Annotated in this window: 39 protein-coding genes and 1 pseudogene (1 of these 40 running past the window's edge); 26 read left to right on the top strand and 14 right to left on the bottom strand. The window is 50.0% G+C overall.

Features of this window, described 5'->3' with window-relative positions:
- Positions 1 to 1,214, bottom strand: partial view of a DNA gyrase subunit A gene (gyrA, locus tag NW212_RS04675; RefSeq protein WP_258337478.1) — the 5' portion only. It extends 1,306 nt beyond the left edge of the window; only the first 1,214 of its 2,520 coding nucleotides appear in the window; its start codon is at positions 1,212 to 1,214; the stop codon falls past the left edge of the window.
- Positions 1,215 to 1,904: 690 nt separating this feature from the next.
- Here gyrA and NW212_RS04680 point away from each other — a divergent pair.
- The 16 genes from NW212_RS04680 (at position 1,905) to NW212_RS04755 (ending at position 25,452) form a co-directional block, all read left to right on the top strand.
- Positions 1,905 to 4,448, top strand: a complete 2,544-nt coding sequence (locus tag NW212_RS04680; protein ID WP_258337479.1) for an ATP-dependent Clp protease ATP-binding subunit — start codon at positions 1,905 to 1,907, stop codon at positions 4,446 to 4,448.
- A gap of 106 nt (positions 4,449 to 4,554) precedes the next feature.
- The gene (gene htpG / locus NW212_RS04685; protein ID WP_258337480.1) at positions 4,555 to 6,606 is read left to right on the top strand and encodes a molecular chaperone HtpG; all 2,052 of its coding nucleotides are present in this window, start codon (positions 4,555 to 4,557) and stop codon (positions 6,604 to 6,606) included.
- Between the two features lie 111 nt (positions 6,607 to 6,717).
- Positions 6,718 to 7,950: a phosphoserine phosphatase SerB gene (serB, locus tag NW212_RS04690; RefSeq protein ID WP_258337481.1), complete on the top strand. Its 1,233-nt coding sequence runs from the start codon at positions 6,718 to 6,720 to the stop codon at positions 7,948 to 7,950.
- Between the two features lie 20 nt (positions 7,951 to 7,970).
- On the top strand, positions 7,971 to 9,242 hold the full coding sequence (locus NW212_RS04695; RefSeq protein WP_258337482.1) for a DEAD/DEAH box helicase: 1,272 nt from the start codon (positions 7,971 to 7,973) through the stop codon (positions 9,240 to 9,242).
- A gap of 190 nt (positions 9,243 to 9,432) precedes the next feature.
- Positions 9,433 to 10,515: a phosphotransferase enzyme family protein gene (locus NW212_RS04700; RefSeq protein WP_258337483.1), complete on the top strand. Its 1,083-nt coding sequence runs from the start codon at positions 9,433 to 9,435 to the stop codon at positions 10,513 to 10,515.
- Between the two features lie 562 nt (positions 10,516 to 11,077).
- Positions 11,078 to 11,287 carry a helix-turn-helix domain-containing protein gene (locus NW212_RS04705; RefSeq protein ID WP_258337484.1) on the top strand — a complete coding sequence of 70 codons (210 nt, stop codon included), beginning with the start codon at positions 11,078 to 11,080 and terminating at the stop codon, positions 11,285 to 11,287.
- A 3-nt stretch (positions 11,288 to 11,290) separates the two neighbouring features.
- A complete protein-coding gene (locus NW212_RS04710; RefSeq protein WP_258337485.1) occupies positions 11,291 to 14,278 on the top strand; it encodes a type I restriction endonuclease subunit R in 2,988 nt (995 codons plus the stop codon).
- A gap of 4 nt (positions 14,279 to 14,282) precedes the next feature.
- Positions 14,283 to 15,461, top strand: a complete 1,179-nt coding sequence (locus NW212_RS04715; RefSeq protein ID WP_258337486.1) for a restriction endonuclease subunit S — start codon at positions 14,283 to 14,285, stop codon at positions 15,459 to 15,461.
- A gap of 11 nt (positions 15,462 to 15,472) precedes the next feature.
- Positions 15,473 to 16,546 carry an AAA family ATPase gene (locus NW212_RS04720; protein ID WP_258337487.1) on the top strand — a complete coding sequence of 358 codons (1,074 nt, stop codon included), beginning with the start codon at positions 15,473 to 15,475 and terminating at the stop codon, positions 16,544 to 16,546.
- A gap of 12 nt (positions 16,547 to 16,558) precedes the next feature.
- Complete coding sequence (locus NW212_RS04725; RefSeq protein WP_258337488.1) at positions 16,559 to 18,178, top strand: type I restriction-modification system subunit M; 1,620 nt, start codon at positions 16,559 to 16,561, stop codon at positions 18,176 to 18,178.
- Positions 18,179 to 18,481: 303 nt separating this feature from the next.
- Positions 18,482 to 18,619 carry a hypothetical protein gene (locus NW212_RS04730; RefSeq protein ID WP_258337489.1) on the top strand — a complete coding sequence of 46 codons (138 nt, stop codon included), beginning with the start codon at positions 18,482 to 18,484 and terminating at the stop codon, positions 18,617 to 18,619.
- A gap of 168 nt (positions 18,620 to 18,787) precedes the next feature.
- Positions 18,788 to 20,416, top strand: a complete 1,629-nt coding sequence (locus tag NW212_RS04735) for an alpha-galactosidase (protein WP_258337490.1) — start codon at positions 18,788 to 18,790, stop codon at positions 20,414 to 20,416.
- A 227-nt stretch (positions 20,417 to 20,643) separates the two neighbouring features.
- A complete protein-coding gene (locus NW212_RS04740) occupies positions 20,644 to 21,966 on the top strand; it encodes a TolC family protein (protein WP_375337947.1) in 1,323 nt (440 codons plus the stop codon).
- Positions 21,967 to 21,992: 26 nt separating this feature from the next.
- Entirely contained in the window at positions 21,993 to 23,060 is a 1,068-nt protein-coding gene (locus NW212_RS04745) for an HlyD family secretion protein (protein ID WP_258337491.1), read from the top strand.
- On the top strand, positions 23,057 to 24,661 hold the full coding sequence (locus NW212_RS04750) for an MFS transporter (RefSeq protein ID WP_258337492.1): 1,605 nt from the start codon (positions 23,057 to 23,059) through the stop codon (positions 24,659 to 24,661). The genes NW212_RS04745 and NW212_RS04750 overlap by 4 nt, the downstream gene beginning before the upstream one ends.
- Positions 24,662 to 24,861: 200 nt before the next feature.
- Positions 24,862 to 25,452 (top strand): YqgE/AlgH family protein, encoded by a 591-nt coding sequence (locus NW212_RS04755; protein ID WP_258337493.1) that lies wholly within the window; start codon positions 24,862 to 24,864, stop codon positions 25,450 to 25,452.
- On the opposite strand, the gene NW212_RS04760 is transcribed toward NW212_RS04755, so the two are convergent.
- The 4 genes and pseudogenes from NW212_RS04760 to NW212_RS04775 all read right to left on the bottom strand — a co-directional run.
- Positions 25,441 to 25,974 (bottom strand): GNAT family N-acetyltransferase, encoded by a 534-nt coding sequence (locus NW212_RS04760; RefSeq protein WP_258337494.1) that lies wholly within the window; start codon positions 25,972 to 25,974, stop codon positions 25,441 to 25,443. The genes NW212_RS04755 and NW212_RS04760 overlap by 12 nt on opposite strands.
- The gene (locus NW212_RS04765) at positions 25,964 to 26,443 is read right to left on the bottom strand and encodes a hypothetical protein (RefSeq protein ID WP_258337495.1); all 480 of its coding nucleotides are present in this window, start codon (positions 26,441 to 26,443) and stop codon (positions 25,964 to 25,966) included. The genes NW212_RS04760 and NW212_RS04765 overlap by 11 nt, the downstream gene beginning before the upstream one ends.
- Positions 26,444 to 26,455: 12 nt before the next feature.
- The gene (recR, locus tag NW212_RS04770; RefSeq protein ID WP_258337496.1) at positions 26,456 to 27,073 is read right to left on the bottom strand and encodes a recombination mediator RecR; all 618 of its coding nucleotides are present in this window, start codon (positions 27,071 to 27,073) and stop codon (positions 26,456 to 26,458) included.
- 236 nt (positions 27,074 to 27,309) lie between these two features.
- A pseudogene (locus tag NW212_RS04775) lies at positions 27,310 to 27,945 on the bottom strand (alpha-xylosidase); the annotation flags it as partial.
- A gap of 99 nt (positions 27,946 to 28,044) precedes the next feature.
- Between NW212_RS04775 and NW212_RS04780 the strand changes: the two are divergent.
- Positions 28,045 to 29,502: a sodium:solute symporter gene (locus tag NW212_RS04780; protein WP_258337497.1), complete on the top strand. Its 1,458-nt coding sequence runs from the start codon at positions 28,045 to 28,047 to the stop codon at positions 29,500 to 29,502.
- Positions 29,503 to 29,595: 93 nt separating this feature from the next.
- A complete protein-coding gene (gene yihA / locus NW212_RS04785) occupies positions 29,596 to 30,201 on the top strand; it encodes a ribosome biogenesis GTP-binding protein YihA/YsxC (protein ID WP_258337498.1) in 606 nt (201 codons plus the stop codon).
- 83 nt (positions 30,202 to 30,284) lie between these two features.
- Here yihA and NW212_RS04790 read toward each other — a convergent pair whose 3' ends face one another.
- The 6 genes from NW212_RS04790 to NW212_RS04815 all read right to left on the bottom strand — a co-directional run bounded on the left by NW212_RS04790 (position 30,285) and on the right by NW212_RS04815 (position 36,209).
- Positions 30,285 to 32,153: an ABC-F family ATP-binding cassette domain-containing protein gene (locus NW212_RS04790; protein WP_258337499.1), complete on the bottom strand. Its 1,869-nt coding sequence runs from the start codon at positions 32,151 to 32,153 to the stop codon at positions 30,285 to 30,287.
- Positions 32,154 to 32,160: 7 nt separating this feature from the next.
- Positions 32,161 to 33,015, bottom strand: coding sequence for a DUF3805 domain-containing protein (locus NW212_RS04795; protein ID WP_258337500.1), 855 nt, complete (start codon positions 33,013 to 33,015; stop codon positions 32,161 to 32,163).
- Between the two features lie 63 nt (positions 33,016 to 33,078).
- Complete coding sequence (locus tag NW212_RS04800) at positions 33,079 to 33,456, bottom strand: VOC family protein (protein WP_258337501.1); 378 nt, start codon at positions 33,454 to 33,456, stop codon at positions 33,079 to 33,081.
- A 3-nt stretch (positions 33,457 to 33,459) separates the two neighbouring features.
- The gene (locus NW212_RS04805) at positions 33,460 to 34,209 is read right to left on the bottom strand and encodes an MBL fold metallo-hydrolase (protein WP_258337502.1); all 750 of its coding nucleotides are present in this window, start codon (positions 34,207 to 34,209) and stop codon (positions 33,460 to 33,462) included.
- 241 nt (positions 34,210 to 34,450) lie between these two features.
- Entirely contained in the window at positions 34,451 to 35,656 is a 1,206-nt protein-coding gene (locus NW212_RS04810; RefSeq protein WP_375337948.1) for a hypothetical protein, read from the bottom strand.
- 175 nt (positions 35,657 to 35,831) lie between these two features.
- Complete coding sequence (locus NW212_RS04815; protein WP_258337504.1) at positions 35,832 to 36,209, bottom strand: RidA family protein; 378 nt, start codon at positions 36,207 to 36,209, stop codon at positions 35,832 to 35,834.
- Between the two features lie 313 nt (positions 36,210 to 36,522).
- On the opposite strand from NW212_RS04815, the gene rho reads away from it, so the two are divergent.
- Positions 36,523 to 38,502 carry a transcription termination factor Rho gene (gene rho, locus NW212_RS04820; protein WP_258337505.1) on the top strand — a complete coding sequence of 660 codons (1,980 nt, stop codon included), beginning with the start codon at positions 36,523 to 36,525 and terminating at the stop codon, positions 38,500 to 38,502.
- Positions 38,503 to 38,601: 99 nt separating this feature from the next.
- Here the strand turns inward: rho and NW212_RS04825 are convergent, their stop codons facing one another.
- Positions 38,602 to 38,982, bottom strand: a complete 381-nt coding sequence (locus tag NW212_RS04825) for a DUF3127 domain-containing protein (protein WP_258337506.1) — start codon at positions 38,980 to 38,982, stop codon at positions 38,602 to 38,604.
- 163 nt (positions 38,983 to 39,145) lie between these two features.
- Here NW212_RS04825 and dnaN point away from each other — a divergent pair, with 163 nt between their 5' ends.
- Genes dnaN through NW212_RS04860 form a run of 7 tightly spaced genes read left to right on the top strand, consistent with a single transcriptional unit; the run spans position 39,146 to position 47,396 of the window.
- A complete protein-coding gene (gene dnaN / locus NW212_RS04830; protein WP_258337507.1) occupies positions 39,146 to 40,270 on the top strand; it encodes a DNA polymerase III subunit beta in 1,125 nt (374 codons plus the stop codon).
- Between the two features lie 19 nt (positions 40,271 to 40,289).
- Entirely contained in the window at positions 40,290 to 41,066 is a 777-nt protein-coding gene (locus NW212_RS04835; protein ID WP_258337508.1) for a 3'-5' exonuclease, read from the top strand.
- A 13-nt stretch (positions 41,067 to 41,079) separates the two neighbouring features.
- Entirely contained in the window at positions 41,080 to 42,282 is a 1,203-nt protein-coding gene (gene coaBC / locus NW212_RS04840; protein ID WP_258337509.1) for a bifunctional phosphopantothenoylcysteine decarboxylase/phosphopantothenate--cysteine ligase CoaBC, read from the top strand.
- Between the two features lie 7 nt (positions 42,283 to 42,289).
- A complete protein-coding gene (recN, locus tag NW212_RS04845) occupies positions 42,290 to 43,960 on the top strand; it encodes a DNA repair protein RecN (RefSeq protein WP_258337510.1) in 1,671 nt (556 codons plus the stop codon).
- A gap of 10 nt (positions 43,961 to 43,970) precedes the next feature.
- Positions 43,971 to 44,717, top strand: coding sequence for a 23S rRNA (guanosine(2251)-2'-O)-methyltransferase RlmB (gene rlmB, locus NW212_RS04850; RefSeq protein ID WP_258337521.1), 747 nt, complete (start codon positions 43,971 to 43,973; stop codon positions 44,715 to 44,717).
- A 22-nt stretch (positions 44,718 to 44,739) separates the two neighbouring features.
- The gene (locus NW212_RS04855) at positions 44,740 to 46,437 is read left to right on the top strand and encodes a serine protease (protein ID WP_258337511.1); all 1,698 of its coding nucleotides are present in this window, start codon (positions 44,740 to 44,742) and stop codon (positions 46,435 to 46,437) included.
- Between the two features lie 8 nt (positions 46,438 to 46,445).
- Entirely contained in the window at positions 46,446 to 47,396 is a 951-nt protein-coding gene (locus NW212_RS04860) for a nitronate monooxygenase family protein (RefSeq protein ID WP_258337512.1), read from the top strand.
- A 552-nt stretch (positions 47,397 to 47,948) separates the two neighbouring features.
- Here the strand turns inward: NW212_RS04860 and NW212_RS04865 are convergent.
- Positions 47,949 to 49,049 (bottom strand): TlpA disulfide reductase family protein, encoded by a 1,101-nt coding sequence (locus NW212_RS04865; RefSeq protein ID WP_258337513.1) that lies wholly within the window; start codon positions 49,047 to 49,049, stop codon positions 47,949 to 47,951.
- A gap of 100 nt (positions 49,050 to 49,149) precedes the next feature.
- Positions 49,150 to 49,258, bottom strand: a 109-nt coding sequence (locus NW212_RS04870; protein WP_258337522.1) for a PepSY-like domain-containing protein, incomplete at its 5' end; no start/stop codon positions are given.

The raw sequence follows: 49,258 nt of genomic DNA on the forward strand, positions 1-49,258 counted from the left end.
TCGTTGGGCGTCTTGGCGGCGCGGATGATATGCACCACCTCGTCGATATTGTCTGACGCGATGATCAGGCCTTCCAGGATGTGCGCACGCTCTTTCGCCTTGCGCAGGTCGAAGCGCGAGCGGCGGATAACCACCTCGTGGCGGTGTTCGAGGAACAGCCGGATCAGATCCTTCAGATTCAGCAGCTTCGGCCGTCCGTGCACCAGCGCGATGTTGTTCACGCTGAACGAACTTTGCAGGGCCGTCATCTTGAACAGCTTGTTGAGCACTACGTTTGCGTTGGCGTCGCGCTTCACGTCGATTACGATGCGCATGCCGTCGCGGTCAGATTCGTCGTTGACATAAGATATGCCGTCGATCTTCTTGTCGGTTACCAGCGCGGCTATGCTCTCGATCAGCTCTTTCTTGTTCACGTTATAAGGGATCTCCTTCACAACGATCTTGTCGTGCGTGGGATGCGGTTCGATTTCAGTCTTCGCGCGCATCACAACCCGTCCGCGTCCCGTTTCGTAGGCGTCGCGCACGCCGCTGATGCCGTAGATATATCCTCCGGTCGGGAAGTCGGGCGCTTTCACATACTTCATCAGGCCGTCCACATCGATGTCGCTGTTGTCCAGATAAGCCACACACGCGTCGATCACCTCGCCCAGATTGTGGGTAGGCATGTTGGTGGCCATACCCACGGCAATACCCGAGGCTCCGTTAACCAGCAGGTTCGGGATGCGGGTAGGCATCACGGTAGGCTCCTGCAGCGTATCGTCGAAGTTGTTGGTAAAGTCCACAGTTTCCTTGTAGAGATCCTGCATCATCTCCTCTCCGATCTTCTTCAGGCGTGCCTCCGTATAACGCATGGCGGCCGGGCTGTCGCCGTCGACCGACCCGAAGTTTCCCTGTCCGTCGACGAGCGGATAGCGCATCGCCCAGTCCTGAGCCATGCGGACCAGCGCTCCGTAGACGGAAGAGTCACCGTGAGGGTGGTATTTACCAAGCACCTCACCGACGATTCTCGCCGATTTCTTATGTGGTTTGTCGGACGTGTTTCCAAGCTCCATCATACCGTAAAGGATACGGCGGTGAACAGGCTTGAAACCGTCCCTTACATCCGGGAGGGCGCGTGCAACGATCACTGACATCGAGTAGTCGATGTACGACGACTTCATTTCCTCTTCGATGTTGATCTGTATAATCCTGTCTTGTTCCTGTTGTTCTTGCATTTAAAACAATTATTAATTACTCTTTTTTTGAAGTTCACTAAAAATCACGCTAAAATACGACTTTTACACGATATACAAAAACTTTTCGCGCAAAAAATGCTTGCCGCAGGGCTTCAGATGCCGAATCTGCCACATTATCATGCGGCTATGCGGCAAACATGCGGGCCGCACCGACCCTTTTGGCAGAAAATTTAAGGGGTAAGGGGATCTCTTTTTTTATTTTATATATTATATATAATAAGGTGTGGTCTGCTTTTCGCGTACTCGCTTGCGGTTCCCTCACCCTTGCAACTTACTGCAATACAGATTGTTAAGTGTTACCTTTGCGGTTACCCTCCTTTTTTCCGCCTTCCCCGCGCCGGACACGGCAAACGCCCCGCCCTTTTGCCTGAGCAATGTGGCATACATTTTGCAGGGAACAATTAACGGCACATGCGTCCGACGACCTGCCAAGATAACGTGTAATCCCGTTTAAAATTACCCGTTATCTTCATGAAGATGACGGGTTATCTTACCTCAAAGACCGCGGTCTTTTCAGGCGGATGACGGAACATCTTCACGAAGGCAGAGCCGGAAGCCGCTTTTTTTGAGAAAAGTCAGCCTGATTGCATGAGAAATGTACACGCAGTAAAATAAAATGATGTACATTTGCAATCTGGTTCTAATTATTTTTAAGGAGAAAAACATCAGATGGACAGCCAATTTACACAAAGAGTATCAGACATCATCCTTTACGGCAAGGAAGAGGCCAACCGCCTGCGCAACGGCTACGTAGGGCCGGAACACCTGCTGCTGGGGATGATACGTGAAGGGGAGAACAAGGCTATAGAGGTTCTGGAGAGTCTTTATGTGGACGTGAAGAAAATCAAATATGATTTGGAATCAGTCTTAAGGCAGGAGTCGGCTCCCGAAGAGGGATACGACGAGAATATCACTTTCAACGACAAAGCAACAAGAATATTGAAGGACAGCATACTGGAGGCCAAGCTCATGCAAAGCCCGGCCGCCGACGTGCAACACATATTGCTAGCAATTATGAGAGAAGACAGGAACAGAGCTTCCGAAATCCTGGAAGAATACGACGTGACTTACGGAATGATCGCTGACAGGCTGGCACCCAAGTCGGAACCGCAGGCCGGACTTGATTTCGGCGAGGAGGACGAAGACGAAGAGGAAATGGGCCCGCGCGAAAACAACGGATGGGAAAACCGCCCGTCGGGCGAACAGGGATACGGAGCTGCCACACAGACGCGCTCGCAGAAGGCGAACAACGACACGCCGATGCTCGACACCTTCGGAACCGACATGACGAAGGCTGCCGAAGAAGGAAGGCTCGACCCGGTGGTGGGACGTGAAAAGGAAATCGAACGCATCGCGCAGATTCTGAGCCGCCGGAAGAAAAACAACCCGATCCTCATCGGCGAGCCGGGCGTGGGAAAGTCGGCCATCGTAGAAGGGCTGGCACGGCGCATCGTAGAAAAGAAGGTGTCGCGCATCCTGTTCGGAAAACGTGTCGTCGCGCTTGACATGATGTCAGTCGTGGCAGGAACCAAATACCGCGGACAGTTCGAGGAACGTATCCGGTCGATACTGGGCGAGCTGAAGAAAAACCCGGACATCATCCTGTTCATCGACGAGATACACAACATCGTCGGAGCAGGATCGGCGGCAGGGTCGATGGATGCGGCCAACATGCTGAAACCGGCGCTGGCACGCGGCGAAATCCAATGCATCGGAGCCACCACGCTCGACGAATACCGGCAGAACATCGAAAAGGACGGGGCGCTTGAGCGACGCTTCCAGAAGGTGATGGTGGAGCCTACCACAACCGACGAAACGCTGCAGATCCTGAAGAACATCAAGGAAAGATACGAAGAGCACCACAACGTGAACTACACGGACGATGCGCTGGAAGCGTGTGTCAAACTGACAGACCGCTACATCACCGACCGCAACTTCCCCGACAAGGCTATCGACGCGCTCGACGAGGCCGGATCGCGGGTACACCTGACCAACATCACGGCTCCGAAAGAGATCGAAGAGCAGGAGAAGCTGATCGACGAGGCACGGAACAACAAGAACGAAGCTGTGAGATGCCAGAACTTCGAACTCGCCGCAAGCTTCCGCGACCGGGAAAAGCATTACATGGAGCAGCTGGAAGCGATGAAGCGGGAATGGGAAGAGAAACTGAAGGAAAAGCGCGAAACCGTAGACGCGGAAAAGGTGGCCGACGTGGTGTCGATGATGTCGGGCGTACCCGTGCAGCGGATGGCAGAGGCCGAAGGCATCAAGCTGAAAGGGATGAAAAACGAGCTGCTGTCGAAGGTCATCGCACAGGACAAGGCTGTGGATACGCTCGTCAAGGCGATCCAGCGGAGCCGCGTGGGACTGAAGGATCCGAACAAGCCGATAGGCACGTTCCTCTTCCTCGGACCTACGGGAGTGGGAAAAACCCACCTGGCGAAACAGCTCGCCAAGCTGATGTTCGGCTCTGCCGACGCGCTGATACGCATCGACATGAGCGAATATATGGAGAAATTCACCGTATCGCGCCTCGTGGGAGCGCCTCCGGGCTATGTAGGATATGAAGAAGGCGGACAGCTGACCGAGAAAGTGCGGCGCAAGCCCTACTCCATCGTCCTGCTCGACGAAATCGAGAAAGCGCACCCGGACGTGTTCAACCTCCTGCTGCAAGTGATGGACGAAGGAAGGCTGACCGACAGCTTCGGCAGAACGGTGGACTTCAAGAACACCGTGATCATCATGACTTCAAACGTGGGCACACGCCAGCTCAAGGAGTTCGGCAGAGGCATCGGATTCGCCGCGCAGAACCGTGCGGACGACAAGGAGTACTCGCAGGGAGTCATCACGAAGGCACTCAACAAATCGTTCGCGCCCGAGTTCATCAACCGTCTGGATGAAATCATCACGTTCGACCAGCTCGACATCAACGCGCTGATACGCATCATCGACATCGAGCTGAAAGGACTGTACCAGCGGGTGGAGAACCTCGGATACAGGCTGGAAATCGACGAAGCGGCGAAACGCTTCGTGGCCGAAAAGGGATACGACGTGCAGTTCGGCGCACGTCCGCTGAAACGGTCGATCCAGAACAACCTCGAAGACGGACTGGCAGAGCTGATCATCAACGAGGAACCGAAGGCGGGCGACCGCATCCGCGTAAGCATGAACGAGGCCGGCGACGGACTGAAGATGGAAATCGAAAGAATGTGACAAAAGGCCATGTATACAGACAAAATGTCAGACACTCCGGTGTCTGGCATTTTTTTTGCGAAAAGGACAGTGTTTTATTAAGCAATCAATTTAAACAAATACAGATATGCAGAAAGGCAATATCGGGGTAACGACAGAAAACATCTTCCCCATTATCAAAAAGTTTTTGTATAGCGATCACGAGATCTTTCTCCGTGAGTTGGTTTCAAATGCCGTAGATGCCACCCAGAAGCTGAAGACACTGGCTTCTACCGGCGAGTTCAAAGGCGAAATGGGCGACCTGACCGTTCATGTGAACGCGGACAAGGACAAGGGCACCATCACCATCACCGACCGGGGACTGGGACTGACGGCTGACGAAATCGAAAAATACATCAACCAGATCGCTTTTTCGGGCGCAAACGACTTCCTCGAAAAATACAAGGAAGACGCCAACGCCATCATCGGGCACTTCGGACTGGGATTCTACTCGGCCTTCATGGTTGCCAGGAAAGTGGAAATCGTCACCCGCTCTTACAAGGAAGGCGCGCCTGCAATGAAATGGAGCTGCGACGGAAGCCCTGAGTTCACGATGGAAGAAACCGAACGCGCCGACCGCGGAACGGACATCATCCTTTACATCGATGACGACTGCAAGGAGTTCCTGGAAGAATCGCGCATCCATGCCCTGCTGACCAAATACTGCCGCTTCCTTCCGGTTCCCGTAGCTTTCGGCAAGAAAAAGGAATGGAAGGACGGAAAACAGGTTGAAACCGGCGAAGACAATGTGATCAACGACACGTGCCCGATATGGACAAAGAAGCCGAGCGAACTGAAGGATGAAGACTACAAGAAGTTCTACCGCGACCTTTATCCGATGTCGGACGAGCCGCTGTTCTGGATTCATCTGAACGTAGACTATCCGTTCAACCTGACAGGCGTGCTCTACTTCCCGAAAATCAAGAGCAACATCGACCTGCAGCGCAACAAGATTCAGCTCTACTGCAACCAGGTGTTCGTGACTGACTCGGTGGAAGGAATCGTTCCCGACTTCCTGACCCTGCTGCACGGAGTGATCGACTCGCCGGACATCCCGCTCAACGTGTCGCGCTCTTACCTGCAGAGCGACGCAAACGTGAAGAAGATTTCAACCTACATCACGAAGAAAGTGGCCGACCGCCTGCAGGCAATCTTCAAGAACGACCGGAAGGAGTTTGAAGAAAAATGGGACGACCTGAAGCTCTTCATCAACTACGGCATGCTGACACAGGAAGATTTCTACGAAAAAGCCGAGAAGTTCGCCCTGCTGAAAGATACGGAAAAGAAGTGCTACACGTTTGAAGAATACCGCACGCTCATCAAAGACAGCCAGACCGACAAGGACGGAACGCTGGTATACCTCTACGCCAACAACACCGACGAGCAGTATACTTACATCGACGCTGCCAAGAACAAGGGATACAACGTGCTGCTGATGGACGGACAGCTCGACGTGCCGATGATCAACATGCTGGAGCAGAAGTTCGAGAAAAGCCGCTTCACGCGCGTAGACAGCGATGTGATAGACCGTCTGATCGTAAAGGAAGAGCAAAAAGGCGAAGAACTGCCACAAGACAAACGCGATGTGCTCTCTGCCCTGTTCCGCGGACAGATGCCGAAACTGCAGAAAACAGAATTCGACGTAGAGGCCAAGGCCATGGGCGAAAACGCCGCTCCGATCATCATCACGCAGTCGGAATACATGCGCCGTATGAAGGACATGGCAAACTTCCAGCCGGGAATGGGATTCTACGGAGAAATGCCGAGCATGTACAACCTGGTGCTCAACAGCGACCACAGGCTGGTAAAGCAGGTGCTTGAAAACGCCGAAAGCGCATGCGCCGAACAGCTGGTTCCGGTGGAAGCCGAAATCGCTGCGCTGACCATCCGCCAGAACGAACTCCGCAAAGCGCAGGAAGGAAAGAAGAGCGAAGACATTCCGGCAGCGGAAAAAGACGAGCTGGCCGACGTGGAAAAGAAACTGAACGAACAGAAAGAAGAAAAGACTAAGGTGCTGAACGGCTATGCCGCAGGCAATAAGGTGGTTCACCAGCTTATCGACCTGGCCTTGCTGCAAAACAACATGCTGAAAGGCGAAGCGCTGACCAACTTTGTGAAACGCAGCGTGGAAATGATTTGAAACCGCGCCGTGCAAAAGCAAGCCGTTCCCGGTCCGGGAGCGGCTTTTTTTATGCCCGACACACGGAAATACCGAGATATTTCGTACATTTGCAGATACAACGAAAAACCCATGGAACATCAGAAAGAACTCATATTGATCCGGATCAGCGGAATCGACCGGCCGGGACTGACCGCATCCATCACGGAAATCCTGTCGAAATATCAGGTAGACATTATGGATATCGGACAGGCAGACATCCATAGCACACTGTCATTGGGGATTCTTTTCAAATGCGCCGAGAAAGATTCGGGCAATGTAATGAAGGACCTGCTGTTCAAGGCGTCCGACCTGGGCATCGACCTGCGCTTCTATCCGGTTTCACCCGACGAATACGAAACGTGGGTAAACATGCAGGGGAAAAACAGGTACATCCTCACGCTGCTGGGCAGAAAGCTGACTGCCGAACAGATTTCGGGAGCCACCAAGATCCTGGCGGAACATAACCTCAACATCGACGGCATACGCCGCCTCACGGGACGCATTCCGCTCGACGAGAAAAAGGCCAGCGTAAGAGCGTGCATCGAATTCTCTGTCAGAGGAACCCCGAAAGACCGCGAACTGCTGCAGCACCAGCTCATGAAGCTCAGCTCGTCGCTCGCAATGGACTTTTCGTTCCAGCAGGACACCATGTACCGCCGCATGCGCCGGCTGATCTGCTTCGACATGGACTCGACACTGATACAGACGGAAGTGATCGACGAACTCGCCATGCGCGCCGGAGTGGGCGAACAGGTGAAGGCGATTACCGAACGTGCCATGCGCGGAGAAATTGACTTCAGGGAGAGCTTCACGGAAAGAGTGGCGCTGCTGAAGGGGCTTGACGAAAGCGTGATGAAGGAGATCGCCGAAAACCTGCCCATAACGGAAGGCGTGGAAAGACTGATGTACGTATTGAAGCACTACGGATACAAGATAGCCATTCTTTCGGGCGGATTCACTTATTTCGGCAACTACCTGAAAGAAAAGTTCGGAATTGACTACGTATATGCGAACAACCTGGAAATCGCAGACGGAAAACTCACGGGAAGATACCTGGGCGACATTGTGGACGGAAAGCGCAAGGCGGAACTGCTTCAGCTCATCGCGCAGGTGGAACGGGTGGACATCGCGCAAACCATCGCGGTGGGCGACGGAGCGAACGACCTGCCGATGCTGTCGGTGGCCGGACTGGGCATCGCCTTCCACGCGAAGCCGAAGGTGGCGGCGAATGCCAGACAGTCGATCAATACCATCGGACTTGACGGAGTGCTCTATTTCCTGGGATTCAAAGACTCGTACCTTGAAGAACGCGGGAAACTGTAACGAATAATAATGTAAGATATATGAAGTTTTCAGAACTAAACTTAGAAGACAGCGTCCTGGATGCTCTGGACGCAATGAATTTCCGGGAATGTACGCCCATCCAGGAACAGGCGATTCCGGTCATACTCGAAGGACATGACCTGATCGGCGTGGCACAGACCGGAACAGGAAAAACAGCGGCCTATCTGCTTCCGATACTGAACCAGCTGAGCAAGGGAGGCTATCCGGAAGATGCAATCAACTGCATCGTGATGGCTCCTACACGGGAGCTGGCCATGCAGATCGACCAGCAGATAGAAGGCTTTTCCTATTTCATGCCTGTTTCGAGTGTCGCCGTATACGGAGGAAACGACGGAATCCGTTTCGAGCAGGAGAAAAAAGGGCTTACGCTGGGAGCCGACATCGTCATCGCCACCCCGGGACGTCTGATCAGCCACATCAGCCTGGGCTATGTAGACCTTTCAAAGGTGTCGTTCTTTATCCTTGACGAAGCCGACCGTATGCTCGACATGGGATTTTCGGACGACATCATGCAGATCGTAAAGCAGTTGCCGCAGAAAAGGCAGACCGTCATGTTCTCTGCCACAATGCCGGAAAAAATCCGGCAGCTCGCCAAAACAATCCTCAACGATCCGGTTGAAGTCAAGCTGGCTGTATCGAAGCCTGCCGAAAAAATCATCCAGGCAGCCTACGTATGCTATGAAGCCCAAAAGCTGGGCATCATCCAGTCGCTCTTCAAGGAACAGAAACCCGAACGCGTCATCGTGTTCGCGTCATCGAAACTGAAGGTCAAGGAAGTGGCCAAGGCACTGAAACGGCTGAACCTGAACGTGGGCGAAATGCACTCCGACCTGGAACAGAGCCAGCGCGACGAGATCATGCATGAATTCAGAAACGGACGTGTCAACCTGCTGGTGGCAACCGACATCGTGGCGCGGGGAATAGACATCGACGACATCCGCCTGGTTATCAACTACGACGTTCCGCACGACAGCGAAGACTATGTGCACCGCATCGGACGTACGGCCCGGGCGAACAACGACGGATGCGCCATCACCTTTGTCAGCGAAACGGAACAGACGCGCTTCAAGCAGATAGAGGATTTTCTGGGAAAAGCCATCTACAAGATCCCTGTGCCCGAAGAATTGGGAGAAAGTCCGGTCTATGCACCGCGTTCGTCGCGCCCGGGTGGCGAACGGCGCAAGAAGAAGTCATTCTCCCGCAACAAGGGAAACAACAGGTGGAAGAAAAAGAGCGGCAGTCCTTCCGAAACCCGCACCACCAAGGCTTGAGCAACCGTTTTGCCACAGAAGACACCGGGTTTTCCGTACGCCTGCTGTGATACACCGTTCCTTCTGTGGCGAATCATCCGAAAAAAGAAATATTTCCACATAAAATGACGATAAAATAAATATTTTTGTGTATGTTTGCATAATAAGTTTTTAAAGAAACGTACAACAAAACCTTATACATTTAATTATCATGAGCAACCTTAATGAAATTATTTCTTTTTTCCCGGAAGTTAAGGACGTAAAAGAAATCACTCCGCTGACTGCCGGACTGATCAACCAGACTTATAAGGTGGAAACTGCCGACGCGAAGTCATGCGACTACATCCTTCAGTGCATCAACAACCAGGTATTTCAAGACGTGGACCTGCTTCAGCACAACATCGAATGTGTAACCCGACATATCCGCAAGAAACTTGAAGAGGCTCACGAAACAGAAATCAACCGGAAGGTGCTTCGCTTCGTTCCGGCTGCCGACGGAAAGACTTACCATTTTGACGGGGAACATTACTGGCGCGTATCGGAATTCATCCCCGATTCGCTGACGCTTGACGCCGTAACGCCGGAATCGTCGTACCTGGTGGGACTGAAATTCGGAGAGTTTGAGGCCATGCTCTCAGACATCCCCGAAAAGCTGGGCGAAACCATTCCCGATTTCCACAACATGGAGTTCCGCATGAAGCAGCTTCACGAAGCTGTGGAGAAGAATGCGGCGGGACGCATGGAGAAAATGAAGCAGCTCGTCGAGGATATCGAGAAAGACAGCTATGAGATGTGCCAGGCTGAACGCCTCTACCGCGAAGGCAAGCTGCCGAAACGGATCTGCCACTGCGACACAAAGGTCAGCAACATGATGTTCAACAAAGAAGGGAAAGTGCTCTGCGTCATCGATCTCGACACGACAATGCCGAGCTTCATATTCTCCGACTTCGGCGACTTCCTCCGTTCGGCTGCCAACACGGCTCCCGAAGACGAACCGGACTTGAACAAGATTCATTTCAACATGGAAATATTCAAGGCGTTCGCAAAGGGCTACATCGAATCGGCCAAGAGCTTCCTTACTCCGATTGAAATTGAAATGCTGCCATACGCCGTGAAGCTGTTCCCGTACATGCAGGCCGTGCGCTTCCTGACAGACTACATCAACGGGGATACCTATTACCAGATAAAATATCCGGAACACAACTACGTGCGCACACTGGCGCAGTATAAGCTGTATCAGGAGGTCAAGAAAGCTGAGCCGGAAATGAAGGCCTACATCGCTTCGCTTATCTGACATTGCCATCAGCCATCACAACAAAAGGCGCGGAAAAAGACCGGCAACCGCCAGGTGCTTCCGCGCCTTCCAAAAAATCGGCCTCTTTCGTGGGGCAGCAATGCTTCGTTGCCTGAAAAATGTTTTCGCTGGCAAAGAAGCATATCTTGTTTTACTATGAAAGTTTCTTTATTCGTCAAAGTATGTTTTCCGGCAACTGAAAGCTATTAATCCGGTCTTCCTGACCGTTTCATCATCTCGGTGAAGATGCCTTCGGGAAAAACCGTCTGAAGAATCTGTCGGACCCGGCAAGTTTCTTTAAGGAATATGCCCTACTTACTGTATCCATTATTCTGGCATCGAGAATGACATGCGAGGTGATCGCCGCCTGTTAAGATTGAAACCTACGACTAATTATCGCTTCGATAACGATTGCTATGCGGCACCGCTGAAAACGACCAGTGTCTGGATTGAGCGGTGTTTGAATGAAAACGAGCGAAGAGGGAGCGTTTTCTTCCTCTTTTATCTTTTTTACAGCATGATATTTTATACCTTTGTAAACAGAACTAAGAGATAACAGACAATGGACAAACCCATGAACCGAATAAAAGAAGTGCTTGAAGAACGTGGCATCAAGCAGACTTGGCTGGCGGAAAAGCTCGGCAAAAGTTTCTGCATTGTCAACTCATACGTCTGCAACAGACGGCAACCCAGTCTGGAAGTGCTGTTTCAGATAGCGGAGATTCTTCAGGTAGATCCAAAAGAACTAATTACGAATCAAGTATCCAAATAGAGTATGATCAGAGAAAAGCAAATAGAGGAAAACTTTATCAATAAACTGATAGAGTTGAAATATATATATCGTCCGGATATTTGTGACAGAATCACATTGGAACAAAATTTCCGCAAGAAATTCGAGCGGCTCAATCGTGTCAACCTTTCCGACTCTGAATTTAACCGTCTGTTAGAAGAAATAACTGATCCGGACGTTTTTGCTTCATCCAAGCGCCTGCGTGAGGTAAATACGTTTATGCGTGAAGATGGTACTCCGTTGCAATATACGTTGGTCAATATCAAAGACTGGTGCAAAAATGAGTATGAGGTAATCAATCAATTACGAATAAATACCAGAAACAGCTTTCAGCGTTACGACGTAATCTTGCTAATCAATGGATTGCCTGTTGTTCAAGTAGAGCTGAAGACTTTGGACGTAAGTCCACACCGCGCCATGCAGCAGATTGTGGATTACAAAAACGATTCCGGCAACGGGTATACCAACACCCTGCTGTGTTTCATGCAGCTGTTTATTGTCAGCAACTATTCGAACACGTATTATTTTGCCAACAACAATATTCAGCATTTCAAGTTCAATGCCGAAGAGCAATTCTTGCCTGTTTACCAATGGGCAAGAGAAGACAATAAAAAAGTGGCGTGCCTGGATTCTTTTGCAGAACAATTCCTTCCCAAATGTCATTTAGGCGAAATGATCAGCCGCTACATGGTACTGATAACCAGCGAACAGAAGTTGCTGATTATGCGTCCCTATCAGATTTATGCAGTGAAAGCCATTGTCAGGTGCATTGAAGAAAACCGAGGGAATGGTTACATCTGGCATACGACAGGAAGCGGCAAAACATTGACTTCTTTCAAGGCATCTACCCTGCTGAAAGACAACTCGGATATCGAGAAATGCCTGTTTGTGGTAGACCGCAAGGATCTTGACCGCCAAACACGGCAGGAGTTCAACCGTTTTCAGGAGAATTGCGTGGAGGAGAACACCGATACCGGCACATTGGTGCGCCGGATGTTGTCGACCGATTATGCAGATAAGGTGATTGTCACCACGATTCAGAAGCTGGGCATTGCGCTGGACCCCAACAACCGGAAAAACTATAAAGAACAATTGCTGCCATTAAAAGACAGCCGCATTGTCTTTATATTCGACGAGTGTCACCGTTCGCAGTTTGGCGACAATCACAAGGCCATAAAGGAATTTTTCCCGAATGCCCAGCTCTTCGGCTTCACCGGAACGCCTATTTTTGAAAAGAATGCGACCTACACGAAAGTCAATGGAGAAACGGCGTCCTACAAGACGACAAAAGATATTTTTGAAAAGCAGTTGCACGCTTACACCATAACACATGCCATTGAAGATAAAAACGTGCTTCGCTTCCATGTGGATTATTTCAAGCCGGACGACAATAATCCGCGCAGGGCGGATGGCAGCGTCAAGAAACAGGCTATAGTTGAAACGATTCTGTCCAAGCATGATGCAGCTACCAATGAAAGGCGCTTCAATGCCATTCTCGCCACTTCGTCCATCAATGACGCGATCGAATATTACCGGCTGTTCAGGCAGGTGCAGGAACAACGCAAGCTGAAAGACGATTCATTCGAACCGTTAAATGTGGCTTGTGTGTTTTCTCCGCCTGCCGAAGGAAACCCCGACATCAAGCAGATTCAGGAAGAACTGCAACAGGAAAAGATAGACAATGAACAAGAGCCTGAAAGAAAGAAACAGGCTTTAAAGGAAATCATTGCCGATTATAACAGGCAATATGGAACCAATCATGTCATCGAAGAGTTTGATTCCTATTATCAGGATGTGCAGCAACGCATCAAAGACCAGAAATACAGCAACAAAGACTATCCGCATGCAAACAAGATAGACATTACCATTGTGGTTGATATGCTGCTGACAGGATTCGACTCGAAGTTCCTCAACACGCTGTATGTGGACAAACGGCTCGTTTATCATAATCTGATACAAGCTTTTTCGCGTACCAACCGCATTCTGAACGATACGAAGCCCTACGGAAACATCCTGGATTTTCGCGGGCAACAGGATGCTGTGGATGAAGCGATATCCATGTTTTCTGGAAATGAAAAGGATGTGGCCAGACGGATCTGGCTGGTAGAACCTGCATCAAGCATCCAGCAAAAATACAAGGAGGCTGTGGCAGGATTACGCAGCTTCATGCAGTCGTACAATCTGGAATTCAACGCTTCGGAAGTGGCCAACTTAAAGGGAGATGAGGCAAAAATAGGCTTTATCAATCGTTTCAAAGACATACAACGCTACAAGACGCAGCTCGACCAATACGTTGACTTTACAGATGCTACGGATGCGACCGCAGTGTCCGACTTCCGACCCGAGTACGGTTTTACAGACGATGATCTTCTCGCTTTCCGGGGAGCCTATCTGAACCTGGCTTATAGCTTGAAGAAAAAGCGGGAAAAGCCTACGGAACCTGTTTCTCCGGAGATTGAGGATTTGGACTTTGAGTTTGTTCTGTTTGCTTCCGCCATGATTGACTACGACTATATCATGGACCTTATAGCCAAACAGTATGGCGGAACCGGCGTCAAGATAAAACTGACACGCGAACAGCTGGTAAATATTGTTTTATCAAACTCCAATCTGATGGACGAGCGCGACGACATCATCGCCTACATCAACAGTTTGGAAGAGGTCAACGGAAAAACGGAGCAGGAAATCAAAGAAGGCTACACTCGATTTAAAGCGGAAAGATACGCAAAGGAGATAGATTCGATTGCCCGCAAATACGGAATTACCGTTGAGGCATTAAATGATTTCATCAATGGCATCATGGAACGGAAAATTTTCGATGCCGAAAAATTGACCGATTTGCTGGCTCCGCTCAACTTGGGATGGAAAGCACGGGCTAAGGTTGAATCAGCTTTGATGACAGATTTGATTCCGTTGTTAAAACGAAAAGCGGAAGGAGAAGAAATATCTGGACTGTCGGCGTATGAAGAATAAGGATATGGCAAAAGAAAACGAAATAAAAACGGCTGTCCCTGCTTTGAGATTTCCTGAATTTCAAGATACAGAAGGATGGAAAGAATATAAGCTGAAAAATCTCTGTGAAATAGGAAATGGTAAAGACTATAAACATTTAAGCAGTGGAAATATTCCACTTTATGGCTCTGGTGGGTATATGACCTCTGTTGATGATTTTCTATATGATGGAGAAAGCGTTTGTATAGGAAGAAAAGGAACTATCGACAAGCCTATATTCCTCACTGGAAAATTTTGGACTGTGGATACGTTATTCTATACGCATTCTTTCAACAATTGTTTACCTAAATTTTTATACCTAATATTTCAGAAAATCAATTGGTATAAATATAATGAAGCAGGAGGAGTTCCAAGTTTGTCTAAGACTACAATAGGAGAAATTAATGTTTTTGCTCCAGTTGGTAAAAAAGGAGAATTGAAAGAACAGCAAAAAATAGCCGATTGCCTCTCTTCTCTTGATGAATTGATTGAAGCAACTACCCAAAAAGTTGAAACGTTGAAAGAACATAAAAAAGGGTTGATGCAGCGATTATTTCCTGCGGAAGGGAAAAATGTACCTGATTTGAGGTTTCCAGAATTTCAAGGGACATCAGTATGGCAAAGTACTCTTTTGGGGGCAGTTGTAGATTATGAAAATGGTAGAGCCCATGAAAATGAAATTGATGAGGAAGGCAATTTTATTGTCGTGAATTCTAAATTTATTTCTACAGATGGAGAGGTCGTTAAGCGAACAAATACTCCATACTGCTTAGCTGATAAAGAGGATATTTTAATGGTTTTAAGTGACGTTCCAAATGGTCGTGCCATTGCAAAATGTTTTTTTGTCGACCAATCAGGAAAATATACTGTAAACCAACGAATATGTAGATTGCGATCTAAGAACATAAATAGTAAGTTATTGTTCTATCTGATCAATCGAAATCCCTATTTTCTATCATTTGATGATGGAGTTAAACAAACTAACCTAAAAAAAAGCGAAGTACTTGAATGTCCTTTGATGATACCTTCTTCACCAATAAAGCAACAAAAAATAGCCGATCTTCTTTCGTCAATAGATGATTTGATAATAGCAACAGGGCAAAGAATTAAATCATTAAAAGAACATAAGAAAGGATTGATGCAACAATTATTCCCCAAAATCTAATTTGTAAGAATATGGATTTATCGCAGATTGCCGAACAAATAAAGGATGCTTCAGAAAATATCTTTCTGATTTATGCATTCAATTCAACAGGAAAAACACGTCTTTCCGTTGAATATAAAGAAACTGCAAAGAATACAGACGGCCGCCAGACAGGTGTTTATTATAACGCCTTTAGCGAAGACTTATTTGTTTGGGACAATGAACATACAAAGTTAAACATCGTTTCCAGCAGTTTGAACCAATACCATAGCCAGCTGAATGAATTGGATGTCATGGATAAATTGAAGCCTTACAATCCTAAATATGATTTTAGATTTCAATCCCATGAAAATCTGGAGCAGGGATTTGCCTCAATTTCTTTCTTTATGAAAGAAGATGAAGAGCAACATCCGGTTAAAATTTCCAGAGGTGAAGAACGTATATTTATATGGTGCTTCTTTCTGGCCTTGCTTGAGGTGGACAGCTGGACGGGAGAGCAAAGCGATTACTTCTTTATTGACGATCCTGTCTCCAGTATGGACGATCATAATATCTTCATCACAGCATTCACTTTGATGAACTTGATAGAAAATCATTATGAAAGGAAGAAAATAATCATCACAACTCATCATATAGGACTAGCTACCATTCTTAGCGATTGGCTGTCCAAAGGTGAAAAAGCTGGTAAGTTTAAAGCGATCCGACGGGGTGAGAAAAATAAATATAAGATCTCGATTCTTGAAAAGATTGGAGACCAATATGAATTATCCAATCCAAGAAACAGCGTTTTACTCTATCACTTAAGAGTTCTACAAATATTGGATACAGCCATTCAGGAAGATTCGTTGGAAGTATATCACCTTGCTTTATTAAGACAAGTGCTGGAGAATATAGCTTCATTCTTGGGAGTCGGACAATTTCAGTATGTCCTTCAACAAATTGGATTTACGGAAGAATCCGGAAGAATGGCCGATATAATCAACGCATTGACACATCAGAAAGTTTACTATCCGCAAGTCGGTGTGATGGTTCCAGACAACAAACAGATTCTCATAGATGTATATAATGCACTGATGGGAAAATATCATTTCGTTTTGCATAATTAAATATTAGTATATATGACAGCAATAGAACAGCATAAATTAGGAAAAGTACTTTGGGCGATAGCGGATGCATTGCGCGGCTCCATGATGGCCGATGATTTTCGCGACTATATGCTCTCGTTTATCTTCTTACGCTATCTTTCGGAGCAATATGAAGAAGCTGTAAAGAAAGAGTTAGGCTCTGATTATCCAGAAACTCCTCAAGACGTTATGGATAAATTAAAAGTCAATACTCCTTTACAAATTTGGTATGAAGAGAACCCTGATGATATAGCTGAGTTCGAACGGCAAATGCGCCGTAAGGCCCATTATGTGATACTGCCCAAATACTTGTGGGGAAATATTGTAGAATTGGCCCGTACACAAGACAAGGAATTGCTCGACACGTTGGAAAAAGGATTTAAGTATATCGAGGAACAATCGTTCGACAGTTCGTTCCGTGGATTGTTTTCGGAAATCAATCTGCATTCCGACAAACTGGGCAAGACATACGAGGAAAGAAACACCATGCTCTGTAAGGTCGTTACGGAAATAGCCAAGGGCATTTCAGAGTTCTCTACCTCAACAGATTCATTGGGTGACGCTTATGAGTATCTGATTGGTGAGTTTGCGGCCAACTCAGGACAGAAAGCCGGAGAGTTCTATACGCCTCAAATGATTTCTTCCATATTGTCCAAAATCGTATCATTGGACAGCCAAGACCCGACAACGGGAAAGAAGACCAAGATTGACCGCGTACTTGATTTCGCGTGCGGCTCAGGCTCCTTGCTGTTGAATGTGCGCCATGAAATGGGAAGGCATGGAATCGGCAAGATTTACGGACAGGAAAAGAACATTACAACCTACAACCTGGCACGGATGAATATGTTGCTGCACGGAGTAAAAGACACTGAATTTGAGATACATCATGGAGATTCTTTGCTGAATGATTGGGATATTTTGAACGAAATGAATCCTGCCAAAAAGATGCAGTTTGACGCAATCGTTGCCAATCCTCCTTTCAGTTACCGCTGGGAGCCGACAGAAGAAATGGGGAAAGACTTCCGTTTCAAGAACTACGGCCTTGCGCCCAAATCAGCGGCAGATTTTGCCTTCCTCCTTCATGGCTTCCACTTCTTGCATGAGAACGGGACAATGGCTATCATCCTGCCTCATGGCGTCTTGTTCAGAGGCGGCAAGGAAGAACTGATCCGCGAAAAGCTTTTGAATGATGGCAACATTGACGCCGTCATCGGCTTGCCGTCCAATTTGTTTTATTCAACAGGTATCCCCGTCTGTATATTAGTGCTGAAGAAATGCAAGAAGAGCGATGATGTACTGTTCATTAACGCTAGTGAATACTTCGAGAAAGGAAAAAGGCAGAACGCATTGCGTGATACGGATGTAAAAAGAATTGTAGAAACGTACCAGTACAGAAAAGATGTCGAACGATACTCACGTTGTGTATCCATGTGCGAAATCAAGGATAATGGCTACAATCTGAATATCTCCCGTTATGTAAGTACTGCCAAAGAAGAAGTTCCGATTGATTTGGAAGAAGTGCATAAGCAGCTTGTTGATATAGACAAGAAAATAGAAGATGCCCGGAACAAACACAATGCTTTTTTAAAAGAATTGGGATTGGATTTCGTCTAAAGCTACATGAAACTGATTAAATATGAATTAATATCAAATCCGTTTCAACCTCTGTTTCAGAAATGCGCTGGTCAGAACCAATTACAACAACTACTCGAAAGGGATATCGGCTACAACCGAATTCTTAGAATTGTTTTTCAGAAACTGACTGTTTGGAGATAAAAACGAATTGCATAACCGGGCATTGCATATCGCAGTTCTCCAAAGTGACAACACGGATAATTCAAAGAGCCAAAATGGCACTTTGAATGGCACTTTGGATGAAATTGCCTTAAGGACCATCCCAACGCTACACAGGCTGAGATGGCAGCTCATATTGGAAAATCTCCCCGAACAGTCAAACGCATGACTCCCTCTTTGATAGGGCGTGGATTGCTTGAACGGGAAAACGGAAAAAGAAATGGCAAATGGATTGTCAAAGATATAAATTTGAATCTCTAAAGAGTTCAAATTTTACTCAGGTTTATTTTGCGAATTGTTTTCAAGAGCACATGCCGGAAAACTGGCGTTTTAGTTCTTCAAAAAACAACCGGGCAGGTTCTGCTTTGGCAAAATTGTTGTACATTTGCTCCTGCTCATTAACATACTGTCAATAATACTGAAAGCACCATGAACACGAAACTATTTTCCACAGGACTGCTGGCTCTTGCACTGGCCGCGGCTTCATGCACACCGGATCCGAAGAAACAGACGGCAGACGGAACGACTCCCTTTCTTCCGCCGCTGATGGGATGGAGCTCGTGGAACACGTACCGCGTGAACATCAACGAAGAACTTATCAAGAAACAGGCAGACGCCCTTGTATCTACCGGACTGAAAGAAGCGGGCTATACTTACATCAACATTGACGACGGATTTTTCGGACATCGCGATGAAACGGGGAAGATGCATGCCCACCCGCAACGCTTTCCCAACGGAATGCGGACCGTGTCGGACTACATCCACTCGCTGGGACTACGCGCGGGAATTTACTCGGACGCAGGCAACAACACATGCGGATCCATCTACGACAATGATGCCAACGGCATAGGAGCCGGACTGTACGGACACGAGCAGCAGGACATGGAACTTTATCTGAAAGAGTGGAACTACGACTTCATAAAGATAGACTATTGCGGCGCCCAGGAACTGGGACTGGATGAGGAAAAACGCTACGAAACCATCTGCGATGCCATCCGGAATACCGGAAGAAAGGACGTGTCCATCAACATCTGCCGGTGGGCTTTCCCGGGAACATGGGCAAGAAGGCTGGCACGCTCATGGCGCATCAGTCCGGACATTTCTCCCGACTGGCGTTCTGTCAGAAACATCATCGCAAAAAACCTCTACCTTTCGGCTTATGCCGGAAACGGACACTACAACGACATGGATATGCTTGAAATAGGCCGCGGACTGTCGCCTGCGGAAGAAGAAACACACTTCGGGATGTGGTGCATCATGAGTTCTCCGCTGCTTGTCGGCTGCGACCTCACCGCCATCCCCGAAGCTTCGCTGGCATTGCTGAAGAATCCGGAACTGATAGCCCTCAACCAAGATTCCCTGGGACTTCAGGCGTACGTGGCATGGCGTGAAGGCGAGGCCTATGTGCTGACCAAAGACATCAGGCAGAAGCGCGGCAAAGTGCGTGCCGTTGCCTTCTACAATGCCTCCGACAGCGCAAAGACGTTCAATGTTCCGCTGCATGCATTAGAGCTGGGAGGGCGGACCAGCGTGCGCGATGTCGTGAAGCGGACAGATTTGGGCACATTCGAGCATGTGTTTGCCTGCACAGTGCCTGCCCACGGAACGCTGGTTTGCCGCATGGAGGCCGAACGCCGCCTGGAACCGGAACGTTACGAGGCCGAACGGGCCTTTCTGCCCTGCTTCGACGATTTGGGCAAACAGCCGAAACCCGTACTGTATCTCGCTTCCCCGCAATGCTCCGGCGGGATGAAAGTATTCCGGCTGGGAGGACGGGAAGAAAACTTTGCCGAATGGCCGGAGGTATACAGCGAAAAGGGAGGACAGTATGAAATGACAGTCAGCTACTGCTCGCCCTCTCCCCGCAAGCTGGAAGTATGGGTGAACGGCACGCTCCATGAACTTTCCAATCTCAGCTCGGGCAGTTCAGACAGCGTAGCGTCGGCAACGCTTCCGGTCACGCTCGTCCCGGGATACAATGTCGTCCGGATGGGAAACCGCTACGGATGGGCGCCGGACATCGATTGCTTCACGCTGAAGCAGGCCGTGCCGGAATAAAAATCAGCTTTCATTTGTCATTGGCAATCCGGATCTATGTGAAAAGAAACGGGAATGAGTGACAGGCACGCCCAAACAGCGTTTTTTAGAGAAAGCCCGCTGGAACTGTGCGAAAAAATCACTATCTTTGCAACCGCAATCATGAAATGACATCACTTGTTATAAGCAGGGACGCCTCGCATAGAATGACGCATGTCATTTTCACACAGCAACAAAAGACTTTCTCTATGCACATCAAACCAATTCTAGTAATGGGGATAGCGGCCGCTTTGCTGGCTCTTTCTCCAGCGAAAGCGTATACGCAGGGGGATTCTCTCTACCTAAGTGTAGACCAGCTCTTTGAAAAAGGAATGGAGCAGAACTTGCAGCTCGCCGCCGACAGACTGAGAGAAAAAATGGCGGAAGAACGCAGAAAAACGGCACGGACCGGAAGGCTGCCCGACATAGAAATCGGACTGAACGGGGGATTCGTGGGACAGCCCGTCATCTTCGAGCGAGGACTCTCCGATCCCACCTATCCCGACTCGCCCGACTGGTCGCAGAACTATGCGGTGAACCTCACGCAGCCTCTGTACCATGGGGGAAGAATAAAGTATGCCATACGCCAGGCCGACATCGAAAGGGAGATAGCCGCCCTGCAGACTGCCACAGACCGGGCTGACATCAAACTGTCGCTGCTGAGGCAGTATCTCAACCTGTTCAGCCTGTACAAGCAGCACAGGGTGCTTTCACGCAACATCAACGAGTCGGAACGGAGGCTCAAGGACATCCGGCAGATGAAGGAAGAGGGACTGATCACCAACAACGATGTGCTGCGGAGCGAAATGCAGCTCACAAACGACCGGCTTTCTCTGCTGGAAACGGAAAACAACATCCGGCTCGCATCCCAGCAGCTCGACATCCTTTTGGGCCTTGAAGAAGACTTGCTGCTTTGCCCCGACACCGCACTGCTGGGCAAGGCTTACACGCTGGAAAGCTATGCTGACTATATCGGACAGGCTTACGCCAACGACCCGGCCATGCTGCTGAGAAAGAAACAGACCGACCTTGCACGCAACAACATCGATGCGACACGCGCGGCACAGATGCCACAACTGTCACTCTATGCGGCAAACACGCTGGCGCGTCCGGTATCGCGCACGCTGGCCGACATGTACAACAACGCATGGAACGTAGGACTTTCGTTTTCATATCCCCTGTCGGCCCTCTACCGGAACAGGCACAGGGTGAACGAAGCCCGGCGGCAGGCCGAACTGTACCGCAATGCCGAAGAACAGCAGAAGCAGCAGATACGCGTAACCGTGCGCAACGCCTACCTGAAACACAGCGAAGCGCTGGCACGGGTTGACGCCCTCAAGCTGTCGGTGAAGCAGGCGGAAGAGAACTACCGCATCATGCGCAACCGATACCTGAACCAGCTTGCCATACTTACCGACCTGCTCGATGCGGACAACCTCCGCCTGAACGCCGAACTGCAACTCACCACGGCACGCACGCAAGTAGTCTACACGTATTACGAACTTCTGCGCGCTGCCGGAAAATTAAAATAGCCACAACAAACAAAAGGAACACCACTATGAGCTCAATCGAAATGAAATACAAGCGGCTGAAAAGACGCAAACGACGCAATATCATCCTGAACACGGTATGTATGCTGATAGCCAGCTCCGGACTGCTCTGGACAGTCAACTATTTCTGGCGGTATATCAGCTACGAAATCACAAACGACGCTTTCGTCGACCAGTACATCTCGCCGGTAAATATCCGTGTGTCAGGATACATCCAGGACGTGCGCTTCCGCGAACACCAGTTCGTGCGCAAAGGCGACACGCTGGTGGTGATCGACAACCGCGAATACCTCATCAGACAGAAAGAGGCAGAGGCAGCCCTGATGGACGCGCAAGGTTCGAAGGGGGTGCTCCGCTCAAACATCGAAACATCCGAAACACGCATCGGAGAACAGAACGCCACGCTGGAAGAAGCGAAGGCCCGGCTCTGGAAAGCCGAGCAGGACTTTCACCGCTACGAACGCCTGCTAGAGGAAGAATCTGTGCCCGCACAGCAATACGACCAGGCCAAGGCCGACTACGATGCCGCACGGGCGCGCTACAACGCCCTCGTCAAACAGAAAGATGCCGCACGCTCGCAGTATGCTGAAACGAACAAGCGGAAAGTGAACGTCAAGGCGGCCATCCTGCGCGCCGAAGCCGCACTGGACCTTGCCAACCTGAATCTTTCATACACGGTGGTCACGGCTCCCTACGACGGCTATATGGGGCGGCGGACGCTGGAACCCGGGCAGTATGTTTCGGCCGGACAGACACTCTCCTACCTCGTCCGCCAGTCAGACAAATGGATCACCGCCAACTACCGCGAAACACAGATAGCCAACATCTACATCGGACAGCCCGTAAGAATCAAAGTAGACGGAGTGCCGGGCAAAGTGTTTCACGGCCACGTTACGGCAATCTCCGAGGCAACCGGCTCGAAATATTCGCTGGTTCCCACCGACAACTCGGCAGGAAACTTCGTGAAGGTGCAGCAGCGGATCCCCGTGCGCATCGACCTGGACAATGTGACGGCAGAAGACATGAAGCAGCTCCGCGCCGGAATGATGGTAGAAACTGAAGCGCTGAAGAGATGATGACGGCCCAGCAACTAGACATACCGGTTCGCCGGTGGGTGCCCGACTGGGTGGCTGTAGGCCTGGTGTTCTTTATCATCCTTCCCGTCACCATGCTGAACGGAACATACACGGGAAGCATGGTAGAAGTGTCGAACACGCTCGGAGCCTACACCGAAGACATCACCATCGGCTATTATGCGGCATCGGCAGGAATGGCCATCGCCTATCCCATCGTGCCCAAGGTGCTGAACTCCTTTTCAAGCAAGTCCCTGCTGCTGGTCGACCTCACCCTCCAGTTCCTTCTGAGCTGGATCTGCGCACGTTCCGCCAACACCGAACTGCTCATCACCTTCAGTTTCGTCATCGGCTTCCTGAAAGGTTTTCTCATGCTGTGGCTCATCCGCCGCATCAAGTTCATCTTCAGCCCCGGCGACGTGCGAAGCGAGTTCTATGCCTACTTTTATCCGCTGGTCTTCAGCGGGGGACAGCTTTCGATGATTGTCACGGCTCTTCTGGCTTATCATTATGACTGGAAGTACATGTACTACTTCATGATGATGATGCTCATTCTGGCCATTCTGTTCGTCATCATCCTGCTCCGCCACGACCGCCCGTCAAAAGGAGTGCCGCTCAAGGAACTCCACCTGCGCGAAATGATCATCATCTCCACAGGACTGCTGATGCTGATCTATGTCATCACCTACGGAAAAATATCCGACTGGATGGCATCGCCCAAGATCTGCGTCTACATCGTGATCGCCCCGCTGCTCGTCGCGCTTTTCCTCTGGGAGCAGTTCAACTCTCCGAAACCTTACGTCAGTCTGAAGCCCATGTTCCAGTGGAAAGCCATCCTGGGTTATTTCTACATGATACTGGTCATGTTCTTCAGCACATCCACCACGCTGTTGAGCAACTACATGACCAGCATACTGCGCGTAGACAATGTGCACAACTACACACTGTACATCTATCTGCTTCCCGGCTATCTGCTGGGAGCCTTCATCTGCTTCTGGTGGTTCAGATGGCAGCGCTGGCGTTTCCGTTTCCTCATTGCCGGAGGGATGGCATGCTTCGTGGTCTTCTTCGGAATGCTCTACTTCACCATCTCGCCCGACAGCACCTACGAGCAGCTGTTTGTTCCCCTTTTCTTCCGGGGGCTGGGCATGATGGTGCTACTCATCGCCTTCGGACTGTTTGTTGTTGAAGACCTCAACCCGAAACTGCTTATCTACAACGCCTTTTTTCTGATTACATTCCGCGCCGTGCTTGCCCCGGTAATGGCTTCCGCCTTCTACAGCAACATGCTGTACCGGCTCCAGCAGAAATACATGGTGCAGCTCTCAGAAAACATGACGATGGTCGACACCCTCGCAGCCTCGCGCTATACGTCCGCTCTCGGAAACAACCTTGCGCAGGGACGCGGCATCGACGAGGCGATGCAGCTGGCAACCAACAGCCTTTACAGCGTGCTGCAAGAGCAAAGCATGCTGCTCGCACTGAAACACATGCTGGGCTGGATGTTTGTCGTGACACTCGTCATCGCCGTCATTTCACGTTTCGTGCCGTTCCACAAGACCGTCCGGGTGCCGGTGGTGCGCATGGGAGAAGACATGGTGTGACAACGGACGCACTGCTCCTCTGCCTGTCTTTCTGAAACAAAAGCAGAGGAGCAGACATGGCTGAAAGGTTAAAGATAACAAAAAAAATGCCGCCAATACCTCGCAGACAGCCTCTGGCAGCGGATGCAAGAAAAAGAATCGGAAACAGTTTTGTTTCTTAACAAAAAAACAGTATCTTAGTATATTAAAAATCCAAGAATATGGACATGCGCATCTTTCAAGTTAAAACAAACAAAGCGCTTCCAGCTATGGGAAGTATACTTATCGCTTCCCCATTATTGTCTGATTATCACTTTGCCCGTACGGTTATTCTGATGGTTACTCATAATGAAGAAGGAAGTATGGGGATTGTGATGAACCAAATGTTTCACCACGATATTACACTGAACGAACTTATTCCGGGATTGGACTCGGTTCCGGGGATTCCAGTATTCAAGGGGGGGCCTATCGGCAGGGACACCATCTTTTTCATTCATACGATCAATGCGCTCGAAGGCGCGCTGAAACTCAACAATGAACTTTACCTGAACGGCAACTTCGGAGAACTGAAACAGTATATCCTTCAAGGCAATCCGGTAGAAGGCCATATCCGCTTTTTTGCAGGGTATGCAGGATGGAGCAACGGACAGCTGCAGAGAGAAATACAGGAAAACAGCTGGATGGTGGGGAAAAGCCACAGCGACCAGCTGCTTGACTATCATAATGCGAAACTATGGAATGACAGCATGAACGGTCTGGGACAGAAATACAGTCTTTGGGCTAAATACCCTATATACCCGTCATTCAACTAATCCGTTCCCCGAATTGATTTTCTGAAAAAGAACGGCATCCTGAAACTTGCTCCCGGTCTTTACCCAATCTTTCAGTGCTGCAACCTCCGCATAGCCCGCCGACCGGAAAAGAGCGAGTGAAGGCGTGTTCTGCCGCGGCACATAGGCATACAACTGATGAATGCCCAGCAGGCCGAAGCAGTGCCGCTCAAGCATCTCCAGCGCCTCACGGGCGACTCCCTGTCTGCGCATGTCTTCCCGCACCACAAGGCCTACTTCCGCACGGCTGTGCCTCGGATCGAAAGTGCAAAGGTCGATGATTCCTGCCACACCTGCCGTTTCGTGCTGGATCATCAGGCGCAGCTGGCGGTCGATGTAAATGTCGTTCTGCATCTCTGCAAGATACCGTTTCATCTGATAGCGCGAGTAAGGGCCGGTGGCAGTTCCTACCTCCCACAGTTTCTCGTCATTTTCAATGGAGAGCAGCACATCCAGATCTTCCGGCTCAGGAGCACGCAGGCGGATTCTTTTCTCAGTTTTCATGGCCTTCTATATTTGACGTGTCGTTTTTCTGCAAGTCAAGCTCTTCCACCATGCGCCTGTATCCCGGAACACAGAAAAGAGAAGCCAGCATCACCATGCCGGCGCAAAGAAGTCCGGTCGTATTCATGGTCGTGTAATAAGCAGTCATGTTAAAGAGCGAAGGCACGACAAGCATCGCCATCCTTACCTCGCTCCAACGGCGGTAACTTGTCAGCGCTTCGGAGATTGAAAGCTTCCTGACATACTTTACCAGCGACAGATGGAACATGCGGAGCGAAAGAGGAATCATGCACAAGGCAAGAAGTATTCCCGAAGCCTGCATGATATAATCCATCTGCGCATCCCCCACAAAAGCTCCTTGAGGCAGGGTGTCGGTTTCATACAACACGACCAGCGCAACATTCAGCACCCAGAACAGGGCATACTCCGCTTTCAGCAGGCAGAGCAGTTTCTTTATTTTTTCTTCCATTCCCAATAAAATTTACATTGTTCCGGTAAATGCGGTACGGTTCAAAATCGAACGTCCCAAAGTAACCTCATCCGTATATTCCAATTCATCGCCCACAGAGATGCCGCGCGCAATGACGCTCAGCTTCACGTCCAGACCGCTCAGCTTGCGAAAGATATAGAAGTTGGTCGTATCGCCTTCCATGGTAGAGCTGAGCGCGAAAATCACTTCCCTGACGCCGCCTTCCCTGACACGTTCCACCAGACTGTCGATCTCCAGATCCGAAGGGCCCACTCCGTCCATCGGCGAGATGACTCCTCCCAGCACATGGTACAGTCCCTTATACTGCTGGGTGTTCTCGATTGCCATCACGTCGCGTATATTCTCGACCACACACACGGTAGACGCATCACGCAAAGGATTGGAGCAGATGCCGCATACTTCCGTATCGGATATGTTATGGCAGATCTTGCAGTATTTCACTTCATGTTTCAGCGTGGTCATGGCATTGCTGAACGCTTCTACGGCAGACGTGTCTTGCTTGAGCAGATGCAGCACCAGGCGCATGGCTGTTTTCCGGCCTATTCCGGGAAGTTTTGCAAACTCTCCCACCGCTTTCTCGAGCAAGGCCGACGGATATTGTTGGTTCATATATCGTTTCTCCAGTTTCTGTTTTTCTCTGAGGCGCAAAAATACGAAAAATATCATAAAGAAGGCGCATAAATCGCGGAATTACGCGGACTGGTGAAAATCCGCGGCATCCGCCAATTATGCGCCTCCGCAAAAGGGTGTATCAAAACAGAATCCGGCTGCCAAACAGAAATCCTCCGCTTTGCCGCCAATGACAAAATGGAAGTTTATTTGTGTTTTGACACACACTCACTCCATCAGAACCTGATGTATTCCATCGACTTGCTTACCAGGATTCCATCAACCGGCTTCAGGTCGAACTTCAAGTCACGTTTGGCTTTCAACCGGATGACAAAAAGCGTACTGTCACCCTCCAGAGTCTTCTGGTTGCCTACGTTGACAAAAGTCGGATAAAGAGCCTTCACGCCATTGGTGTGCAGGCGGTCGTTTGTCAGATTGTGCATAGCCTGCACGCCAACCGGATCAATGCCCGCAAACTCATAAGCCTCCGCATCATAAGGCAACGCAAAGCTGAGAGCGTTGACAGCCCGCAAGCCATGTCCCTTCACTTCGATCTCCACAGTTTCACCTTTGGCATACATTGCCTTCGACGCCTTGAATGTGATCTTTCCTCCCAAGGTATCAGCCGAAGCTACTTCCGCACCTCCATCCAGCCGGGTGGCTACGGCAGAGATGTCGTAAGCGTCTATCAAATCGTTGCAATTCAAATCACCGTTGCTGATATAGCCTTCAAAATCAGCATCGCCTTTTCTCAATCCCGTATAATTGGTATACGAAGTCAAGTCATTCTCATCAATCAGACGGTCATTGTTGATGTCCCCCGGCAAGTAGCTTTCCGTTCCGGGAACCTTAAATACATAAAGTTCTTTCCCCAAAGCACTAAAAACTTTATGGAATGATAAATTACTTTGTGAGTATTTAAGGAGTTTTCGTATCTTTGCGTATCTTTGTCTAATTACAGATTACGACACATGAACGGAACATTCATTTTAATCACCATAGCGGTCTATTTCGGACTGCTTCTTCTTGTGGCACGCATCACGGCCAGACACCATACAGACAACGACGCATTTTTCAGCGGAAACCACCAGTCGCCCTGGTATATCGTTTCTTTCGGAATGATCGGAGCCTCCCTTTCGGGAGTGACCTTCGTATCAGTGCCGGGAATGGTCGGAAGCATCGACATGACCTATATGCAGACCTGCTTCGGATTCTTCTTCGGCTATCTGATCATCGCCCACGTGCTGCTGCCGCTTTACTACAGGCTCAACCTGACCTCGATATACACCTATCTGGGAAAACGTTTCGGGAACCATGCCTACAAGACCGGAGCCTCGTTCTTCCTGCTCTCAAAAATGCTGGGAGCCGCTGCCCGGCTTTACCTGGTGTGCGTCATTCTCCAACATTTTGTGTTCGACGCATACGATATTCCCTTTTCGGCAACCGTAATCGGAACTGTGGTGCTCATCTGGCTGTATACCCGGAAAAGCGGGATACGCACCATTGTATGGACCGACAGTTTCCAGACGCTCTGCCTGCTGCTGGCGCTGGGACTGATTCTGTATCAAGTGGCTTCATTGCTGGACCTTGACGCAGCAGGAGTCATCAAAGCCGTATCAGAGAACGAACACAGCCGCATTTTCGTGTTCGACGACTGGCATTCAAAACAAAACTTCTTCAAGCAGTTCTTCAGCGGAATCTTCATCACGATTGTCATGACCGGGCTCGACCAGGACATGATGCAGAAAAACCTTTCGTGCCGCAACCTGAAAGAAGCGCAAAAAAACATGTACTGCTACGGCTTCTCGTTCGTGCCGGTAAACCTGCTGTTCCTCACGTTAGGCGTGCTGCTGCTCATCGCTTCAACCCAGCTTCACCTGACGCTTCCCGCCAAAGGCGATGACATCCTCCCCTTTTTCGCCGCCGGGGGCTATTTAGGCTATCCGGTTCTCGTGCTTTTTGCCATCGGCATCATCGCAGCCGCCTTTTCGAGCGCCGACTCCGCGCTTGCCGCATTGACAACCAGCTTCTGCATCGATATCCTGGGCATTGAACGCTATTCCGAACAGAAGGCTCAGAAAGTAAGGAAATATGCACATCTGCTGGTTTCGGCCGTGTTTGTCGGCTGCATTCTCGTGATCGAAGCTATCGGAAGCCGGAATGTGATCGACACGATCTACGTGCTTGCATCCTACACATACGGTCCGCTGCTCGGCCTGTTTGCATTCGGACTGTTCACCCGGCGCGGCGTGCGCGACCGTTTCATTCCATACATCGCCATCGCATCTCCGGTCATCTGCTACCTGACCGACCACATGGTTGCGGCGGCCACCGGATATCAGTTCGGCTACGAAATGCTGATGCTGAACGGTCTGCTCACTTTCTGCGGACTGGCGGCACTGAGCCGGAAACGGATACCAGACAAATAATAATCATTAATCGCCGGCTGCTCATGCCCCGACTAATCAATAAAATGATTATCTTTGCAAAATGATTTTTTAACCCCAAAAACGACTTCAATCATGAAAATAACCAGCGCTGAATTTGTAATTAGCAACTCGCGGGTAGACATGTGTCCCCAAACCGGCCTGCCCGAATACGCCTTCATCGGACGTTCAAACGTCGGGAAATCCAGCCTGATTAATATGCTGACCAACCACTCCAAACTGGCTATGACTTCGTCAACGCCCGGAAAGACACTGCTTGTCAACCATTTCCTCATCAACAAGGAATGGTATCTCGTAGACCTTCCGGGATACGGCTATGCGCAGAGAGGAAAGGTGATGATGGAGAAAATCAAGAAGCTCATCGAATCCTACGTGCTGGAACGCGAGGAGATGACATGCCTGTTCGTGCTGATAGACAGCCGACTGGAACCGCAGAAGATCGACTTGGCCTTCATCGAATGGCTGGGAGAAAACGGAGTGCCGTTTGCCATTGTCTTCACCAAGGCCGACAAGCTGAACGGATCAAAACTCAAGGCAAATGTCAATGCCTTTCTGGAAAAGCTGAAAGAGCAATGGGAAGAACTTCCTCCCTACTTCATCTCTTCATCGGAAAAGAAAACCGGACGCGATGGAATCCTCAACTACATCGAAGAGATAAACAAATCGCTGAAGGCTCAATAAACACACGGACAGCCGGAAGCATACGGCAAAACAGGATGAAGGCGTGCCTGAACAAAGCCTTCATCCTGTTTCGTCTATGGGGCCTATGGATTCTCTATTTCGCTGAGTTCCAGCCACCGCATGCTTTTTTCATCCAGCTCGTCATTGAGCAAAGGCAGACGCTTCGACTTTTCCGTCAGTTCATCCACGCCCAGCGTGCCGCTGCAAAGCGCATCTTCAATGGCCTTCTTTTCGGCCTCCAGCTCCGCTATTTCCTTTTCCAGCTGCTCGAACTCCCTCTTTTCCTTGAACGTCATGCGGCGGCGGGTATCCTGGCGCACATATTTCACCTTTTCTTCCTTGGGCTTTTCGGCCGCCTTGTCATGCTCGGCCTTGGCCTCTTTCCATTCGCGGTAGTCCGAATAATTCCCCGGAAAGTCGCGGATGTCGCCTTGCCCGTTAAACACCAGCAGGTGGTCCACCACCTTGTCCATGAAATAACGGTCGTGGCTCACTACAATCACACACCCCTTAAAGTTCTGAAGGTATTCTTCCAGCACCTGAAGCGTAACGATGTCAAGGTCGTTAGTCGGCTCGTCGAGCACCAGAAAGTTCGGGTTCCTCATCAGCACCGTGCAAAGATAAAGCCTGCGCTTCTCCCCTCCGCTCAGCTTATAGACATAGCTGTGCTGGGTTTCGGGCGTAAATAGGAAGTGCTGCAGAAACTGCGAGGCGGTCAGACGCTTTCCGTTTCCCAGCTCGATCACCTCGGCAATATCCGTAACCACATCAATCACCTTCATCTGCTCGTCAAATTTCAGCCCGTCCTGCGAATAATAGCCGAACCGCACCGTTTCTCCGATTTCCAGCTTTCCGCTGTCCGGCTTCTCGATGCCCATCAGAATCTTGATGAAAGTAGACTTTCCTGTGCCGTTGTTTCCCACAATGCCCATTTTCTCATAGCGCGAGAATATATACGAGAAGTCGTCAAGAATCTTCAGATCGCCGAAACTCTTGCACAGATGCTCCGCCTCAAAAATCTTCGATCCGATATACGAAGCCTTTACGTCGAGCTTTACGCTTGCATCATACGTCCGCTGCCTAGCCACCTTCTCCAGGTCATAAAACGCCTCTTCCCGATAGCGCGCCTTGTGTCCGCGCGCCTGAGGCATCCTGCGCATCCATTCCAGCTCCGTCCGGTAAAGATTGTTTGCCCGGGCAATTTCAGCATTCGTCGCGTCAATCCGTTCCTGACGCTTCTCCAGATAATAGCTGTAATTTCCCTTATAGCCATAAATCTGGCGGTTGTCTATTTCGATGATTTCACTGCACACCCGGTCGAGGAAATAGCGGTCGTGCGTCACCATAAGCAAAGTCACGCTGTTCCGTCCGAGATACTCCTCCAGCCACTCCACCATGTCCAGATCAAGATGGTTGGTAGGTTCGTCCAGAATCAGAAAGTCGGGTTCGGTGATCAGCACGTTGGCCAGCGCCACCCGCTTGAGCTGTCCGCCTGAGAGAAACTTCACCTTCTGGCTGAAGTCGTGAATCTTCAGTTGCGAAAGAATCTGCTTGGCCTTTCTTTCATAGTCCCAAGCCTTTTCCTGCTCCATTTGCGCCAGCAGCCTGTCGAGTCCGGGATTTCCGGGCGTTTCCATACATTTCTCATATTCCCTGATCAGATCGACCACGGCATTCCCGTGATAGAAGCAGGCTTCGATGACCGACAGATCCTCCGGGTAGTGCGGACTCTGCTCCAGATAGCCCACGCGAATGTCGTTCCGGTACGTGATCCTCCCTTCATCATATCCCTCTCTTCCGGCCAGGATGTTCAGCAGCGTCGTTTTTCCCGAACCGTTCTTGGCAATCAGTCCCACGCGCTGCCCCTGAGCGATGCCGAACGAAATCTTCTCGAACAAAAGCAGTTCGCCAAACGACTTGGTAAGGTCTTCTACTTGTAGATACGCAACCATAAGCCACTTATTTAGCTGGAGATGTCGAACCGTCGCACTCTTCCAGAGCCGCTTCCACCTCAGACTGGATATGCTCATATTCGGCTGCCAGATCGCAGCGGCCGCCGTCCTTCACCTTGTTCCACACCAAAAGCGTCGGATACACCATCACGTCCGTGCCTCCAAAACGCAGAGCGGGAATCTCTTTTTTCCCGTCGATGACTGTCACCCAGTCCATTCCGTCCATCTCATTCACCAGGATAGTGCCGAAAGCAATGCCGAAGCTTTCCCAAGCCTGGCGCTGCCCTTTGCCGAAACGTCCGCTGTCCATCACTTTCTGAATGTTCGCCACATCACCTTTCGTGTCAGTGAAATCCTTGGTGAGCTGTTTCTTGATTGTCGACACAGCCCAGTCGTATGCCTCATTGATCAGGCTGATTTCCATCACGCGCACAGGAATCACCTCCTTCCACGGCCTGTCGCCACGGTTGCGTATTTCCAGCGAAGCGATGATTTTCTCGGCCGGCTTGGGACTTTCTCCTTTAGGAACGACAAACGAACATTCCACGCACACCGCTCCCCGGCCGGTAACCCAAATGTGCGAAGTATACCAGGCTCCGTTTTCCTGAAAGCTCTCAGTAGAATAAGCGCACGTCCGTCCGCCTATCTCCACCCGCCGGGAGCCGCGCACATTCTTCAGTTCGTAGTCAACCGATTCCTTCGCATAACCAAGGTTCTGCCCCTCATAGGCCGAAATGCGGAAGTTTCCGTCCCACTTGTCCGGATTATAAAACAAGAAGCTGTCTTCCGTATCTTCAAACTCACGCCAGCTGTCAGGATATTGCAATGAAAACCATGAGCCGGGAGATATATATTTTCTCATCGTAACAATTATTATAGTAAAACAGTACTGATTTGCGGAAATGACAAATGTCTTTTCGCTCCGTCATTTCACAGGAAGCACTTCAATCCAATAGTCATCGGGATCGTTGATGAAATAAAGTCCCATCGCTTCGTTTTCAAAGCACACGCAGCCCATTTCCTTATGAAACCTGCGGGCTTCGTCGTAGTCACCCTCCACGCGCAGACACAGATGACTCTCGTTTTCCCCCAGCTCATAGGGCTGGTCATGGTCGCGCAGCCAAGTCAGCTCCAGCATAAAGCCGGTCTGCCCGTCCCCCATATAGACCAGAACAAACGAACCGTCTGCGGCTTCCTTGCGGTTTATTTCATGCAGTCCCAAAGCCTTTTCGTAAAAGGCGATGCTCCTTTCAAGATCGGTCACATTGATATTGAAATGGTCAAATCTTCCTTTAATCTTCATAAGTCATTTAATTTTAGTTTCACATTCTTGTTGCCAGAACACTTCGCTCTGCCCTCTCCGCGCAAGTTCGACGAACCTCGCTCCGTTTGCCCGGGCAACCGGAGCAAATGCCGCCGCCTTCGCATAAGCCTCATCAAAGTGCATCGGCACAAAGATAGCTGTTTTTATCCGTTCCACAAACTGGCGCGGGCCACGCATGTATTCTTTTCCCAGCCGGGGGTCTACGGGAAACATTGCCAGGTCTACCCTTCCGGCATATTCCGCCAACGTTTCCAGTTCGCGCAGGAAATCATTCTCATAGCCCCTCCACTCGCTTTCTTCGCACTCATCCATCCAGTGCCAGTTGTTGAGATCTCCGGCATGAAAGATGGTCTTCCCTTCCGCTTCCAGCAAAAAGGAAACCCCGATGTCCGTCGATCCAAAAGCCCTCACTTCAATCAGTCCGTCCGCATACATGTCCCCTTCTTCCATCCACACCGCATCACCCTCAGGCACGGAGCAATGGCCGAGAATATCTTTGGAGAACACGAAAACAAGGTCGGGACGAACCTTCTTCCACTCAAGCACCTGCGGATTGAAGTGATCGGAATGAGAATGGCTCGACAGCACGTAAAACCGTCCCGGACGCTTGAGGAGGCTTTCGTGCACCGCCCCTTCCGTTCCGGACACCGTATCTTCAAAATAATCGAACACCACGGTAAAGCCTTCGCCCGCCAGGGCAAAGCCGCTGTGATAAAGATAAGTCAATTCCATAACAATACAGTTTTATTAAAAAATCCGCAAACAACGGATTGCCCGCGAAATTCTTTATATCCAGGCTGGAGATATAAATCTCCACCTTAAAGATATATATCCCCAGGCTGAATATCTGCATCTTCAGCCTGAAGACAGACTTTTCAACGCGCCGGAACCTTCTTCCGGAAGTAAACCTTCCGCCAGCCTGCACAGCTCCTCCCTTCTGCCCCCCGACCGAACATCTGCCAGCCACCGCCTGTCATTTTCCGACAGGCTGGATGAGCGCGCGCGTAGCCTTGTCAATCTCAAGAAACATATAGTTCACCTTTCCCGAATGAATCTGCTCGCGGTTTTCGTTGTAGATGCGGGTAGCATACTCCTTCGACTTTTCGAACATCAGCCTCGAAATGCTTTCCTGCGACTTTCCGGCCATTGTGGAATCAAGCTTCTCCTCCGGGAAGAAGTCGTCCAGATTCACATCGCCTATCATCGACGTTTCGAGAAAATGGATGTTGGTGTGCGAGCGGTCGGTATAATAGCCCACAAACATGTGCCCGGGCACACGGATCAAAATCGGGTTGATGTTGACGGCTTTCAGCAGCGAGGCAAAAAGCGCGCTTCCGTCCACGCAATTGATCTGGGCCGACTCGAACGCATCGTCGAACGTCCGCACACGCTGCGTGAACACCACATTCGACGACAGGCTGGTATTGCTTATGGAGCTGTACTTGAAGCCTCTTTTCTGAAGCACATACCAAAGCGCGTATACCTGCTTGTCCACTACCTTCGGATCTTTGCTCTGGTATCCCCAGAAACGGTTCACGATCCGCGAATCGAGAGCCTCGCGCAATATCTGGCTGATGTTCGGATTGTCCTCGTTCACGTAGGCCGCAAAGAAGTCGCCCGTATCGTGAAACTTCATCCTGCTGTCCATATACCCCAGCAGACATTCGTTGATGCTGCGCATGGAAAAGGTGTGGACATTGCCGCTGAGCTTCCTTCCGTTCAGCTCCGCCTGGACAGCCACGCTTACCGGCATGGCCTGCTCATTGTCGAGCAACGCCTTGTAGTCCCAGATAATATCCGGAAAGACAAGATACTCACAGTCTGCCTTCGGGAGAATGAACTCCGACACCGAACGGGAGAAGAAAGGCGTTTCCGCCACCTCCACCCGGAGCTTGCTGTTGGCATGCGTGCTCTTTACACGTACCGCTATGCACGACTTGGGGGTGCCGAGGTAATTGCTGTCGGCAGGGACAACCAGATTGGCGTCAGTAGTAGCCGTCGAAAGAATCGTCACGGGGAATATATTGCCTCCCAGTTCATTCGTAATTTCTATCCTTGAAGAAAACGGCTCATATCTGTATATATATAAGGTAGAGCCAAGCACAATCAGAACGATCAGCGCATAGGTAGCCAATTTCCATCTGTTCTCGTCAGGCGGGAACAACCGGTTCAGTTTCATCATTTTTATTTTGTCATTCATGTAAATCAGAAATACGTTAAAAAACGGGGACGTGCCGCAACAGGACAGGCTCCGCATCCGTGCGGCAGCATGTCAGACCCTCTTCCGGCACACCCCCATCTCCATCGTCCGCATCAGGACGTCAGACGCCCCCGGCAAAAGCCGCCGGAATGCTTCACTTTACGGCAATGCATTCGATTTCCACCATCACATCCTTCGGGAGGGACTTTACGGCCACAGCCGAACGCGCAGGAAAATCCTTGTCGAAATATCCGGCATAAACCTCGTTCATGTCCGCAAACAGCGACATGTCTTTCAGAAACACCGTTGTCTTGACAATGTTTTCCACCGTCAGCCCCGCTTCCGCAAGCACCGACTTGATGTTCTCGAACACCTGGGCGGTCTGCTCCTTCACCCCGCCGTCAACCACATTTCCCGTAGCCGGATTTACCGGTATCTGTCCCGAAAGGAACACCATGCCATCCGTTTCAACAGCCTGGCTGTAGGGGCCTATAGCCGCCGGAGCATTCTTCGTAAAAATCACTTTTTTCATACATTTCTGACTTTAAATCTTTTTTCATGTGCTAAATTAGCGTTTTTCCGCCAATCTGAGGTCCATCCGGATAAAAAATATCAGCTTTTGTTTGTCGGTAAAATAAAAATAGCTACTTTTGCCTTAGAAAAGCATAAGCGAGACTGTGGACACACACTTGTGCGTATTCTCTCTTATAATTTCAATCAACCAAAAAATAACAATCATTTTTATAATTATGTGACGTGTGAAAAACGGAAAGAGCATCCCGTTGCAGGCATTTCATGATGTCTGCCGATAACCAAACACATCAAAAAATCATTTCTAACTATTTATGTATAACATTATTCAATTAAACGACAAAGACTTGTCCGAGTTGCAACAGATTGCCAAAGAGTTGGGTCTGACAAAAACCGAATCACTCCGCAAGGAAGAGCTGGTTTACCGGATCTTGGACGAGCAGGCGATTGTCGGAGCTACAAAGAAGGTAGCAGCAGAAGAAAAGAAAGAAGGACAACCGCGGAAACGCTCGCGCATCAGTGTCAAAAAAGAAGGGAACAAAGTATATACCGCAACAAAAGACAAGGCACAGCGGGTAGAAACGACTCCGCCGCCGGCACTTCCGGCACCGGCACCTCTTTTCAAAGACATGCCCGCAAACGAAGAGCCGGCTGCCGCAACAGCAGAGAAAGCACCCGCAGCCAAGCCTGAAAGCACGGAAAAGGAAGCGGAAGAAAAACCGAAAGCAAAAAGAGGAAGAAAGCCGGGATCGAAAAATAAATCGACAATAGCCAAAGAAAAAGAAGCGGAACCGGCCGAGACGCCAGCCGAAATGCAGGAACAGGCAAAGGACGCCGCACCGCAGCCGGAAAACGATAACATGAAGCTGCCTCCGCTCAATACGGAAAGCTCCGAAGACTTTATTCCAATCGAAGACCTCCCGTCTGAAAATTTCGAAATACCCACAGAGCTGCTCGGAAAGTTCGAAGCGACAAAGGTGGAGGCGCCGACCATACAGAAAGAACAGAAACAAAAGTTTCAACGCCAGCAGCAGCGCCAGAACAACCGGAACAACCGCACGCGCCAGAACAACAACAACCATAACAATACACAAGGCGGACAAAACATGCCGGAAGCCCAGGCATCCGCACAGACAGTGCAGCAGCCTGCACGCCCCGTTGAAAAGCCATACGACTTTGACGACATACTGAAAGGAACGGGCGTTCTTGAAATCATGCCTGACGGCTACGGATTCCTCCGCTCGTCGGACTATAACTATCTTTCATCTCCCGATGACATCTATGTTTCCCAGTCGCAGATCAAGCTGCTCGGCCTGAAGACAGGCGATGTGGTAGAAGGAACCATACGCCCGCCGAAAGAAGGCGAAAAGTATTTCCCGCTGGTGAAAGTGTCAAAAATAAACGGACTCGACCCTTCGCTCGTACGCGACCGGATTCCGTTCGACCATCTGACTCCGCTCTTCCCGGAAGAAAAGTTCCAACTCTGCAAGGGCTATAACGACAACCTGTCGGTCCGCATCGTAGACTTGTTCACTCCCATCGGAAAAGGCCAGCGCGCACTGATCGTGGCACAGCCGAAAACCGGTAAAACAATCCTGATGAAGGACATAGCCAATGCCATCGCAGCAAACCATCCGGAAGTATACATGATTATGCTGCTGATTGACGAACGTCCGGAGGAAGTGACAGACATGGCCCGCAGCGTCAAGGCGGAAGTCATCGCGTCTACTTTCGACGAACCGGCCGAACGCCACGTAAAGATTGCGGGCATCGTACTGGAGAAGGCAAAAAGAATGGTAGAGTGCGGACATGACGTGGTCATCTTCCTCGACTCCATCACCCGACTGGCACGTGCATACAACACCGTATCTCCGGCTTCCGGAAAAGTCCTGTCCGGAGGTGTAGACGCCAACGCCCTGCACAAGCCGAAACGCTTCTTCGGAGCGGCGCGCAACATCGAAGGCGGAGGCTCGCTGACCATCATCGCCACAGCGCTGATCGACACGGGATCGAAAATGGACGAAGTGATCTTCGAAGAATTCAAGGGAACGGGAAACATGGAGCTTCAGCTCGACCGCACACTGAGCAACAAGCGCATCTTCCCGGCAGTCAACCTGGTGGCATCAAGCACCCGCCGCGACGACCTGCTGCTTGACAAGACCACGCTCGACCGCATGTGGATTCTGCGCCGGTACATCGCCGACATGAATTCGATTGAAGCGATGACGCTGGTAAAAGATAAAATGGAAAAGACAAAGGACAACGATGAGTTCCTGATGAGCATGAACTCTTGATGCCGGAGTCCGGAAAAAAGGAATGAGGGCGTGCCACGGTCAGGAAATCCTGCCACAGCACGCCCTCATTCTTGTTTCAGCCGAATCCGCCAACCGCCGTCAGAACGGAAGGTCGTCTTTCTCGTCTGTCGCAGCAAAGTCTGCCGGCGGAACCGGAGCCGCATTTACGGGAGGGAACGACGGATCGGGCACAGAAGCCTGCTGCATCGGATTCACACGGTCAACTCTCCACGCGCGGATGCTGTTGAACCAGCGGCCCTGCCATTCACGGGCATCAACGTCGAAAAACACGTTCAGTTCTTCACCCACCTGGATATTGAACTGGTTTATCTTGTCCTCTCCGAAAACGTCAAAACACATGCGACGCGGATACTGGTCATGAGTTTCAATTACATACTCCTGTACTTTCCACGGATTTCCCGTTTTAGAAACACCGCCTCTAGGCTCAAGAACGGCGATTACTCTTCCTGCTAATTCCATATTTCTTCATTTAAATTCGGCAACGAAATTAGTCTTTTCTGAAGAAGTATACTAATTTTTCAGAAGTTTTTTATGTGCCATACGCAATCTTTTCGTAACTTTGGCAGACAGTATCAACATGAATAAAAAGAATTTCAACTAAAGACAAAACATAGAAGTTACCATGAATTTTATCGTATCAAGCACCGCCATGTTCGGTCATCTGCAGGCTATAAGCCGAGTTATCAATTCAAAGAACTCACTCCCTATCCTAGACTGTTTCCTGATCAAGCTTACTGACGGAACACTGTCGATGACGGCATCTGACAACGATACAGTCTTGTCAACGTCGATCGAAACGGACCAGTACGAGGGAGAAGGCTGCTTTGCCGTATCTTCGAAGACATTGCTCGATGCCCTGAAGGAAATACCCGAACAGCCGCTCACATTTGACATAAATCTCGACAACCTTGAAATAACCGTATATTATCAGAACGGAAAATATTCACTGGTGGGGCAAGATGCCGACGAATACCCGCAAACGCCTGTGCTGGGAGATAATGCCACACAGGTTACGATAAACTCGACAGTCCTTCTGAACGGCGTGAACCGCTGCACGTTCGCAACAGGCGACGACGAGCTGAGGCCGGTGATGAACGGCGTATACTTTGACATCACAGCCGCCGACATCACGCTGGTTGCAACCGACGGACAGAAGCTGGTGCGCAACAAGACTTCCCTGGCACACGGGGATGCGAACACATCGTTCATCCTGCCCAAAAAGCCGGCTACTCTGCTCAAGAACCTGCTTCCGAGAGAAGACGGAGATGTGCGCATCGAGTTCAACGACCGGAACGCTTCGTTCACGCTGGAAGACTACCAGATGACTTGCCGCCTGATTGAAGGACGCTATCCGAACTATAATTCGGTTATTCCGCAGCGCAACCCGAATTGCGCCACAATAGACCGCCTGACACTGCTCGGAGCACTGAAGCGCGTTGCCGTGTTTTCCTCACAGTCGGTCAGCCTGGTCAAACTGAGCCTTTCGATGAACGCGCTCAAGATATCCGCACAGGACATCGACTTCTCCACGGCGGCTGAAGAAACCGTAACCTGCCTTTACGACGGAGCGCAAATGAGCATCGGGTTCAAATCGTCATTCCTGATTGACATTCTGAACAACATTTCCTCGCAGAACGTAATCATGGAACTTGCCGACCCGTCAAGAGCCGGAGTCATCGTTCCGGAAGAACAGAACGAAAACGAAGACTTGCTCATGCTGCTGATGCCCATGATGTTGAACGACTAGACTATAACCTATCCAAGCAATGAAACTGAATCTGAAGAATCCGCTCGTCTTTTTCGATCTGGAAACGACGGGCACAAACATAAATACCGACCGTATTGTAGAAATCTGCTACCTGAAAGTGTTTCCTAACGGCAATGAGGTGTCCAAATCCATGCGGATCAATCCCGAAATGCACATTCCGGAAGCTTCAACCGCCATCCACGGCATTCATGACGAGGACGTGGCCGACTGCCCGACATTCAAACAGGTAGCAAAGGAAATAGCCAAGGATATTGAAGGAGCCGACATCGCCGGGTTCAACTCAAACCGGTTTGATGTGCCGGTGCTGGTGGAAGAGTTTCTCCGCGCAGGCATAGACATCGACCTGACCAAAAGGAAATTCATCGACGTGCAGGTCATTTATCACAAGCTGGAACAGCGCACGCTTTCGGCTGCCTACAAATTCTACTGCGGAAAGAATCTGGAAGACGCACATACCGCCGAAGCTGACACAAAAGCTACATACGAAGTGCTGAAAGCGCAGCTCGACCGCTATCCCGACGTACTCCAGAATGACGTAAACTTCCTTTCGGAATATTCCAGCTTCACCCGCAACGCCGACTTTGCCGGACGCATCATCTATGATGACAAAGGAGTGGAAGTGTTCAATTTCGGAAAATACAAAGGCATGTCCGTTGCCGAAGTATTGAAACGCGACATGGGATATTACGGATGGATCATGAATGGCGACTTTACACTGAACACGAAGAACGTGCTGACAAAAATCCGCCTCCGCGAATCAGGAATGATAAAATAAATATTGCCACCGAATGGATACACTGAGAGGAAAGAAAATAGTATTGGGCATCACGGGAAGCATCGCCGCATACAAGGCGGCGGTGCTTGCGCGGATGCTGATAAAGAAAGGAGCGGAGGTGCAAATCGTCATCACGCCTGCCGGCAAGGAGTTCATCACTCCCATCACGCTGTCGGCACTGACCAGCAAACCCGTAATCAGCGAATTTTTCGCGCAGAGGGACGGCACGTGGCACAGCCATGTGGATCTGGGACTGTGGGCTGACGCCATGCTGATTGCTCCGGCCACGGCTTCGACGATAGGAAAGATGGCTCACGGCATAGCCGATAACATGCTGGTCACCACCTACCTGTCGATGAAAGCGCCGGTTTTCGTCGCTCCGGCCATGGATCTGGATATGTTCGCACATCCTTCAACCCGACACAACCTTGACATTCTCCGCTCTTACGGAAACCATATCATCGAACCGGCTTCCGGAGAGCTGGCCAGCCACCTTATAGGAAAGGGACGGATGGAAGAACCGGAAAAAATAACTGAAACGCTGGAGCGTTTCTTTGCGGAGAAAGGACAGCTTGCCGGCAAAAAAATCCTGATTACCGCAGGACCGACTTATGAAAAGATCGATCCGGTGCGTTTCATCGGCAATTACTCGTCGGGAAAGATGGGATACGCCCTGGCTGAAGCATGTGCCGGACGGGGAGCCGAAGTGACATTGGTCAGCGGCCCCGTGAGTCTGCAAACGCATCATCCGAATATACGGCGGATAGATGTGGAGAATGCCGCACAGATGTACGAAGAAGCTGCAAAGGCTTATGCGAATGCCGATGCGGGAATCTTGTGCGCCGCAGTTGCAGACTTTACGCCCGAAACAACATCCGAAGTCAAGATCAAACGGGAAAAGGATGACCTGATGCTCCGTCTGAAACCGACCCGGGACATTGCCGCCGCTTTGGGAAAACAGAAGAGAAGCAGCCAGATACTGGTCGGATTCGCACTCGAAACCAATGACGAGATACAACACGCGAAGGACAAGCTGGACCGCAAGAACTTTGACTTCATCGTACTGAACTCGCTGAACGACAAAGGGGCGGGCTTTCGCGTGGACACCAACAAAATTTCCATAATCGACCGGCAGGGGCTTGTTGCCTATCCGCTGAAGAACAAGAAGGAAGTTGCCGAAGATATAATCGACAAGCTGGCCGGCCTGCTCATCTGAGATTATTATGCTACAGTCTTTATACATACAGAATTATGCGCTGATAGACAGACTCGACATCGGTTTTGGCCCCGGCTTTTCCGTCATAACCGGAGAAACCGGAGCCGGAAAATCGATCATACTCGGTGCTATCGGACTGCTGCTTGGACAACGTGCCGATGTGAAATCAATAAAGAAAGGCACGTCGAAATGTGTTGTAGAAGCAAAATTCCATATCGCGAACTACGGGCTGAAACCGTTTTTCGAGGAAAACGACCTGGAGTTTGATCCGGAAGAGTGCATCATACGCAGGGAAATGACGGCCAACGGAAAAAGCCGGGCATTCATCAACGACACCCCCGCCTCACTGGCACAAATGAAGGTGCTGGGAGAAAAACTGATTGACGTACACAGCCAGCACCAGAACCTGCTGCTCAACAAGGAGGGCTTTCAGTTGAATATACTGGACATCCTGGCTCAGGACGATAAAGAAACGGCAGCCTACCGGCAGGTATACAATGAATACAGAACGGTGTGCCGCGAACTGGACGATTTCATAACGCAGGCAGAAAAAAGCCGGCAGGACGAAGACTATATCCGCTTCCAACTGGAACAGCTCAACGAAGCAGACCTGAAAGAAGGAGAACAGACGGCGCTGGAACAGGAAGCGGATACGCTGAGCCATGCCGAAGACATCAAATCGGGACTCTACAAAGCCCAGCAGCTCATTGACGGGGAGGAAGGAGGCACGCTGCCGCTTGCCAAAGAATGTATGCAGACTTTACAGAACATTTCAGAAGTGTATGCTCCTGCAAAAGAATGGACAGAACGGCTGAATTCCTGCTACATCGAACTAAAGGATCTTTCGCATGAAATCTCAGGAGCTGAGGAAGAAATTGAGTTCAATCCTTCGCGGCTGGACTATGTGAACGAGCGGCTTAACCTGATTTATTCACTGCAGCAGAAGCATCATGCAAAAACGGTAGAAGAACTGATTGCCGTGCAGGAAGACTATCAGAACCAGCTCAACGCCATCACATCGTTTGACGACAGGATCGCGGAACTGAACCGGAAAAAAGAAGAGCTTTACAGCAAAGTGCTCGAACAGGCAAAGGTGCTCACTTCGCTTCGCACTGCTTCGGCAAAGCACATCGAAGAGCAGATGAAATCGCTGCTCATCCCGCTGGGAATGCCGAACGTGCGTTTCGCCGTAAAGCTCGAACAGCGGAAAGAGCCCGACAGCAAGGGTATGGACACGGTTACTTTCCTGTTTTCCGCCAACAAGAACGGCACGCTGCAGAATGTGGCATCCATCGCCTCGGGAGGAGAAATCGCCCGGGTCATGCTTTCACTCAAGGCCATGATAGCCGGAGCCGTAAAGCTGCCGACCATCATCTTCGACGAAATTGATACGGGAGTTTCCGGATCAATAGCGGAGAAAATGGCGCTCATCATGCAGGATATGGGAAAGCAGAACAGGCAGGTCATCAGCATCACTCACCTTCCGCAGATCGCCGCACGAGGAAACGCGCATTATAAGGTATACAAAAAAGATACGGAAACCGGAACAAACAGCTACATCCGGCAACTAACCGACGAAGAACGGGTGCAGGAAATCGCCCACATGCTGAGCGGAACCACTCTGACAGACGCAGCCGTGCAGAATGCACGCGCTTTGCTGGAATTTGAAAACAAATGAAATGAAAGATATGATTGAAAAGAACGAAATGATATTCGGTGCCAGAGCTGTCATCGAAGCGATACAGGCCGGAAAGGAAATAGACAAGATTCTGGTCAAAAAGGATATTCAAAGCGAACTTTCGCGGGAACTGTTCGCCGCATTAAAAAATACGGCCGTGCCCGTACAGCGAGTTCCGGTAGAACGGTTGAACCGGATTACACGGAAGAACCACCAGGGAGTGATTGCGTTTATCTCGCCCATCGTTTACCAGCGGACAGAAGATCTGGTGCCTTTCCTTTTTGAACAGGGAAAGAATCCGTTTTTTCTGATGCTCGACGGCGTGACGGATGTCCGCAATTTCGGTGCCATAGCCCGCACCTGCGAATGTGCAGGGGTAGACGCTGTAATCATCCCTTCGAAAAACAGCGTAAGTGTCAACGCGGATGCAATAAAAACGTCTGCCGGAGCACTCCATACGCTTCCGGTATGCCGGGAGAACAGCCTGACAAGCACGATCAAGTTTCTGAAGGAAAGCGGATTCCAGATCATAGCCGCCACGGAAAAAGGGGATTACGACTATACGAAAGCAAACTACCAGAACCCGGTATGCATCATAATGGGTGCGGAAGATACGGGGGTTTCCTACGACAATCTGGCTCTTTGCGACGAATGGGTCAAGATACCTTTATATGGAAAAATCGAATCGCTGAACGTGTCGGTGGCTGCCGGAGTCCTGATTTATGAAGCCGTCAAGCAACGGCATATTGAAGCATAATACAAATATGGAGAACAACAATATGAAGAAAGCAATACTTTTACTGGCCTGCGGGATAGCCGTTCAGAGCGGAATGGCTCAGGAACTTCCCAAATGGGCCGACAAAGCCCGGAAAGCTGTCTTTTCAGTCATCACATACGACAAGGACAACAAAATACTGAATACCGGAAACGGTTTCTACATCAACGCAAACGGAACGGCTGTTTCCGATTACAGCCTGTTCAAAGGAGCCGAACGGGCCGTGGTCGTAACAGCCGACGGAAAAGAACTGCCTGTCACGTATATCCTGGGAGCTGACGAGATGTATGATGTGGTGAAGTTCCAGACCGAAGTGGACAAGAAGATTTATCCCCTGGAACCGGCAACGGCACCGGGCAGCATGGGTCAGACCGTTTTCCTGCTTCCCTACTCCACACAAAAGGACATCAAGGCGCAAACAGGCACTGTCACCAAAGTGGATACCATCGGAAAGCAGTCTTTTTACTACACATTAAACATGAAGACGGGCGACAAGACCGTAAGCTGCCCGGTAATGAACGGAGAAGGACAGGTGCTGGGACTTATCCAGAAAAATGTTGACGAAAAGAGCGACGCAAGCTTTGCCATCGGAATCAACTATGCTAAAGCTCTGGAAATAAATGCGCTGTCAATAAACGACTATTCGCTCAAGTCGATCGGCATCCGAAAGGGACTGCCGGAAGACGAATCGCAAGCATTGGTCTTCCTGTATATGGCTTCATCAAGCCTGAAGGGCAACGAATATCAGGAACTGCTCAACGAGTTTATCACAAAATACCCGGAAAACAACGAAGGGTATTCAAGACGGGCCATACTGTATATCAGCAAAGGCGACGAGGAGCATCTCAAACTGGCAGACGAAGACCTGAAAAAGATGCTTGAAGTATCTGAAGACAAGGCAGAGGGACATTACAACATCGCCAAGCAGATTTATAATTATGTCATTTCGCTCAACGGGAAACAGCCTTACGGCGACTGGACGCTTGACCGCGCATTGGAGGAAATCAACGCCGCACTTGACAAAGACAACCAGGGACTGTATTACCAGCTTCAGGGCGACATATTCTTTGCCCAGCAGAAATATCCGGAGGCTTTTGCCAGCTATGATGCCGTCAACCATTCCACACTGGCTTCTGCCGCTTCTTTCTACTCGGCCGCAAAGACGAAGGAACTGATTGAAGGAGCCAGCAAGAAAGAAGCCATCGCGCTGATGGACAGTGCTGTGGCACGGTTCATCATGCCTTACGGCAAGGATGCTGCCCCTTATCTCTATGAACGCGGAAGGATGAAAGCCGAGGACGGACAGTTCCGCGAAGCCGTAAAAGACTACAATGCTTTTTCGGATGCGATGATGGGACAAGTATCGGCAGAGTTCTACGTCATCCGCGAACAGGCTGAAATGCAGTGCCGCATGTACCAGCAGGCCATCAACGATATCAACAAGGCTATCGAAATGGAACCAGGAAACGAAAGCTACTGGGTGGAGAAAGGAAGTGTGCACCTGCGTGTAAACCAGCCGGAAGAAGCCGTAAAGGCTCTTACGAGAGCTACGGAACTCAACCCCAAGAACGCGGCAGCCTACCGGATGATGGGATATGCACAAATCCAGCAGAAAAAGAAAAAGGAAGGTATGGCCAACCTGGAAAAAGCGAAAGAACTGGGAGATACCGTGGCTTCAGGACTTATCGAAAAATATAAATAAACGTTATCATGAACAACCGCATCTGTCACCTTTTCGGAATCAAGCGCCCCATCATTCAAGGCGGAATGGTGTGGTGCAGCGGATGGCGTCTGGCATCTGCCGTGAGCAACGCGGGCGGACTGGGACTGATAGGAGCCGGCTCCATGCACCCTGAAACCTTGCAGGAACATATACGCAAGTGCAAGGCGGCAACCGACAAGCCTTTCGGAGTAAACGTTCCGCTCATGTATCCTGAAATCGACAAAATCATGGACATCATTGCCAGTGAAGGCGTGAAGATTGTCTTCACTTCGGCAGGCAATCCTGCAAAATGGACCGACACGCTGCACAGCGCAGGAATAAAAGTGGCGCATGTCGTTTCGTCAACACGCTTCGCTGCCAAATGTGAAGAAGCAGGAGTAGATGCCATCGTGGCAGAAGGATTTGAAGCCGGAGGACATAACGGAAGGGAAGAAACAACCACCTTCTGCCTGATACCTGCCGTAAAGCGAATATGCACGGTGCCTCTGATCGCTGCAGGAGGCATCGTTACCGGCGAAGGCATACTGGCCGCGCAGATACTGGGAGCAGACGGCGTACAAATGGGCACACGGTTCGCACTCACGCGGGAAAGTTCCGCACACTTCTCATTCAAGGACAGATGCCTGCAACTGAATGAGGGAGATACCATCCTGACACTGAAACAGCTCTCGCCCACCCGGCTCGTAAAGAACGACTTCTACAAACAGGTGGAGGAAGCCGAGAAAAGAGGAGCCTCAACAGATGAAATGCGCGACCTGCTTGGAAAAGGACGGGCAAAAAAAGGCATCTTCGAAGGCGACATCTTTGAAGGGCTGATTGAAATCGGGCAGGCTGCCTCGATGCTGAAGCAACTGCAGACTGTTGACGAAGTGATGAAAGAGCTGGCCGAAGAATATGAGGAAGCGCTCAACCGAATAAGGACAGCAAGGCGACAATGACAAGCGGCCAAAGGCTGTGTCAGGACCAGCCTTATCCGTCACCCCGGACACTGTTGAAGGATTTCGCAAACATAAGCTGATTTATCCACCACAGGACCGGCAAGAAATAGAATAAGGGAGTGCATCTTACCATTTTAATGCACCCCCTCTTAATTGTTTTCAAGGATATTTTTCCGATTTCATGACTAGTAAAACCGGGAAAACAGACCGGATACAAACGCAAAAGAACCTGATAGAATTTTACCTCGTTAGAAAATTTAAACAGCCTCTTATTTTCATTGACGTGACGAGATAAAATTTTAATGTTTCCCATCATCTTTTCAAGCGGAATAAGAGCCTGTCGTTTAAATTTTGCTCAGGTTTATTTTGCGAATTGTTTTCGTGGATATTTTTCTGTTTCTACGAAGATGATAGCGGGGAAACAGACCGGAAACAAAATCAAAAAGGGACGGATAAAAAACTTTTTCGGAAAATGAAATAAGGGGGTGACTGCACCCCCTATTTTTATTGACGCTATGTTTCCCACCATCCGTTCCGGCAGCCGGAACAAGCTTATTTCAGCAGTTCAGCCAGCTTAGCTTCGATGTCTTCTCCGCGCAAGTCACGGGCCACGATGGTCCCGTCCTGAGCAATCAGCACCGTAGCAGGAATGGAGCGCACGCCATACAGACCGGCAGCTTCGTTTTTCCATCCTTTCAGATCCGACATCTGAGGCCAGGTAATCTTCAGATCGGCAATCCCCTTCTTCCAGCTTTCCAGATTGCTGTCGAGCGAAACGCCGACCACCTCAAAGCCTTTCGCCTTGTATTTGGCATATGCAGCCACAACGTTCGGCATCTCTCTGCGGCACGGACCGCACCAGCTTGCCCAGAAGTCAACAAGCGTATACTTGTTTTTCGCCACATAGTCGGAGAGCTTCACCTGTTTTCCTTCGGGCGTATCAAGAGCGAAATCAGTATACTTCTGCCCCTCCGAAGTCTTGACACGCACATCAACGTATTCCTTCAGGCGCACAAGCGAAGGATTTGAAGCCAATGGTGCCGGCACTTTCTCCAGCAGCGGCTGCACGTCGGCTACCTCGAATCCCATGCCGAACATACCCAAAAGTTCTGCACCGGCAGCCTTGTCTACATTTTCCGAAAGCATCTGAAGGATCCGGCCGGTACCTTCTGCCTCTTTCCCGTCGAGAACTTTCATCAGCGAATCCTGCTGTGCCGCGGTCAGCGTAGAATCAGTGGTTGCCTTCTTGTAAATGCTTTCCATCTCATCATTAATCCGCTTATACTCGTCCATGAATCCCTGCATCACATCATTGTTGGCCGTACCGGACACGCGGCTCTCCTGTGCGCTCATGTTCACCGTAACGGTTCCCGGTTCAACAAAAATCATGGCGGCCATGTGGCTGTCTCCGTTCGAATAGGTAATATAACGCAAGGCTACAACCGAATCGGGCACTCCCTTAAATTCAAATGCACCGCCCTTCACCACGGTTGAATCGAGCGCTTCAAATCCGTTTTCCGTTCTGTTCTGCAAATAGACTATATCTCCGTCGCTTGCACCTTCTGCCGTACCCTTGATGGTATATCCGGCCTTCTCCTGACATGCCGCCAGTGCCATGACACCTGCAGCGGCAAACCAAACCATTTTTTTCATGAATTTTTATTTGCTTTTAATTATGCAGGCAAAGATAATCGTTTCATTCAAAAAAGCATGTCTTTTTAATTATAATTCACCACAGCAGGCAAATGACGTGTCAGTCGTCGATGTCGATGACGCGCATCTGGCTGTCGAAAGTGATTTCCCAGCGGTTGGAGAGCTTCACTTCATAGTTGCTGCGGTCACGCTCGATAGACAGGATCCGA

Source organism: Bacteroides sp. ET225, from assembly GCF_024733745.1.
GTDB classification, from domain to species: domain Bacteria; phylum Bacteroidota; class Bacteroidia; order Bacteroidales; family Bacteroidaceae; genus Phocaeicola; species Phocaeicola excrementipullorum.

Excerpts from the sequence above, each read along its gene's own strand:
- NW212_RS04700 (WP_258337483.1), top strand. The coding sequence starts at position 9,433 with ATGAGCAACCTTAATGAAATTATTTCTTTTTTCCCGGAAGTTAAGGAC.
- NW212_RS04835 (WP_258337508.1), top strand. The coding sequence starts at position 40,290 with ATGAAACTGAATCTGAAGAATCCGCTCGTCTTTTTCGATCTGGAAACG.
- NW212_RS04680 (WP_258337479.1), top strand. The coding sequence starts at position 1,905 with ATGGACAGCCAATTTACACAAAGAGTATCAGACATCATCCTTTACGGC.
- NW212_RS04815 (WP_258337504.1), bottom strand. The coding sequence starts at position 36,209 with ATGAAAAAAGTGATTTTTACGAAGAATGCTCCGGCGGCTATAGGCCCC.
- NW212_RS04800 (WP_258337501.1), bottom strand. The coding sequence starts at position 33,456 with ATGAAGATTAAAGGAAGATTTGACCATTTCAATATCAATGTGACCGAT.
- NW212_RS04855 (WP_258337511.1), top strand. The coding sequence starts at position 44,740 with ATGAAGAAAGCAATACTTTTACTGGCCTGCGGGATAGCCGTTCAGAGC.
- serB (WP_258337481.1), top strand. The coding sequence starts at position 6,718 with ATGGAACATCAGAAAGAACTCATATTGATCCGGATCAGCGGAATCGAC.
- NW212_RS04695 (WP_258337482.1), top strand. The coding sequence starts at position 7,971 with ATGAAGTTTTCAGAACTAAACTTAGAAGACAGCGTCCTGGATGCTCTG.
- NW212_RS04745 (WP_258337491.1), top strand. The coding sequence starts at position 21,993 with ATGAGCTCAATCGAAATGAAATACAAGCGGCTGAAAAGACGCAAACGA.
- NW212_RS04780 (WP_258337497.1), top strand. The coding sequence starts at position 28,045 with ATGAACGGAACATTCATTTTAATCACCATAGCGGTCTATTTCGGACTG.
- NW212_RS04790 (WP_258337499.1), bottom strand. The coding sequence starts at position 32,153 with ATGGTTGCGTATCTACAAGTAGAAGACCTTACCAAGTCGTTTGGCGAA.
- dnaN (WP_258337507.1), top strand. The coding sequence starts at position 39,146 with ATGAATTTTATCGTATCAAGCACCGCCATGTTCGGTCATCTGCAGGCT.
- NW212_RS04720 (WP_258337487.1), top strand. The coding sequence starts at position 15,473 with ATGGATTTATCGCAGATTGCCGAACAAATAAAGGATGCTTCAGAAAAT.
- NW212_RS04805 (WP_258337502.1), bottom strand. The coding sequence starts at position 34,209 with ATGGAATTGACTTATCTTTATCACAGCGGCTTTGCCCTGGCGGGCGAA.
- NW212_RS04755 (WP_258337493.1), top strand. The coding sequence starts at position 24,862 with ATGGACATGCGCATCTTTCAAGTTAAAACAAACAAAGCGCTTCCAGCT.
- rlmB (WP_258337521.1), top strand. The coding sequence starts at position 43,971 with ATGATTGAAAAGAACGAAATGATATTCGGTGCCAGAGCTGTCATCGAA.
- htpG (WP_258337480.1), top strand. The coding sequence starts at position 4,555 with ATGCAGAAAGGCAATATCGGGGTAACGACAGAAAACATCTTCCCCATT.
- NW212_RS04760 (WP_258337494.1), bottom strand. The coding sequence starts at position 25,974 with ATGAAAACTGAGAAAAGAATCCGCCTGCGTGCTCCTGAGCCGGAAGAT.
- NW212_RS04810 (WP_375337948.1), bottom strand. The coding sequence starts at position 35,656 with ATGAAACTGAACCGGTTGTTCCCGCCTGACGAGAACAGATGGAAATTG.
- NW212_RS04860 (WP_258337512.1), top strand. The coding sequence starts at position 46,446 with ATGAACAACCGCATCTGTCACCTTTTCGGAATCAAGCGCCCCATCATT.
- NW212_RS04705 (WP_258337484.1), top strand. The coding sequence starts at position 11,078 with ATGGACAAACCCATGAACCGAATAAAAGAAGTGCTTGAAGAACGTGGC.
- NW212_RS04730 (WP_258337489.1), top strand. The coding sequence starts at position 18,482 with ATGGCAGCTCATATTGGAAAATCTCCCCGAACAGTCAAACGCATGACT.
- recN (WP_258337510.1), top strand. The coding sequence starts at position 42,290 with ATGCTACAGTCTTTATACATACAGAATTATGCGCTGATAGACAGACTC.
- NW212_RS04795 (WP_258337500.1), bottom strand. The coding sequence starts at position 33,015 with ATGAGAAAATATATATCTCCCGGCTCATGGTTTTCATTGCAATATCCT.
- NW212_RS04715 (WP_258337486.1), top strand. The coding sequence starts at position 14,283 with ATGGCAAAAGAAAACGAAATAAAAACGGCTGTCCCTGCTTTGAGATTT.
- rho (WP_258337505.1), top strand. The coding sequence starts at position 36,523 with ATGTATAACATTATTCAATTAAACGACAAAGACTTGTCCGAGTTGCAA.
- yihA (WP_258337498.1), top strand. The coding sequence starts at position 29,596 with ATGAAAATAACCAGCGCTGAATTTGTAATTAGCAACTCGCGGGTAGAC.
- NW212_RS04740 (WP_375337947.1), top strand. The coding sequence starts at position 20,644 with ATGCACATCAAACCAATTCTAGTAATGGGGATAGCGGCCGCTTTGCTG.
- NW212_RS04765 (WP_258337495.1), bottom strand. The coding sequence starts at position 26,443 with ATGGAAGAAAAAATAAAGAAACTGCTCTGCCTGCTGAAAGCGGAGTAT.
- NW212_RS04710 (WP_258337485.1), top strand. The coding sequence starts at position 11,291 with ATGATCAGAGAAAAGCAAATAGAGGAAAACTTTATCAATAAACTGATA.
- NW212_RS04735 (WP_258337490.1), top strand. The coding sequence starts at position 18,788 with ATGAACACGAAACTATTTTCCACAGGACTGCTGGCTCTTGCACTGGCC.
- coaBC (WP_258337509.1), top strand. The coding sequence starts at position 41,080 with ATGGATACACTGAGAGGAAAGAAAATAGTATTGGGCATCACGGGAAGC.
- NW212_RS04750 (WP_258337492.1), top strand. The coding sequence starts at position 23,057 with ATGATGACGGCCCAGCAACTAGACATACCGGTTCGCCGGTGGGTGCCC.
- NW212_RS04725 (WP_258337488.1), top strand. The coding sequence starts at position 16,559 with ATGACAGCAATAGAACAGCATAAATTAGGAAAAGTACTTTGGGCGATA.
- NW212_RS04825 (WP_258337506.1), bottom strand. The coding sequence starts at position 38,982 with ATGGAATTAGCAGGAAGAGTAATCGCCGTTCTTGAGCCTAGAGGCGGT.
- NW212_RS04865 (WP_258337513.1), bottom strand. The coding sequence starts at position 49,049 with ATGAAAAAAATGGTTTGGTTTGCCGCTGCAGGTGTCATGGCACTGGCG.
- recR (WP_258337496.1), bottom strand. The coding sequence starts at position 27,073 with ATGAACCAACAATATCCGTCGGCCTTGCTCGAGAAAGCGGTGGGAGAG.